Genomic DNA, 54,611 nt, shown 5'->3' with positions numbered 1-54,611 from the left:
CCGTCCTGGTCAAGGGTACGGTCCTGGCCTATGGCCCGACCTCGGAAGTCTTTACCCGGGAATTGCTCGAAGAGGCTTTTGGCGGGGTGCTCCGCCATTTCGTGCTGGGCGGGCCGGGCCTGCATGCCGACGACGACCCGAGGCGGGTATCCGTGCTCTCCGACGATGAACGTCCGCTCGTGCTCTATGGCGAAAACGGCAAGATGACCCATCAGCAGTCGAGCAGCGAGAAATGATCGAGACCCTGCTCGAACCCTTTTCCTACCACTACATGGTCAATGCCATGTGGGTGTCGGCCCTGGTCGGCGGCATCTGCGCCTTTCTCTCGGCCTATCTCATGCTCAAGGGCTGGTCGCTGATCGGCGATGCGCTGAGCCATTCCATCGTTCCGGGGGTTGCGGGCGCCTATATGCTGGGCCTGCCTTTTTCGCTCGGCGCCTTCTTTTCGGGCGGTCTCGCGGCAGGGGCCATGCTGTTCCTCTCCCAGCGCACCAAGCTGCGCGAAGACGCGGTGATCGGGCTGATCTTTTCGAGCTTTTTCGGCCTCGGCCTGTTCATGGTGTCGCTCTCGCCCACGCCCATCGACATCCAGACCATCGTGCTCGGCAATATCCTCGCCATCACCCCCGAGGACACCCTGCAACTGGTGATCATTTCAGGCGTCACGCTCGCGGTGATGCTGGTGATCTGGAAGGATCTCATGGTCACCTTTTTCGATGAAAGCCATGCCCGCTCCATCGGCATCAAGACCGATTGGCTCAAGCTGATTTTCTTCACCCTTCTGAGTGCCGCCACGGTTGCGGCCATGCAGACGGTCGGCGCCTTCCTTGTCATCGCCATGGTCGTCACGCCGGGCGCCACGGCCTATCTCCTGGCCGATCGGTTCCCCCGGCTGATCCTGATCGCCATTGCCGTCGGCGTGCTCTCGAGCTTTTTCGGCGCCTATCTCAGCTATTTCCTCGACGGCGCCACGGGCGGCATCATCGTGGTGTTGCAGACAGCGGTATTTCTCACCGCCTTCTTCTTCGCCCCCAAGCACGGCATGCTGGCGGCACGGCGCCGGGTTGCGCGGGAGACGGCACAATGACCCCGGACATTGCATGGTATGAAATGGCCCTCTGGCCGTTCCAGTTTCCCTTCATGGTCCAGGCCATGATAATCGCCGTGCTGGTTGCGGTGCCGACGGCGCTGCTCTCCTGCTTCCTGGTCCTCAAAGGCTGGTCGCTGATGGGCGACGCCATCTCCCACGCCGTGCTGCCGGGCGTGGTTCTGGCCTATATTGTGGGGCTGCCGCTCGGTGTCGGCGCCTTTATCGCCGGCATGGTCTGCGCGCTCAGCGTCGGGTTCTTGAAGGAGCATAGCCGGATCAAGGAAGACACGGTGATGGGCGTGGTGTTCTCGGGCCTCTTCGGCCTCGGCATCGTGCTCTTTGCCGCGATCCGCACGGATATCCATCTCGACCACATTCTCTTCGGCAACATCCTCGGCGTGGGCACGGCGGACCTCATCCAGACCGGCATCATTGCGCTCGTGGTGACTGTCATTCTCGCCGCCAAATGGCGCGACATCATGCTGTTCATCTTCGACCCCCAGCAGGCGGGTGCCATCGGACTTTCGGTGCGGCTCCTGCACTATGGTCTCCTGGCGATGATCGCGCTCACCATTGTCGGGGCCTTGCAGGCCGTCGGCATCGTCCTCGTCATCGCCATGCTCATTGCGCCGGGCGCCATCGCCTTCCTGCTCACCCGCCGCTTCGGCGTGATGCTGTGGCTGGCGGTGGCCATTTCGGTCGGCTGCGGGCTGGTCGGGGTCTATCTCAGCTTCTTCATCGACAGCGCCCCGGCGCCCACCATCGTGCTGCTGATGAGCGCCTGCTTTATCGGGGCGCTCATCCTCACCAGCCGCCGCACCACGGCGGTGGTATGACGCCATAACGCTTCCCGGCCGGGCTCAGGCCCGCCGGAGAAGGCGGATCGGCAGGCCAAAAGGCAGCTTGCCGCCCCCGGCGCGCCGCACCAGCCAGATGACGAAGACACCGGTTGCGATGGAGGCGAGGATAAAGATCGCACTCTCAACCGGGCCGGCCCCCTCCGGCCCGAAGACCACCCGGTTCATGATCCGGCCGGGCATGAAGGTGAACCAGCCGGTAATGGCGAGAGCCGCCAGGTAGAGGATCTGCATGGTCCGCATATGCCGCACGATCTGGCGCTGGCGGGCAAAGCGCACGGCCTGCCACAGGGCCGCAAGCGTCAGGATCGAGAGCAGGTGAATGGGGCTGAACAGCCCGAACATGCGCAATTCCCAGATGAAGAAGGAGGTGACGCTGATCGTCACCATGGCCCAGACCCAGACCATGCCGAGACGCTTGTGCGTCTTGTCGCCCTTGCGGCGGAACAGCACCACCCCGCCGAGGAAAAAGGCGAGCGCGCCGGCATAGGCATGCAACTGGATGATCGGGTGGGCGGAGAGGAGGGGCTCGAGCGACATGGCGGTTTTCCGGAACGGGAGCGGGCAGGGTCTTGCGGACCGGCGCTTCCTTCGCCATGGGTGGGTTGAGCTCAAGATCAACTTCGCGAACGACCGGACGCCGTCGTGAAATCACCTCTCCTGCACTTCGCGCTTCGTGAAATGCGCGCCATTCTCACCGCGCCGCAGCGCTGGCTTGCCATGGCCGCCGCCATAGCCCTGCTGACGCTGTCGGGTCCCTTCGGCACGCTCGACTATCCCTTGACCACAAGGCTGGTCTATTGGGCCATCGTGGTGGTCGCCTCCTATGTCTGCGGCCACACCGGCGGCGCTATCGCCGGGGAATTTCTCAGCAAGACCATGGCCGTGCCGCTGCGCATCTGTCTCATCGCGCTGGGCAGCTCCGTGCCCGCCAGCCTTGTGGTCGTCCTCGCCACCTATTTCGCCGAACCGCAGGGCATGCCCAATCCGCTGGTGCTGTGGTTCTACGTCTTTGCGGTCTGCCTCGCCTATGTCGGGCTGCTGGTCACCATGAAGCCGAGGCCGGAAAATGCGACGAGAGCGGAGAGCGCCGAGCCCCGGCAACCCGCCCTGCTCGATCGGCTGCCGCGCCATTTGCGGGGACGCCTTCTGCATCTCGAAGTGTCCGACCACTATGTCGAGATCACCACCGACAAGGGCAAGAGCATGGTGCTGATGCGCCTCGCCGATGCCATGCGGGAGACCGCACCGGCCCCGGGCCTGCAGGTGCATCGCTCCCATTGGGTGGCGCTCGACGCCGTGCGCAAATCCTTCCGCCAGTCCGGCAAGCCGGTGCTGGAGCTCGAAGATGGCGCGATCATTCCCGTCAGCCGCAGCTATGCCGCGGCCGTGAAGGCGGCCGGGCTTTTCGCCTAGTCGGCCTTGTTGCGTTCGCGCGAGGCTTCGGCCTGCGCGCGCTTGGCGGCCTTGCGTTCGGCCGCGATCCGCGCCGCCTCATCGCCGAGATGCGCCACGCCCTTCTTCCGGCCCAGCTCCATCTGCCTTTGGCGCTCGGCGGCGGCCGCATGCTTGTCGGTCTCGCCGACGCAATGGGGGCAGCTGACGCCTTCGGCATAATCGGAGCTGGCGCGGTCAGCCGGCGTCAGCGGATGGCGGCAGGCGCGGCAGAGTGTGGCCGACCCGAGTTCGAGCCCGTGGCCGACGGAAACGCGCTCGTCGAACACGAAGCATTCGCCATTGAACCGGCTCTCTTCGGCCGGAACGGTCTCGAGATATTTCAGAATGCCGCCCTTGAGGTGGAACACTTCCTCAAAGCCCTGGCCCAGGAGATAGGACGAGGCCTTCTCGCAGCGAATGCCGCCCGTGCAGAACATGGCGACCTTCTTGTCGCGCTGGGGATCCAGGTTCTGCGCCACATAGTCCTTGAACTCGACAAAGCTCTGCGTGGCCGGATCGATGGCGCGCTGGAATGTGCCGAGCCCCACTTCGTAATCATTGCGGGTGTCGACCAGCACCACGTCATTGCGCTCGATCAGGGCGTTCCAGTCCTCGGGCTCGACATAGGTGCCGACCTGCTTGCTGGGATCAGCCTCGGGGGCGCGCAGGGTGACGATCTCGGTTTTGAGGCGCACCTTCATGCGCAGGAACGGCGCGGTTTCGGCAAAGGAATATTTCACCTCGGCGCCGACCAGCCGGTCATCGAACGGGCCGGTGACGAAGAGGTAGTCCGCCAGCGCGTCGATCGCCTCCGGGCTGCCCGCAACGGTGCCATTGATGCCCTCGGGCGCGAGGATCAGCGTGCCCTTGATATCCCGGCCGCAGCAGAATTCGGCGAGCGGAGATTTCAGCGCTTCGGCATCAGGCAATTGGGCGAATTTGTAGATCGCCATAACCTTGTATGGATGATTGGGCTGGGGCACAGTGGGGGCCATCTTGGCGTCGATCCTTGTCATCGCGCCGCTCATAGCATTGCCGGCACCCGGCGTCACGGGGCCAGGAAAGCAACACATCGGGAGTAAGTTTGATGACTTATCGCGCGGATAACGCACGCTATGACAGCATGGTCTATCGCCGGGCAGGGCGGTCTGGCCTCAAGCTGCCGGCGATCAGCCTCGGGCTCTGGCAGAATTTTGGCGGCACGCGCGACTATCCCTCCGCCATGGAAATCCTGGGCTATGCCTTCGACCAGGGCATCACCCATTTCGACCTCGCCAATAATTACGGGCCGCCGGCCGGCTCGTCGGAGGAATTGTTCGGGCAGGTGATGGCGCGCGATTTTCGGCCCTATCGCGATGAGATGATCATCTCGACCAAGGCGGGTTATAATATGTGGCCCGGGCCCTATGGCGAATGGGGAAGCCGGAAATATCTGCTCGCCAGCCTCGACCAGAGCCTCAAACGCCTGGGGCTCGACTATGTCGACATCTTCTATTCCCACCGCTTTGATCCCGACACGCCGCTCGAGGAAACCATGGGCGCGCTCGCTCATGCAGTGAAATCGGGCAAGGCGCTCTATGTGGGGATCTCATCCTACCCGGAAGCCCAGACCCGCGAAGCCCATCGCCTCCTCAAGGAAATGGGCGTCGCCACGACGCTCCACCAGCCCAGCTATTCCGTTCTCAACCGCTGGATCGAGAACGATCACACCATCGATGCCTGTGGCGACCTCGGCATCGGCGTGATCGCTTTCTCGCCGCTGGCGCAGGGCGTGCTGTCCGGCAAATACAATTCCGGCAATGTCGCCGGCACGCGCGGGGAAAACCCGCAGGGCTCGCTGCGCGCCAGCCATATCGAGCCGCGGGTTCTGGCAGCGGTGGATCGACTGGGCGAGATCGCTGCCGCCCGTGGCCAGACCATGGTGCAATTGGCCCTGGCCTGGGTGCTGCGGCGCCCCGAAATGACCTCGGCGCTGATCGGCGTGCGCACGCTCGACCAGCTCAAGGACAATCTCGGGGCGCTCGACAATCTCGATTTCAGTCCCGAGGAGCTGGCCGCTATCGACGACGCCACGCGGGACGGGCTGATGGAATTGCAGCCCCGTCCACAAGGCTGGCTGCGCTGAGGCCTAGGCCAGCATCGAGCTTTGCGCGCCCATGGCCGCCAGCGAGGCGGACGCACTGGCAAAGCTGATCGAATGCATGCCGCTGACGAGATCGCCGGCGGCATAGATGCCGGGCCGCGAGGTGGCGCCCTTGTCGTCGACCGCCAGCATGATGCCGGTCGGCGTCTCCTTGGTTGCGAGCCCCAGCTGCGTATGGAAATCGGCAGAAGGCCGGTTGCGCGGATGGGCGTAGAGCGCGTCGAGTTGGATTTCTGCGCCATCGGCCAGGAGGACGCTGCGCAGCTGTCCCTTGTCGTGTTCGATAGCAGTCAGCCTTGCGTCATGGATCTTGATCCCACGCATTTCGAGCCTGCTTCGCTCCTCGGCGTTGAGGCTGTGGCCATCGAGGAAGAGGGAAATATCGTCCGTCCAGTCGCCATAGAGCGATGTGGCATGAAGCGACATGGGCGAGGAATAGACCAGCCCCCAGCGTTTGCCCGCCACTTCAAAGCCATGGCAGAAGGGGCAATGGATCACCGTCTTGCCCCAGCTCTCGGCAAAGCCTGGAATGGGCGGGAAGTCGTCGACAATGCCATGGCTGAAGATCAGCCGGCGCCCCGCGATGGTTTCGCCTGACGCCGTTTCGATCTGGAAAGCATCGGCTTCGCCCGACACGCTGTCGGCCCGCGCCGAGACCAGTTTTACACTTGGATAGGCCTGCAATTGGTGGCGCGCCTTGTGCAGGAGTTCTGCCGGCGGCGTGCCGTCATGGCCCAGAAAATTATGTGCCGCCTCGGCATAGCGGTTCCGGTTGAGCCCGGTGTCGAGCACAATGACCCGGCGGCGCGCGCGCCCGAGCTGCATGGCGGCGGCGAGCCCGGCAAAGCTGCCTCCAATGATGACGATATCCTGCATGACGATTTCCTTCTCGGGACCGGAACGGTCGTACTGCGCAGCCGCGCCGATGAACCCGTTCACTATATCGTAACAATAAATGTTACGTGAGATCGTCGATGTCAAGGTGCGGTTCCCACAGGGCCGCGCTTGGCTTAGACTGGCGCGGTTCTTCGGGAGGAAACCATGCGTCGTCTGGCCGCCAGTTTCGTCGTCGCCCTCTGTGCAATGGGCCCCGCCCAGGCTTTCGATACCGAAACGGAGGCGGTCTTGTCCGGCCTCAAGATCGGCAAGCGCCTGCCCAACGCTGCCGTGGCCACGCTGATGCGCGCCTCGGAGCGCTGGTGCTATTTTGAAGCCGATGGGCAGTGCCGGTGGACGGATATCTATCTCGATGTGACACCCGAGGGCGCGCGCTTCGAGATCGGCAATGCCTGGGACGATACGGTCGACATCTATTTCGTCGACGAGGGTGAATTCCGCGACGATGTCTTTATCTGCCAGTCCGGCAATGGCTGGGTGGCCAGTGTCCGCGCCATGTCCCGCGAGGATGGCAAGCCCCTGGGCGGGCGCGAACTCGATGCGCTCAAGCAGGAGATCGCCGGCGGCCTCGGCGACCAGAATGCCTGCTTCGACTATATCCTAGAGGCGGTGGATGCGGATGGACAAACCGTCACCCTGCTGCAACGCCAATATCGCGATGGCGTCACCGAACCGGCCGATGACGCTCCGGTGACGATCCATTTCGATCCCGCCGAGGCGCGGACGCTGGGCCTCGCCTTCTGAGCTCAGCCTTGCTGCGCGGCAAGCCAGTCCGCATCCGGCTCGATGGGCGTGATAATGTCGATGAGAATGCCATTCGGGTCGGCGACGATCACATGGCGCTGGCCGAACACCTCGTCGCGCAGGGGCTGGGCAATCCGCACGCCCGCCGCTTCGAGCACGGCAGCGATCTCCGCCGCGTCGTCCACCTCTAAGGAGAGGATGACGCCCCGCGTCGGCTCACGGCCCTCGGGCGGAATGGACTCATGGTCATAGGCGATAATGGCCAGCTCGTGCCCGGCGGCGGATGGTCCGCGCAACTGCACATACCAATCGCTCTCGAAGACCGGGGCAAAACCGAAATGGTCACGGTAAAATTCGGCGGTCGCTGACACGTTGCGAACCTGGATCAACGGGTAAAGGCTGGTGAATTGCATTTCTATCCTCCTTGCCAAGGGCGAGACTTAGATACAGACTGTATGTATCAATGTGATTAACATACAGGCTGTATGTATGCAAGACGCAAAGCGAACGCAGGAAGAACGCCGCGCGGCCACCCGTCAGGCGCTGCTGGCGGCGGCCCGCGCCATCTTTGCGCAAAAGGGCTATGCGGCCACCTCGACGCCCGAGATCGTGGCTGCGGCCGGGGTAACGCGCGGCGCGCTCTACCACCATTTTGCCGACAAGCAGGCACTGTTCGGCGCGGTGGTCGAAGCCGAGCACGAGGCCGTTGCCATGGCCATTGGCAGCGCCACGGAAGGGGTGGGCGCTCCCCCCGACACGATCGATGCGCTGGTGGCCGGGGGCAATGCCTATCTCTCGGCCATGCAGGCGGAAGGACGCCGCCAGATCATGCTGGTCGATGCCCCCTCGGTGCTGGGCCGCGCGGCCGTCGACGCCATCGACGCGCGCCATGGCCTGCGCAGCCTTATCGAAGGCGTTCAATGCGCACGGGACGAGGGCACGATCTCGCCCCTGCCCACAGTGCCGCTGGCCTATCTTCTCTCGGCGATCTTCGATCGCGCGGCGCTGGCCCCCGCCGCCGAGCTCGATGCCTATCGCGCCGGGGTCGAGGCCTTGTTGCGCGGGCTCAGGCGCGTGCCTCCAGCGCAGTGATCCGCTCGGTCAGCGCCTGTACCGCCGCAATCAGCGGCGCAATGAACTGGTCATAGCGCAGCCCCAGCGGGCTCTCGGGATCGTGGGGATCGGCCAGCACCAGCCCGCCAAATCCGCTGACGCCGGTGCTGGCGAGCGCGTCGGCTACCTCTTGGGCAATCAGCCCATACTGCACGCCAGCCTCGCCCTCTTTCCAGCGGAAGCGGACCGGATTGAGCGAACAGACGAAGTCGAGACCGAGATCGGTCGGAAAGATATCGGTCTTGTGCCGCCGGTCCGAGGTCTGGATCGTGCCGGTCGCCGACCAGATCGACGACCAGCGCGCGGTGCCGCTGCCAAGGCTCTGGGCATTGTCGAGCGCCGGCCGCAGGCCGCCGGCCAGGGTCACAGTGGCGGTCGTGGCATCAATGGTGATGGCATTGCTCCAGCTCACGCCGTCGGCGCTGACCTTGATGCGCCAAAGCGTATCGCCCATCAGGCCCATTTCGGCGTGGCCGGTCCAATTGCTCTGGAAGAGGAGGCTCGCGGTCTCGTCGGCATCGGCCTTGTTGATCTTGAGCTGATGCCCCGCACCGTCATGGCTGAAAAGGCTGGCGTCACTGGCGATAGCCAGCCGGTTGGTGCCATCCGCCGAGGCGTTGATGCCCAGTTGCGGCAGGCCATCGCCAATGGCGGCTACCGCCACCCACTGGCTGCCGGAAAAGATCTTCAACGTGCCGCTGTCCCGGTCGAAAACCTGCCAGCCCGGCGCCGGATCGTAAAAGCGCCAGGCGCCCGATTGAAAGGCAGCGATCTCCCCGCCATGCCCGGCCCAGGCGCCCGACGCGCCGATGGGGACGATGAATGCCTCGCCGGGCAGGGGCGTTGCGGGCGGAATTGTGGGGCCCTCGGCCTCCACCACGGGCTGCACCAACATGTCGAGCCGCTCCAGCGCCTCGTTATGGGTGATATATTTGAGCGCCTGCCCGGAAAGAATATAGGGCAGGTCGAGGCGGGCGGTCTGGTCCATTCTCATCTCCTTGAGCTGGAGGCCAGTGTGGCGCGGCCCCGTCGCCCGGGGAGAAACGGGAAAGGCTCAAAAATCCGAGGTCAGTCCCTTGATCTCCCAATCGCCATAGCGGCCCGGCTCGAGCCCGCCCCGCCCGCCCTTTTCCTTGGGCGCCATGGCGCCTGCCGCGTCGATGGCGAGGCGCCGCGCCTCGGCTTCGGCCAGGGCGCGCTGGGCGGCCGGAGTCAGGATGCGGGGCGGGGATTCCTCTTCGATCGCATCGATGGGCGGATTTTCGTTGTCACTCATGGGTTTTTCTCGGCTTAGATCCTGAGGCGCGCTTGCGCGGAACCATTCGGCTTCCAACATAATTGCCCAAGTTCTCCAACCCAAGGGGTCGAGATGTTTAATACGTTCCGCACTTTCGTGCTCCTGGCCGCCATGACGGCCCTGTTCATGGTGGTCGGCTACTTTATCGGCGGCACGAGTGGGATGGTCATGGCGTTCATGTTCGCGGCCGCCACCAATCTGTTTGCCTTCTGGAATTCGGACAAGCTGGTGCTGCGCATGCAAAACGCCGTGCCGGTCGAGCGCAGCCGCGTGCCCGAACTCTATGACATGGTCGATATTCTCTCGCGTCGCGCCGGCATTCCCACTCCGGCCGTCTATGTCATCCAGTCCGACCAGCCTAATGCCTTTGCCACCGGCCGCGACCCGAACAATGCCGCGGTTGCCGTCTCGACGGGCCTCCTCCGCCAGCTCGAGACCCGCGAAGTGGCGGGTGTCGTGGCGCACGAATTGGCCCACATCAAGAACCGCGATACGCTGACCATGACCATGACGGCGACCCTGGCGGGCGCCATTTCGGCATTGGCCCAGTTCGGCCTTTTCTTCGGCGGCGGCAATAATCGCGACAATCCGCTGGGCGGCATCGGCGCGCTATTGATGGTGTTCCTCGCCCCGCTCGCGGCCATGATCGTGCAGATGGCGGTCAGCCGCACGCGCGAATACGAGGCCGACAAGCTCGGCGCCGAGATTGCCAACGATCCGCTGGCCCTGGCCTCGGCGCTCCACAAGATCGCCTCCCTTGCCGGCCGCCAGGTCAATGTCGCGGCCGAGCGCAACCCGGCCATGGCGCATATGTACATCATCAATCCCCTCTCGGGCGCGCGGATGGACAACCTCTTTTCCACCCATCCCGATACCGGTAATCGCATCGAGGCGCTGCGCAGGCTTGCGGCGGAGATGCAGCTGAACGATAAGGGGCAAAGACCCGCACCCCGCCCCACCCCCGCTTCGAGCGGCCGTGACATTGGTGGTGGCTGGCGGGTACCGACCGCCGGCCGCACCGAAGATGACGGCGGTACGCGCGGTCCCTGGGGATGATGCGCGGCGCGCCTGGCGTGTCGCAACACAAGGCGAACAGCGTGAAGCATAAACCTGATCCTGCGGGGCTCAAACTCCGCCTCGTCGCCGCCCAGCGGCTCCGCGCCGTGCTTGGCGGCGAGCATTTTTCTCCCTTGGGGGAAAAGGACCTTGCCGATGGGCGCGACCGGGCGCTGGCCAACAGGCTGGTGACGACGGCCCTCGTCCGTCAGGGCCAGATCAATGTCATGCTGGCCGAACTGCTGGACAAGGGCCTGCCGCCGCGGTCCGGTAATTTCGAGGCGGTGCTGCGCCTGTCGCTGGCGCAACTGGTTTTCCTGCCCGATATCGGCGCCCACAGCGCCCTCTTTCTCGCCGTCGAGGCCGCCAAGAAAGACCAGAAAACCCGGCACCTGGCCGGCCTGATGAATGCCGTGCTCCGCCGTGCCCAGTCCAATTCGGCCCGCTATGGGTTGATGGACGAGGCCCTTCTTATTCCCGAGCATTTCCGGACCATCTGGGAAAAGGCCTATGGCGCCGAGGCGCTGGCAGCTTTTTCCGAAGCGCTGATCAATGGCGCCCCGCTCGACCTCACCCTCAAGGACGAGGACCCCGCCCTCATCGAGGCGCTGGGGGCGGAAAAACTCATCCACGATTCGGTGCGCATTCCTTTCCGCGATCGCCCGGTCGATGCCTTGCCCGCCTATGACGAGGGCCGCTGGTGGGTGCAGGATGCCGCTTCCGCCCTGCCGGCGCGGCTCCTCCGCGCGCCCGAGGGCAGCGCCGTGCTCGACCTTTGCGCCGCGCCCGGAGGCAAGACGGCGCAGCTGATCAAGGCCGGCTACAAGGTCACCGCGCTCGACAATGATTCTCACCGGCTCGAGCGCCTCAAGACTAATATGGCCCGTCTCGGCTACGCGCCCGAGATCGTCCTCGCCGATGCCGTCACCTACGCGGCGCCCGAGCCCTTTGCCGGCATTCTGCTCGATGCGCCCTGTTCGGCAACCGGCACCTTCCGCCGCCATCCCGAAGTGCTCTGGCATCGTCAGGCGACCGACATTGCCGGCCGCGCCCGGCTCCAGCAATCGCTGATCGCCAATGCGGTGCGCGCGCTCGCGCCGGGCGGCAGCTTGATCTATTGTGTGTGCTCGCTCGAGCCGCAGGAGGGCGAGGCGCAAATCGACTGGATGCTCGAAACCTTCCCCGAGCTGACGCTCGATCCGGTCCGTCCGGAGGAGCTGCCGGGGCTCGAACAGGCCGTCACCCCGGCCGGCCTCGTGCGCACCCATCCCGGCATGGCGCCTGCCAATGTCGAGGGCGGCATGGACGGTTTCTTCGTTGCCCGCTTCCGTCGTGCGGGGTGATTGAGGCGAGTTTCCCCGGTTAAAAAAGTCTTACTGGCATGGTCGTGTCTTTCGTTCTGTTCAAATCAGGGTGAATTCTCTAGACCGCTCGCATCAGGCATGCGGTCGAACAGCCGCAAGGGTTTTGGACGTGATGAGTAACAGCGGCAGCATATTTCCTGCCTGCGTTCGCCTCAGGGTAAGAGGGCATCAATGAGCGGTCAGCGCATCTTTGCTGCACGCCGCCTTCTGGTGCGCACTGCCGACAAGCTGATGACCACGCCCCTGACGCGCTGGACCTGGCAGGGACTGGCCGAGCTCGCCTACAAGGGCGACCTGCCCGATTTCCGACCCGCCGACCGCGATGCCGTCCGTGAAATGATGACGGGCCGATATCTGCTGGCCTCCAAGCTGATCGAGACCGGTGGCGCCTCGCCCTTCGGCGTCGATGTCGACCATCCCGAATGGTGGAACAATCTCCAGGGCTTTTCCTGGCTGCGCCATTTTCGCGACGTCCGGGACCCCGGGGAGCGCCTCTTTGCGCGCACGCTGGTGCTCGATTGGATCGGGCGCGAGGGCAAGTTCGACCCCGACAGCTGGTCGCTCATGCTCACGGCCCAGCGCGTTCTCAACTGGCTCCGTCACCTCACCCTCCTGCTCGATGGCGCCACGCCTGAGCAGGCCAAGACCATCCAGCGCAGCCTCGGCACCCAGGTGCAAAGCCTGCGCGTGCGGGCGCCCATGGCCACCGAGCCGGTCGAGGCGCTGTTCGCCGCTATGGGCCTGCTTGGCGCCGAATTGTGCGAGCCCGAAGACAGCAGCAATGTCGAACTGCGCCTGGCCAAGCTCGACGCTCTGCTGGCCAGCCAACTCGATGTCGAGGGCCTGCACAAATCGCGCAATCCGCGTGTGCAATTGTCGCTGCTGGTCGAATTGTCGAGCCTCCGCCGCGCCGCCTCCAATCATTCGAGCCCGACCCATTCGGCCCTCTCCGACCGCATCGATCGCATGCACGAGGCACTTGATGCGCTGACCCTGTCGAGCGGCGAGCCCGTCTATTTCAACGGCTGCGGGCAGGTGCCCCACGATGTGCTGGTGGCGGTGCAGGCCAATGGCCCCAGCGTGCCGCCGCGCTCGCGCATTCTGGGCGGCTACGGCATTCTGCGCAGCGGCGAGGCCGTTGTCGTCGCCGATAGCGGGCTGCGCCCGCCGCCGGGCTATGATGGCGAGGCCCATGCCGGCCATCTGGCCTTCGAATTTTCCCACCGTAGCGAATTGATCCTCGGCTCCTGCGGTCCGGCGCCGCTCGACATGCCCGAAACGCGCGATCTCTTCCGCCAGGCCATCGCCCATTCTTCCCCGACCATCGAAGGGGAAGATGCGGTGCCGGTCAGCGGCAAGGGCTCCGGCCAGCGGGTCGCCCTGCCGGCGCCCCAGCTCGATGGCGCCGAGCACTCTCTGCTGCTCGGTTCGGCCGGCTATGCCGCCCGCTTCGGCGTCGAGATCGAGCGCCGACTGACCCTGATCGGCGATGGCATGACCCTTGTGGGCCAGGACCGCCTCGTCGGCAAGGGTGGTGACCCCAAGGGGCGCCTTGCCATCCGCTTCCACCTGGCGCCCGGCATTGCCGTTCACGCGCCGGTGGGCGAGGGCATGCGCCGCCTGACCCTGCCCAATGGCGAGGTATGGAGCTTTCTCTGGGAGGGTGGCGAACTGCACGAGGACGACAGCGTGCGCCAGTCGGCCTATCTCGGCTTCCACCGCACCACCCAGCTCGTGCTGGAAGCCGATGTGGTCCCCGGCTTTGAAATCGGCTGGATTCTCACCCGCGAACAGTAAACTGGCCCGTTTGCCTTGGTTTCGGCCCGGCTTCATGCTAGCGGAGCCGCCAAATCCTCCATTTTCAATCACGGCGAGACGCATTCAATGGGCAAGACGGTGAAAGTCGGGCGGGCACTGCTTTCTGTTTTCGACAAATCGGGCATGGCGGAGTTTGCCCGCGGGCTGTCGGAGGCTGGCGTCGAGCTGGTCTCGACCGGCGGCACGCACAAGCTGATCGCCGAGACCGGCCTGAAGGTACGCGAGATTTCCGAGCTCACGGGCTTTCCCGAGATGATGGATGGTCGGGTCAAAACGCTTCACCCCAAGGTGCATGGCGGCCTGCTCTCGGTGCGCGATAATCCGCAGCACCAGGCCTCGATGGACGAGCACGACATCGGCCCGATCGATCTCGTCGCGGTCAATCTCTACCCGTTCGAAAAGACCGTCGCCTCCGGCGCCTCCTATGACGAGATCATCGAGAATATCGACATTGGCGGCCCGGCCATGGTCCGCTCGGCGGCCAAGAACCACGCCTATGTCACCGTCGTCGTCGACCCCGCCGACTATCCGGAAATCCTCGAAGCCATCAAGGCTGGCGGCATTCCTTTCGCGCTGCGCCAGAAGCTCGCCGCCAAGGCCTATGCCCGCACCGCCGCCTATGACAGCGCCATTTCGAGCTGGTTCGCCCGCGAGATCGACTTCAAGGACGTCACCTGGCGCAGCTTTGCCGGCACGCTGAGCGAAGTCATGCGCTATGGCGAAAACCCGCATCAATGGGCCGCCTTCTACAAGAATGGCGACAATCGTCCGGGCGTGGCCACCGCCACCCAGACCCAGGGCAAGACGCTCTCCTATAACAATATCAACGACACCGACGCCGCCTTCGAGCTGGTCTCCGAATTCGATCCCGCCGAAACCGCCGCCGTCGCCATCATCAAGCACGCCAATCCCTGTGGCGTGGCGATCGGCGCAACGCTGGTCGAGGCCTATCGCAAGGCCCTGCGCACCGATCCGGTCTCGGCCTTTGGCGGCATTGTCGCCCTCAATCGCGAGATCGATGCCGAGACGGCGACCGAAATCGTGAAAGTCTTCACCGAAGTGATCGTCGCCCCGTCGGCCACCCGGGAAGCCCAGGACATCATCGCGGCCAAGAAGAACCTTCGTCTCTTGCTGACCGGCGGTCTCGCCGATGCCAAGGCTGAGGGGCTGCTCGTGAAATCCGTCGCCGGAGGCCTGCTTGTGCAGGGCCGCGACAACCGCAATGTCGATGATTGCGAGCTTAAGGTCGTCACCAAGCGCAAGCCCACCGAGGCCGAACTGACCGATCTCAAGCTCGCGGCCAAGGTGGCAAAGCACGTCAAATCCAACGCCATCATCTACGTCAAGGACGGCGCTACCGCCGGTATCGGCGCCGGTCAGATGAGCCGCGTCGACTCCGCCCGCGTCGCCCATCGCAAGTCCACCGATGCGGCGGAAGCCGCCGGGATCGAAGGCGCGCTGACCATCGGCTCGGTCGTGGCTTCGGACGCTTTCTTCCCCTTCGCCGATGGTCTTGAGGCCCTGGTTGCCGCCGGCGCGACTGCCGTTATCCAGCCCGGTGGCTCCATGCGCGACGACGAAGTCATCGCCGCCGCCGACGCCGCCGGCATCGCCATGGTGATGACGGGCATGCGCCACTTCCGGCATTAAAGGGCCGCTGGCCGGGATACCCCCACCCAACCTCCCCCTGATAGGGGGAGGGGCGGCGCAGTGGCTCCCCAGCCCCGCGACACACTCGATCTGTCCCTCCCCCTATCAGGGGGAGGCTAGGAGGGGGTAACCTTTGGGCCCCCATCCCCGGCAAAATTCCCATCCCCCATTCCCGGTAAGACCTTCTTGACCCGCCTCTGGCAGGATGGCGGCTCATGCCGAGGCCCTTATGCGATTTGCCCTGCCAAACGATTTGACGGCGCTGCTGTCTACCGGCCTTCTGCGCTCGGTGGGCTCGCTCGGCATCAAGGTCGCGACGGCCGGCCTCACCTACCTCACCTATGTGGTGCTCGCCCGCACCATGAACCCCGAGCAATACGGCTTCTTCGCCTTCGGCCTTGCGCTGGCGACGGTGCTCGCCATTGCAGCCGGCATGGGGCAGTCGACCGCGATCCTGCGCCTCTGGCCGCAATTGCGCGGGCAGGCGGACGCCCAATCCGCCGCCGCCAGCCTTGCTTCCGGCTCCACGGTCACTATTGCCGCCAGCCTCGCCATCGGCGCGCTGCTCTGCCTTTTTGCCTATACGATCCAGCCCCTCCTGGCGCCCGGCCAGCCGGTGACGCACTTCCTCGGCGCGGCGCTTCTCGTCCTGCCCATGGCGCTGTCCGAATATAATTCGTCGGCCCTTCGGGCACAGGGCTCGCTGTGGACGGCGCTGCTGCCGCGCGACATCTATTGGCGCCTCGCCCTGCCGCTCATCGTCCTGGGACTTTACGCGCTGGGCGTCATCCTCAGCGGCCCCGATGCGCTCATTCTCTCGGCCCTGCTGCTCCTCGCCATGCTGGGCCTGCAATTCGTCATCGCCGGCCAACAGGGCTATTCCCTGCGCCCCAGCCTCTCCTCTGCCGCGATAAGATCCCATTGGCAGCGCTGGGGCGGGCTCAGCAAATGGCTGCTGCTCGGCGCTCTGATCGAAACCTTCACCCTCAATGCCGACATCATCCTTGTCGGCCTCATGCTCGACCTTGAAAGCTCGGGCCTCTATTTCAACGCCTTCCGCACCGCCGGGCTGATGACGCTCTTCACCTTCGCCATCGAGCTCGTCATCGCCCCCATGGTGGCCGAGCATTATCACGCCCGCGACATGCGCAAGGCCCAGGCCATCACCACGCTCTGCGCCTGGGCGGGCTTTGCCTTCTCCCTCGTCATCTTTGCCATCTTCCTGTTCTTCGGCGATTTCGTCCTCTCGCTCTTCGGTCCGGCCTATGCGGGCGGCGCACTGGTGCTGGTCCTGCTCTCCCTCGGCCTGCTCTTCGACGCCGCCACCGGCCCCTCGAAAATCGTCATGATGATGACCGGCCACGAGCGCGCCTATGTCGCCATCTTCGGCGTCATCATGGGCCTCGGCTTTATCATTCAGATTTTCGTCATCCCCATTTGGGGTGTCGTCGGCGCTGCCGCGGTCAATATGGGCGGGCGCATCGTGGCGCAGATCGCCATCGCCCTCTGGTGCCGCTACCGCATCGGTCTCGACACCAGCCTGCTTGGCTTTCTGGCACTGCGGCAGGGCCGCGATGTCCAGCCCGGCTGAACCGTACCAGTGAGTACGGTAGTGCTTGACCCAAAAGCCCGCTTGGGCTTAGAACCAATCCAAACTTTCCATTCCTGCCGCTGGGAACGACACTAGAATGACCAAGGCTCGCACGCTTTACGACAAGATCTGGGACGACCATCTGGTTCAGAACAATCCCGATGGGACGAGCCTGCTCTATATCGACCGGCATCTGGTGCACGAGGTGACGAGCCCCCAGGCATTCGAAGGCCTGCGCATGACCGGCCGCAAGGTGCGTCACCCCGAGCGGACCCTGGCCGTGGTTGACCACAACGTGCCCACCACCGACCGTTCCCTGCCCAATCCCGATCCGGAGAGCGCCACCCAGATCGCGGCGCTGGCCGAAAATACCCGTGATTTCGGCATCGAATATTTCGACGCTTTCGACCCGCGCCAGGGCATCGTGCACATCGTCGGCCCCGAACAGGGCTTTACCCTGCCGGGCATGACCATCGTCTGCGGCGATAGCCATACCTCGACCCATGGCGCTTTTGGCGCGCTGGCCCATGGCATCGGCACCTCCGAAGTCGAGCACGTGCTGGCCACCCAGACGCTGATCCAGCAGAAGGCCAAGAACATGCTGGTGCGTGTCGACGGCCAGCTGCCGCCGCACGTCACCGCCAAGGACATCATCCTCGCCATCATCGGCGAGATCGGCACCGCCGGCGGCAATGGCCACGTCATCGAATTTGCCGGCGAGGCCATTCGCTCGCTCTCGATGGAAGGCCGCATGACGGTCTGCAACATGACCATTGAAGGCGGCGCCCGCGCCGGCCTCATCGCCCCCGACCAGACCACGTTCGACTATGTCGAGGGCCGCAACCGCGCGCCCAAGGGCAAGGCCTGGGACATGGCGCTCGACTATTGGAAGACGCTCTATACCGACGAGGGCGCCCATTACGACAAGGTCGTCATCCTCGACGCCGCCAAGCTGCCGCCGATCGTATCCTGGGGCTCCTCGCCCGAAGACGTGATCTCGGTCACCGGCGTCGTTCCCAACCCGGACGATATCACCGACGAAAACAAGCGCGCCTCCAAATGGCGGGCGCTGGACTATATGGGCCTCAAGCCCGGCACCAAGATCACCGACATCAAGCTCGACCGCGTCTTTGTCGGCTCCTGCACCAATGGCCGCATCGAGGATCTGCGCGCCGCCGCCGCCGTCATCGGCGACCGCAAGGTGGCTTCGCATGTTTCGGCCATGGTCGTGCCGGGCTCGGGCCTCGTCAAGGCTCAGGCCGAGCAGGAAGGCCTCGACCTCATCTTCAAGAATGCCGGCTTTGAATGGCGCGAACCGGGTTGCTCCATGTGCCTGGCCATGAACCCCGACAAGCTCGCGCCTGAAGAGCGCTGCGCCTCGACCTCGAACCGCAATTTCGAAGGCCGCCAGGGTTTCAAGGGCCGCACCCATCTCGTGTCGCCCGCCATGGCAACCGCCGCCGCCATTGCCGGCCACTTCGTCGATATCCGCGAGTGGCAGTAAGCACCACCAATTGGTCGGGGCTCTATGCCCCGACCCTCGACGATTTCGAGGCCATGGCCGCCAAGGCCCTGGCCGAACTGCCCGAGCCGTTCAAATCGCTTGCGGCCGACGTCACCTGTTCGGTGGCCGAATTCGCCGAGGACGACGTGCTCGAAGGCTTCGGCATGGAGAGCCCGTTCGAGCTGATGGGGCTGTTCGTCGGCATTGGCCTCACCGAGGACGGCGCCGTGCCCCAGACCGGGCAGATGCCCAACACCGTCTTCCTCTATCGCCGCGCCATTCTCGACTATTGGGCCGAGAACGATGACAACACGCTGGGCGAAATCATCACCCACGTGCTGATCCACGAGCTTGGCCACCATTTCGGCTTTTCCGACGACGAGATGGAAGAAATCGAAGCCCGCGCCGACGCCGAAGAACGCTGAGCGCGACGCCTCGGGTTCGGCCGGATGGCTATTGTCCAAGACCGCGAAAAACTCCTAGGCTTCTTCCAGGCGCCTTCTGCGCCTCAGGGGAAGTCTCATGTCCTTTCTCGCCGTCAACTGGATCGCTATCATCGTCGCCACCATCGCGAGCTTCGCCTTTGGCGCAGCCTGGTATATGGGCCTCTCCCGCCAATGGTTGGAAGCGCTCGGCAAGACCAGGGAGCAGCTCGCCGTCGGCAACACGCCCTTTATCTGGTCGGTTCTCGTCGAATTCGTCATGGCCTATTTTATCGCGCTGTTCACGCCCGCGCTGATGGGCAGTGTCGATCTCGGCGCCGGCATCACGACCGCCATTCTCTGCTGGCTGGGCTTCGTCCTCACCGTGATGATCATGAACCATCGCTATGAGGGGATGAAATGGTCGCTCACCCTTATCGATGGTCTTCACGTCCTCGGCGTGCTGGTGATCCAGGGTGCAATTATCGGCCTTTTCGGCGCTGCACTCTGAGCGATTGCCGCCGGCCAAAATGAAAACGGCGCCTTGCGGCGCCGTTCGACAGACCCTGTGTTGGGAAGTGCGCGCTAGCCCTCGGCACCGATTGGCGTGCTGGGTTCGCTCACCGGCGCATATTTTGTCAGCAGCGGCACCTGGCTCATCGAGAACAGCACGGTCAGCGGCATCACGCCCCAGACCTTGAATGCGACCCAGAAATCGGTCGAAAAATTGCGCCACAGCACTTCGTTGATCACGGCGAGCACGAAGAAGAAAATGCCCCAGTTGAGCGTCAGCCGCCACCAGCCCTCGGGGCGCAGGCGATAGACCTCGCCAAAAACATATTTGAGCAGCGACTGGCCGAACAGCAGGCCACCCAGCAGCACCGAGCCGAACAGCACATTGGTGATGGTTGGCTTGATCTTGATGAAGGTGTCGTCCTGCAGCCACAGCGTCAGCCCGCCAAAGACCAGCACCACGACGCCGGTCACTAGCGGCATCACCGGGATCTTCTTCAGGATCAGCCAGCTTGCCAGAAGCGAGAGCACCATCGCGCCCATGAACCAGGCGGTCGCGGTGAAAATATCGGCCCGTGCATTGGCGACGAAGAACACCACCAGCGGCCCGAGCTCCAGGCCCAGCTTGCTGAGTTGGGGGCGCAGCTCGTCCCAATTGGCTTCGGGTTCGGCTTTTTCGGTCATTATCTCGATCCGGAATGATTGCGCCCAATGTGATGGCATCACGCGTGCCATGCAAGCTCTAGCGGGCAAGAATGGTGATTTTTGGGCTTGGCGGCGCGCGGCGCAGCCGCCGTCAGGCTCCAGTGGAGCCTGACGAGCCGCCAAGGCCATGAGAGTTACGCTCGAATGGCGGGGCCGTTTCCGGGCCATGAGAGCTACGCTCGAATGGCGGGGCACCCCCACCTAGCCTCCCCTTTGCCAGCGAGGACACAATGGGCGCCGCGCTTCCCTCGGGCTTGACCCGAGGGCCACTCGGCGAGCCCCAATACTGGCAATATGCGCATGGGTAGCGGCCCTCGGGTCAAGCCCGAGGGAAGCCCCGTCGCTCGGTGAGCGAGGGTCGTTTTCCCTCTCACTCGCGTCCGGCAATCGCCCGCGCAAATTCATTGGCCGAGAAGGGTTCGAGATCGTCCACCCCTTCGCCAACGCCGATGAAGTGCACCGGCAGGCCGAACTTTTTCGCGATGGCAACGAGAATACCGCCGCGCGCCGTTCCGTCGAGTTTTGTCATCACCAGCCCGGTGACCCCGGCGCGCTTGCCGAAAATCTCGACCTGCTTCATGGCGTTCTGCCCGGTCGTGGCATCGAGCGTGAGAAGCGTCGCATGCGGCGCGCTCGGCTCGACCTTCTTGATGACGCGAATGATCTTTTCGAGCTCGTTCATCAGCTCGTCGCGGTTCTGCAGGCGCCCCGCGGTGTCGATGATCAGGACATCGCGACCCTGCGCCTTGGCCTGGGTGACGGCGTCGAAGGCGAGGCCAGACGCGTCCGACCCGGCGGGCATGGCGATCACCGGCGCGCCGGTCCGCTGACCCCACACCTGAAGCTGTTCGATTGCCGCCGCGCGGAACGTGTCGCCGGCCGCCAGCATCACCGATTTGCCCTCGGCGGCGAATTTTTGCGCCAGTTTGCCGATGGTCGTGGTCTTGCCCGAGCCATTGACCCCGATCATCAGGATGACGAAGGGTTTTTGACTTGTCTCGATCACCAGCGGACGGGCGACCTGGCCCAGCACCTTTTCGACCTCGCTGGCGAGAACCGCCCGCACATCTTCGCCCGACACATCCTTGTCGAAGCGGTCGCGGCGCAGCGTCTCGGTGATGGCCGTGGCGGTCTCGAGGCCGAGATCGGCCTGGATAAGAACGTCCTCGAGCTCGTCGAGCGTCGCCGCGTCCAGCTTGCGCTTGGTGAAGACCGAGGTGATCGAGGCCGTGAGATTGTCCGAAGAGCGGCGGAGGCCCGTGGTCAGTCGCGAAAACCAGCTCTGCCGCTCGGCCGGCGGCGCAATTGGGGCGGGGGGCGTGACGAACTGATCTTCGACCGCCTCGATATAGTCGGGCGTGGTCTCCGGGGGGCCGGGCGGGGGCACATCCTCGGGGGCAGGGGGCGGCGGCGCGACCGGCTCGGGGGTCGGCGCAACAGGCGCTGTCTCAGGCTGTGGCGGCGCGACAGGCGTTTCCGGCTGCGTCTCGGGCGGCGCCGGGGTCGGCTCCGGCGCGGGCTCGGTGCCGAACAGGCGCTTGAAGAACCCGGATACTTTATCGCTCATAGTCTGCCCCGACGCTTCCTGCCGCGATCACGCTGCGGCCCGCAATTTTTCGCCCACGAGCCCCCTGGCTCCGCGTCCGGTGATCGTCACGCTGACAAGATCGCCCGGTGTCGTGTCCGCAACGTGTACGGGCACGAATTGTTCAGTCCGCGAGATGCCGTTGCGCTCGACCAGCACGTTTTCCTGCCGCCCGATGCGGCTCTCGCACAGCGCCTCGAACTGCTTTTCCCCCGCCGCGCGTAGCAGCGCCGCCCGCTTGCGGGCGATCCCGGTGTCCACCTGCGGCATGCGGGCCGCAGGCGTGCCGGCGCGCGGCGAATAGGGGAAGGCATGGATATAGGTGAGATCGGCCTCGCCGATGAAGGAGAGCGAATTGGCGAACATCGCCTCGGTTTCGGTGGGAAACCCGGCAATGATATCGGCGCCAAAAACCATGTCGGGCCGGATGGCGCGCAGCTTTTCGATCACGCCCAGCGCATCGGCGCGAGAATGCCGCCGCTTCATCCGCTTCAAGATGAGATCATCGCCCGATTGCAGTGACAGGTGCAGATGCGGCATCAGCCGGCTTTCGCCCACGGCCTCGTAGAGCGCCGGGTCGGCCTCGATCGAGTCGATGGACGAGATGCGCAGGCGCGGCAGGTCCGGCACATGCCGCAAAATGGCCTGCGTCAGCGTGCCCAGCGTCGGGCTGCCCGGCAGATCGGGGCCATAGGAGGTGATATCCACCCCGGTCAGCACGACTTCCGAATGGCCATTGGACACGAGTTTCTTGATCTGCTCGACCACCACCCCCATCGGCACCGAGCGGGAGGGGCCGCGCCCAAAGGGGATGATGCAGAAGGTGCAGCGATGATCGCACCCGTTCTGCACCTGCACGAAGGCGCGGGTGTGCCGGTCCATGCCCTCGATCAGGTGTCCCGCGGTTTCCCGCACGCTCATAATGTCGTTGACCTGCACCTTGTCATTGAGCGCCACGCCAAAGACCATCGGCTTGTAGCTCTCGGCCCTGAGCTTGTCGGCATTGCCGATGACCAGGTCGACCTCTTCCATGTCCCCGAATGTGCGCGCCTCGGTCTGGGCGGCGCAGCCGGTGACGATGATGCGGGCCGTGGGATTGTCGCGTCGCGCCTTGCGCACGGCCTGCTTGGCCTGCTTGACCGCCTCGGCGGTCACCGCGCAGGTATTGACGATGATGGCGTTGTCGAGCCCGGCCTTTTCGGCCTCGGCCTTCATCACCGCGCCCTCAAAGGCATTGAGACGACACCCGAATGTCAGGGTTTCGACACCCATCAGGCGGCCTCGGTGCGCGTCCAGGCGCCGGTCTTGGGGTCGAGCGTGCCTTCCCACTCGAATTCGGCCGGGCCGGTCAAGGTCACATGGTCATTGTCGAGCCATTCGACGACGAGATCGCCGCCGGGCACGGTCACGGTTGCCTTGCGGCCGGTGCGGCGGGTGCGCGCGGCATTGACCAAGGCGGCGCAGGCGGCGGTGCCGCAGGCTTCGGTGAGGCCCGCCCCGCGCTCCCAGGTGCGCAGGATGATCTTGTCGCTGGTGACAACATTGGCGATGGAGATATTGGCGCGCTCAGGGAACAGAGGATGGTTTTCGAGCAGCGGCCCGAAGCGGTCGAGCGCATAGTCCCAGACGTCGTCCTTCACCCAGAAGGTGGCGTGCGGATTGCCTATGGCCATGACCGAGGGGGAATGCAGCACCGGCGCATCGATCGGCCCGATCTGCAGTTCGATCTTGCGGGTGTCGGCGAATTCCTCGTTGAGTGGAATTTCATACCAGGCGAACTTTGGCGTGCCCATGTCGACGGTGATCTGCCCGTCTTCAGCCTCTTCGCCAAAAAGAATGCCCGCGACCGTCTCGAAGGTGAACCGCTGCCGCCCCTGCTCGGCGCTCAGCGCCTGCACCACGCAGCGCATGCCATTGCCGCAGGCCTGGGCGCGGCTGCCGTCCGAATTGATGATCTCGATATAATTGACGGTGCCCGGCGTCCGGCTGTCATGGATGGCCATGATCTGGTCGAATTTGGTTTCGGGGCGCGCATTGATGGCAATGGCCGCCTCGGGGGTGACGCGATCGGTCCGGCCGCGCATATCGGCCACGATGATCTGGTTGCCCAGCCCGTTCATCTTGAAAAAGGGGACGTTGCTCAAAGCCGTCATTCCCGAAAGTCCGCAAGGGGTGCAGGTATTGCGTCCTATATGGCGGATGCGTGTTAAAATTGCCAGTGACGGCTTGCAGCACCCCCGCCTGCTGACATGATCTGTCCATTTTCCGTTCAAAATGATGTCATGACCCATTCCGTCTCGCCGCGCATTGCCCAAGCCATTGCCGCCCTGCCGCTGCGCCCTGATCTGCGGGTGCTCGAAATCGGCTGCGGGCCCGGTGTCGCGGCGCGACTTGTCAGCCTCGCGCTGCCGCAGGGTTTTGTTCTCGCCATTGACCGCTCCGAAAAGGCCATTGCACAGGCCCGATCCGGATCAGCCGCCGAATTGGTCTCTGGCCGGCTGGCCTTTCGCTGCGTCGCTGTCGAGGACTTCGTACTCGATCCAAACGAGCAACAATTCGATCTGGCCTTCGCCCTACGGGTAGGGGCGCTCGATGGCCGTCATCCCGAACTCGGGCATCGTGCGCTCGGACGTCTCAAGGCGGCATTGACGCCAGAAGGTCGTCTGCACATCGACGATAGACCCCCTCTTTATGCGGCCGAATTGCCGGACTTTCTTGACTCGGGGCCTTCATTGCCCTAAACGCGACCCGTTCATCAGGCTTTTGCTCCTGACCCGCCGACCGGGACCCCAGACGGGTGCCACGATCCCGGAGGCCAACATCCGCCAGCGCGTTGCGCCCGCGGGTGGGTTTTGCGTTTGGCTGAATTGAACCCTATCTCTTGCGGGATTGGCCCGCGAGCGAAAAGGAAAAAAGATGTTTGAGAGCTTAAGCGACCGGCTTGGCAAGATTTTCGATGGACTTCGCGGACGCGGCGCGCTCAATGCTGCCGATGTTGACGCGGCCATGCGCGAAATCCGCCGGGCGCTGATCGAGGCTGACGTCTCGCTCGAAGTCGTCCGCGCCTTTGTCGAACAGGTCCGCGAGCGCGCCGTCGGCGCCGAAGTCACCCGTTCGGTCACGCCGGGCCAGCAGGTCATCAAGATCGTCAATGACGAACTGGTCGCCGTTCTCGGCTCCGACACGGTCACCATCGATCTCAACGCGCCGGCGCCCGTTACCCTGCTCATGGTCGGCCTCCAGGGTTCGGGCAAGACGACGACGACGGCAAAGATTGCCAAACGCCTCAAGGACAAGCAGCGCAAGAAAGTGCTGCTCGCCTCGCTCGATACACGCCGCCCGGCCGCCATGGAGCAGCTGCGCGTGCTCGGCGAACAGGTCGGCGTCGATACGCTGCCGATCATTGCCACCGACACCCCGGTCGAGATCGCCCGCCGCGCCGAGCGCGAAGGCCGTCTGGGCGGTTATGATGTCCTCATTCTCGATACTGCGGGTCGCACCCATATCGACGAAGAATTGATGGCCGAAACCGTCTCCATCAAGGACATCGCCAATCCGCACGAAATCCTGCTCGTCGTCGACGCGCTGACCGGCCAGGACGCGATCAACGTCGCCCGCTCCTTCGATGGTCGCCTCGATGTCACTGGCATCGTGCTGACCCGCGTCGATGGCGATGGTCGCGGCGGCGCTGCGCTCTCCATGCGCGCGGCCACCGGCAAGCCGATCAAGCTGATCGGTGTCGGCGAAAAGATGGATGCGCTCGAGGATTTCCATCCCGGCCGCATCGCCGACCGCATCCTGGGCATGGGCGACATTGTTTCGCTCGTCGAAAAGGCTGCCGAACACGTCACGGCCGAAGACGCGGCCAAGATGGCCAAGAAGCTCAAGAAGGGCTCCTTCGACCTCGACGATCTGCGCGCCCAGCTCATCCAGATGAAGAAGATGGGCGGCATGGGCGGCCTCATGGGCATGCTTCCTGGCGCGGGCCAGATGAAGAAGGCCATGGCCGGCGCCAATGTCGACGAGAAGATCTTTGACCGTCAGGTCGCCATCATCAATTCGATGACGGCCAAGGAACGCGCCAATCCGGACCTGCTCAATGCGTCCCGCCGCAAGCGCGTTGCCGCTGGCGCCGGCGTCGAAGTCTCGGAAATCAACAAGCTTGCCAAGCAGCACCGCCAGATGGCGGACATGATGAAGAAAGTTTCCAAGGGCGGCATGGGTTCGCTCGCCGGCATGTTCGGCGGCAAGATGGGTGGGATGATGGGCGGCATGCCCGATCTCTCCAAGATGGATCCCAAGCAGCTCGAGCAGATGGCCCGCCAGGCCGGGATCAATCCCGAGCAACTCAAGGGCCTGCCCGGCGCCGACCTGCCGATTGCCGACAAGCTGCCCACCGACGTCAATGCACTTTTGAAATCCTCCGGTGGCCCGGTTCTGCCCGGCCTCGGTGGCGCCCCCCGTTTCCCTGGCCTTCCTGGCCTGGGCAAGAAGAAATAACCCCTTTACGAAAACCGACAGCCTTAGGAAAAAAAGATGTCCCTCAAGATCCGTCTGGCCCGTGGTGGCTCCAAGAAGCGCCCTTTCTACCAGATCGTCATTGCTGATGCCCGTTCGCCGCGCGACGGCCGCTTCATCGAGAAGATCGGCACGTTCAACCCGCTGCTCGCCAAGGACGACGAAAAGCGCGTCGTGCTGAACACCGAGCGCGCCCAGCATTGGGTCAGCGTTGGCGCCCAGCCGACCGACCGCGTCCTGCGCTTCCTCGACGTTGCCGGTATCGTCAAGCGCGACGCCCGCAACAACCCGAACAAGGGCGAGCCCGGCGAAAAGGCCAAGGAACGCGCTGAAGAGAAGGCCGCCAAGGCCGCAGCCGTCGCCGAAGGCGCCGCTGAATAATTTTCGGTCCTGGCTTTTGCCGGAACACGAAAAAGACCCCGGTGTCGCCACCGGGGTCTTTTGTTTTTTTGGGGTTTCTGGCACGGGCGGCCGTCAGCGCTCCCTACAAGCCCCCACCCCCTCTTCCTTCCCTTCTCCCCTGAGGGGAGAAGGTGCCCCGCAGGGGCGGATGAGGGGTTCAGACTGTCAGTTCATCACCGATAGGACCTCACCCCTCACCCTGCAATTTTTGCTGAACGCAAAAATTGCTGTCCCTCTCCCTCAAGGGGAGAGGGGCGAAAGAGCCGAAGCGCTTCCTGTCAGCCCATTTTGGCCAGATATTGCCCCGTTACCGAGCTTTCCGCCCGTGCCAGATCGGCCGGCACGCCCTCGAACTGAACCGCGCCGCCTTCGTGGCCGGCCCCGGGCCCCAGATCGATCACCCAGTCCGATCGCGCAATCACATCGCGATTGTGCTCGATGACAATAACCGTCGAGCCCGCATCGACGAGCCGATCGAACAGCCCGATCAGCGTATCGACATCGTTCATGTGCAGGCCCGTCGTCGGCTCGTCGAGCACATAGATATTGCCCTGTTTGCCGAGTTCGGCCGCGAGCTTGAGCCGCTGCCGCTCGCCCCCTGACAGCGTCGAAAGCGGCTGGCCGAGGGTCAGATAGCCCAGCCCCACGTCCACGAGGCCGCGCAGGATTTTGGCGATCGCCGCTTCGGTGAAAAAACCCGCCGCATCCTCGATGCTCATCTCATAGACATCGGCGATGGATTTGCCGCGCAGACGGTGCGCGATGACTTCGGGTACGAAGCGCTTGCCCTCGCAGGTCTCGCAGATGGTCACCATCGGGTCGAGATGGGCGAGATCGGTGAAGATCACCCCCAGCCCGTTGCAATCCGGGCAGGCGCCCTTGGAATTGGCCGAGAACAGCGACGCGTCCACCCCATTGGCCTTGGCGAAGGCCTTTCGCACGCCATCCAGAATGCCGGTATAGGTGGCCGTATTGGACCGGCGCGAGCCGCGCGCCAGATTCTGGTCGATGATGATCGTGTCCGGATAGGCCAATGGCAGGCAGCCCTGGATGAGGCTCGATTTCCCCGATCCGGCGACCCCGGTGACCGCGGTGAGCACCCCGCGCGGAATGGCCACCGACACATTTTTCAGATTGTTGAGCTGGGCCCCTTCGATCCGCAGCGCCTCGCCCTGCGGCTTGCGCACCTTGTCCTTGATCGGCTGGTGGGTGTTCATGTGCCGGCCGGTCAGCGTGCCCGAGGTCAGCAGCCCGGCAAAATCGCCCTCATAGACCACCTCGCCGCCCTTGGATCCGGCCAGCGGTCCCATATCGACGACATGGTCGGCAATGGCGATCATGTCGGGCTTGTGCTCGACGATCAGCACGGTGTTGCCCTTGTCGCGCAATTGCACCATCAGCCCGGCCAGCCGCCCCACATCGTGCGGATGCAGGCCCACCGAAGGCTCGTCGAACACATAGGTGATATCGGTCAGCGACGAGCCGAGATGCCTGACCATCTTGACCCGCTGGCTCTCCCCGCCCGAAAGCGTGGCGCTTTCCCGGTCGAGGCTGAGATAGCCGAGGCCTATGGTGACGAGATTGTCGAGCCGGGCGGCCAGTGCCGCCAGCATGGGGCGCACTTCCCTTGCGTCGATCTCGCGCACCAATCCGGCCAGATCCGACACCTGCATGGCCGAAAGCTCGGCAATATTGTGCCGCCCGATCCGGCTTTCGCGCGCCGCCTTGTTGAGCCGTGCGCCCTGGCAGACCGGGCAAATGGCGCGGGTGAAAATCGCATCATATTCGCGGCGCACATGGGGCTGCAGAGTGTCGGGATCTTTCGAGCCCAGCCCCTTCTTGAGCTTGGTGACGACACCCTCATAGGTCAGCCCGATCTTGCCCACCTTGATCTTGCGACCATCGTCGAGATGGAAGAGGTTTTCCCGCTCCTGGGGGGAATATTGCGATATCGGCTTGTCCATGTCGAACAGGCCGGAATTGGCATAAATCTCCCAATACCAGCTATCGACCGCATAATCCTTGGGCAGCAGCGCCCCGCCATTGAGCGATCTGGTTTCGTCGATCACCGCCGCCATGTTCATGGCCGCGACCTGCCCGATGCCCTCGCAGTCCGGGCACATGCCGCGCGGGTCATTGTAGGAATAGAGCCCCGGCGGCCCCAGCCGCGGTTCGGCCAGGCGCGAGAACAGCACACGCAGCATCTGCGCCGTATCGGTCACCGTCGCCACCGTGGACCGCGAATTGCCGCCCAGCCGCTGCTGGTCGACAATGATGGCGGCCGAGATATTTTCCAGCTGGTCGGCGTCGGGCTGGCCATATTTGGGCATGAATTGCTGGACGAAGGCCGGATAGGTCTCGTTGATCAGGCGCTGGCTCTCGGCCGCGATCGTGCCGAAGACCAGCGAGGATTTTCCCGATCCCGAAACCCCGGTGAAGACCGTGATCCTGCGCTTGGGAATATCGAGCGACACGCCCTTGAGATTGTTTTCGCGCGCGCCGCGAACGATGATCGAGCCGTATTCGGCCATTGTGTCCCCCAGTTTTCATGTTGGGCGACACAATGCCGGCCCCGCCCGTCACGACGCGTCAGCAGGCCCCGTTTCGACGGCCTCGACGATTTCCGGTCAGCTTCCTGCCGCTTTCCTGATCATCGCGATGATCTGCTTTTCCTCCGCCTCGCCCAGTTTGAGCACAGCATAGGATGTGGGCCACATATTGCCCTCGTCGAGCTTGGCATTGGGATTGAACCCGAATGTGGCATAACGCTCGGTGAATTTGTCGGCGGCCTTGAAAAAGCACACCGCCTTGCCGTTCTCGTCGGCCCAGGCCGGCATGCCATACCAGGTTTTTGGCGTGAGGCCCGGTGCATGGGTGGTCACCAGTTCATGCAGTCGCTCGGCAATCTTTCGGTCCGTCCCTTCCATCTCCTCGACCTTGGCGAGAAGTTCGGCGAGGCCATCGGCCTTCTTGCCTTTCTTGCGCTCCTTCTTGGCCTTCTTGCATTGCTGCAATTTCGGTGTCCGAGAATACACCCTCATCCTCGTCATTATTGCGTTTGGCCATGTCTCTTCTCCTTCCCCTGTGGGTTCATTCGAGCGTGGCGACCACTGCGTCCAGCTTGGCGAAAAACTGTTTCCAGGACGCCAGGGCGCCCTTGTAGGCCCGGTCCTGGTCGGGCCGGAACCCGGCCTGCTCCATGCGCAGAAGCGTGCCGCTCGACACCGGCTCCAGCGTGAAAGTCACCACGCTTTCCAGCCCGAAGGCCGACCAGCTATAGGACAGCGTCCGGTTCGGTTCGATCTCCAGCACCTGGCAGTCGATGACGATGTCGACATCCGGGTTGGGCTGCCGGCGAAAGGTGAATTTGCGGCCGATCTCGGGCGCAAAATCATTGCCCATCAGCCACTCTTCCAGAAGATGCGGCTGGGTCAGCGCCCGCCAGATTTTCTCCGGCGGATGGGCAATTTCCCGCTCGACGATGGCGCTGCGGATCTGTGGAATTTCGGTCACTGGTCCATCCTTCCCAAAAGCCCTTCCAGTGCATCGAACCTGGCTTCCCAGAAGCTGGACATTTCCCTTGTCCAGTCCGTCAGCGGGGCGAGCGCCTCCGGCAGCGCCGTGTAGTGGGTTTGCCGTCCCTGCTGGCGGTCCCGCACCAGTCCGGCCTGCTTGAGCACGCCCAGATGCTTGGAAACGGCGGGCTGTGAAATGCCTGCCTGCGCCGTGAGGGCGCCGACGGTCTGCTCGCCCTGGCGGCAAAGGCGCTCGAATATGGCGCGCCGCGTCGGGTCAGCAAGAGATCGAAACAGAATGTCGGGCTGCTCTTGTGTCATTGATAACTCGGAGGCTATGGGTTAATTCATAACCGCGCGGCTATGGGTATGTCAATGCCATCCCGGAGGGTAATCTTCACGGGAAGTTGAAATCGCAAGACGTCTAGAGAATTACTCCGCGCGGAAAATTACTGTGGCCAATCAAGGGGTGACCTCCGTAGAAAAGCGTAAATATTTACCTTGATTTATTGAATTGACGCTGCCTAACTGATGATCAGGCAAGGTTTTCCTGGATGCCTTTTTGAGGCGAGAGGGGCGTGCGGTGAGTAAATGTGTATTGGTCGTTACTTCCGGCGGCGGGCATTGGGTTGAGTTTCGCCGCCTCGCCCCCGCGCTCAACGGCCTCGATGTCAGCTTCGCAAGTGTGCGCCCGGAATATGCCAAACAGGTCGAAGGGCATCCCTATTACCTGCTGCCCGATTTTCATCGTCGCAATTTGTGGGCGCTGCCCTTTGCAGTTTTCACCACCACCAATCTCGTCCTGAGGCTGCGTCCGGAAGTGGTCGTTTCCACCGGCGCTGCCCCCGGCCTTCTGGCTTTGGCCCTCGCCAAATGGCTGGTCGGCTCCCGCACCATCTGGATCGACAGCCTGGCCAATGCGGAAACGCTCTCCGGTTCCGGCAAATTGGCCCGGGTCGTCGCCGACGTCTGGCTGACCCAATGGGGCCATCTCGCCCGCGAGAAGGGGCCTTATTTCTGGGGGGCCGTCGTATGATCCTCGTCACCGTGGGCTCGCTCCTGCCGTTCGACCGGCTGATTACCCTGATGGACGATTGGGCCGCCAGGCACCCGCAGATAAAGGTTTTTGCCCAGATCGGCTCCGGCCGCTACGTGCCGCGCCATATGCAATTTCTGCGCATGGAGGAGAACGATGCCTTTCTTCTCCGGCTCGAGCGCGCTTCCCTCGTCGTCGCCCATGCCGGCATCGGCACAATTCTCGATGCCACCGCATTGGGCAAACCCATGGTTCTCGTGCCCCGCCGCGCCGAATGGGGTGAACACACCACCGATCACCAGAGCCAGACGGCCCGCACCTTGCTCGGCCGGCCCGGTATCGCCATCTGCGATCGGGTCAGCGACATCTCCCGCTGCATTCGCGACGTGACCGGCGCCACCAGCCGTCAGGACGGTTTTTCCAATGCAGCGCCGGCAGACTTCATCGCCCGGCTGAGGACGGCTCTATTGGCTTAGGGCCGGAACTGCAACTTGTCCCCGCCGGGCGCGGCGACACCTAGACTTCGCCTCGATAACCCCGAGGAGTTTGACCATGCCCGACCGTTTCCAGACCCTGTCGCCCGGCCTTGACGCACCGGCCAGCCACGGTTTTGCCGTCACGCCGCACGACAGCAATGATTTGTCCGAAGTGACCCGTGCCCTCTATGTCGGCGGCGCCGGCGCCCTGGCCGTCGTGCTGGCCTCGGGAGCCAGCGTCACACTTTCCGGCATCGCCGGCGGCACCATCCTGCCGCTGCGCCTGCGCCAGGTTAAGGCCACCGGCACGACCGCGACCCTGCTGGTGGGGCTCGTCTGATGCTGGGCCTGTCCCTGGGCATCGGCGGCCTTTCAACGGCACAATGGTGGCCGGCCAGTGCCGGCTTTGCCGCAGATTTCATCGCGCGCCGGTTTCGACGCGCCGGCAATGCCATCCCATCGGCCGACGCCTGTGATTTTGCCCGCAGCAGCAAGAAATGGGCGCGCAGCGCCGATGGCAATTGGCGCGAATTCGACGCTGACATCATGGCGACAACCGATCTCGGGCTGAGCCTCGAGCCGGCGGGCACCAATCTCGCCAGTCCGGGTCCCGCGGGGGCATCGGTCGGCATTGTGGGTAGCGGCGGCGCCCTGCCCACTGGCTGGGTGGCCAATGGCGCGCTCACCACCCAGATTATTTCGGTGACCACGCTTCTGGGCCTGCCCGCCGTCCGGCTGCGCATATCGGGCACGGCCGCCTCGACCTTTTACGAAATCGGCTTCACCCCGTCGATGATGGGGCTCGATGCCTCCAAAGCCTGTTCGGCCTCCATTTTCGCCCAGTGTCACAGCGAAATCGTGCCGCTGGTGGAACTGCGCCAGGGCAATTCCAGCGATGGCTTTGTCGCCGTCAATTCGCTCAGCCCGGCGCTGAGCGCCACGGCGCGGCGTTCCGAGCTCAATCTGACCACCCAATCCACCACCGCCAGGGGTAAGCTGCGCCTCGCGCTCAATCTCACCATCGGCAATGTCTATCTGGTCGAGCTGACCATTGCCTGCCCGCAACTGGAAACGGGCGCCGCGCCGAGCTCGCCCCTGCTTGCGGCACGAAGTGCCGATGCGCTCGATCTCAAATTGCCCGAGAGTGCCTTCGATATTGTGGTTCATCACGACAGCGCACCGATTTCGGCGCTGACCGCGACGCAAACGCCCTATCGCGTGCCCACCAGCCTTGCCCGTCCGATCAGGACGATACTGGCACAAGCGTCATGATGAGGGGCGCGACCGCAGCTGGCCCGACGCTCCGGACCCTGCGGCCGCGCTCCCCCATTTCGGGCCTGTACCGCTTCACGCTCATGGCGGCGGTGTTTTCGGCATTCCTCTTTTCGCCGGCGCTGCTCTATGTGCTGGGCATCAATTATGCTGGCCAGGGCGGCAATCCGCTGGAAAAAATCCATGTCGCCACGGTGCTTGGGCTGGTTGCGCTGGGGCTGTCTGTCCTCGTGACGGGAAAAATGCGCTTCATCGGCCTGTCGCCCCGCACATTCTTCAGCCTCATCGCACTCATCGCCTTCGCCACGGTCCAATTGCTTATCCTTGGCCGGCCGGCTTCGGGGCTCCTCGTCACCTTTCTTACCCCCATCCTGCTGCTCTATCTCGTCACGACGATCCCCGCGGACCTCTTCCGCTTCCTGCGCTGCGCAATCATGGTGCTGCTGATCGCCAATTCCTTCACCGGCCTTGCCGAATTCGTGTTCGGCATCAAGCTGCTGCCCCATGTGGCCGGAGCCATAGAAATCCGCGGCGACGGCAGGGCACTTGGCCTTGTCGGCCATCCGCTCACCGCCGCCTTCCTCGCCGGCATCGCGCTGGTCCATCTGGTCGTGAACGGCGCCATTGCCGGTTTTCGCCGTATGGCGCTGCCCGAGATCGCACTCCACGCCCTGGCGCTGCTCGCCTTCGGCGGACGGCTCGCGCTGCTCGCCACTCTTTCGATCCTGATCGTCTTCGTGCTCTGTGATCGGGCGGCGCTGTCGCGGCTGCCCGCTCGGCAGCGCGTCCTCATGCGCGCAACGCTGGTTCTGGGCGTGGTGGCGGGCGTTCTGGCCGCCTCGGCGTCCGGGCTCGCAGACCAGGTGCTCACGCGCTTTGCCGAGGATGGCGGCAGCACCGCGACGCGCTGGGCCGCGCTCAAGCTTGCCTTCCATCTCCCCCCGGACGCCCTCTTTTTTGGTCTTGCCCCGGGTCCGCGCGCCGACATGCTGGTCGCTTTCGCTACGCCCTACGGCATCGAGATCACCTGGATCGGCTGGCTCGTCGATTACGGCCTTTTCATCGCGCTGGCGCTATTGGCGGCGCTTGTTCTCATCCTTCGGGCCTGCCTCAGGGGCGGCACCCGGGTGCACGCCTACATGACCGCCTATTTCCTCATCTGCATCAGCGGCGCGCAGGGGCTGGGCGCCAAATCCTTGCTGCTCGCCTGGATGGTCGTGCTGCTGCTCACCCTGCGTCCGCAGTCGGACCATAGGTCAGCCCCGCGCAGCGCTGCCATGTCAGGCTCTCGGCCCGTGCCCGCGCCCCGCGTCCAAGGTGCGCCCGCAATTGACTATCGTCGGCAAGGCGCAACAGCGCATTGGCAAGCGCTGCGACATCGCCGGGCGGAACGACGAGGCCACTGATCCCGTCATGCACGACTTCGGCCACGCCCCCCACATCCCCGGCAATCAGCGGCAATCCTTGCGACCCCGCCTCGAGCAGCACCAACCCGAACCCCTCGACCTGCCCGTCTGCACCTGATCCCCCCGGCAGGCAGAAAATATCGCTGGCCGCCACGAGCGCCATCACATCCGCCCGGTCGAGGCCGCGGTAGCGGCGCACATCTACCGGCGAGGCCGCAATCGCCGCCTCCAGCTCGTTGCGATAGTCGTCCTCGCAGTCCGGTCCGGCAATGACATAGACGAGGCTGTCCCGAACCCGCTCGGGCAATCGCGCCAGCGCCTCCAGCGCCGCAAGATGGCCCTTGCGCCGTGTCACCCGCGCCAGCGTCAGCACGATGAGCCGATCCCCAGGCAGAGCCAGTCTTGCCCGATCGTCGCGCTTGCCCTGGTGCGCCAGCCAATCGGCGTCGACGCCCAGATGCACGAAGCCGCTTCGCTCCGGCGGCAGTTCGGGAAAATGCCGGCAAAAAAGCGCATGCGTGAAGCCGCTTACGCCCAAAACCCGGTAATCCCCCTGCCAAACGCCGGTGGCGGACATCGCCAGGCGCCGTGTCGGCCGGGCCATATGCGCGATCTCCGATCCGTGAACGCTGTAGAGCCGCGGCACGCGTCGCGCGGCCAGCGCCGCCGGCAGGAAAAACGGCCAGTCCATGGCATGGACGAGATCGAATTGGCCTTGCCCCACCAGACGTCGCGCCAAGGTGATTTTCCCCGGCACGTCTTTCGCCCGATGCGGGCCGCCCGAATAGCGGATGATTTCAAACGGAAACTCCCGACGATCCGATGCCCCATGCTCCCCGTCATAGTCGGGCGCAGCCAGAACAATGTCATGGCCGAGTTCGGTCGCCGCCCGCGCCAGCCCCGCTGCATAGGTGCCGATCCCACCCCTGAACGGCGCGAATTCGCTGGTCAGCGCCAATATCTTCATCGCCCGAATTCCGGCCAGACCAGCGCCAGCAGCCCCCGCGGCGCGGCCAGCAGCACCAGCCCCGCACCCCAGAGCCGCATCCGGCGCAAGGGGGTGAGCCCGTGATAGCCCGCCGCCTGCCGCATCAGCGTCAGAAAGAGGGCCATCAGGCTCTTTCCGGGGAGAACATCCCTCTCGCCCATCCGCCGCAAGGCCATCGCATTGCGCAGATGATAGGGCGAGAGGAAGCGAAAGCCCCCATCCGGCCCTGTCTCCTGACCCTGCGCCAGCACAATCCCGCGCCGCTGCGACAGGGCGTTTTCGACATTGTGCCGCAGCGCCGCCCGGCTCCATCCGGGCCGGGATACATTTCGCCCATGCCTGCGGTAAAACCCCTGCACACCCTCCAGCGCCACGACGCGGCCCGAAAACGGCGCGGAAAAAATCAGGAAACCGTCGAAGTACCGGCGCCGGTCTTCCGGCGTCACCAGCGCAAACATGTTTCGGCAATGCGCGGCGGAAAACGCGTTCCCCGAGTTGGGCGCGCTGGGGAAATCGCCATGCCGCAAGACGTGCTGCCTGTGGCCATCCGCCAAAAAGGGCTGCTCGGGCAGAACGCCCGATCCTCCGCTCTCACGGCCCCGGCATTCGAGCGCAAACTGATAGAGCGCAATATCGGGAGCATAAGCATCGGCGATCCGGCTGCACACCTCGGGCAGGAGGCCATCATCGGCATCGAGAAAGACGATGACCCCGCCTCGCGCCACCGCGAGCCCGGCCATCGCCGCCCCGGTCTGCCCCTGATTGTCCTGGTAGATGGCTTTTATCCCGGCAAAACTGGCCATGATGTCCCGCGATCCATCGGTCGATCCGTCATCGACCACGATCACTTCCACCCGCCCATGGCTTTGCCCCAGCGCCGAGCCGATCGCATCGCCGAGATAGGCGCCATAATTGTAATTGGTGATGATGATCGAGATGTCCGGCGCGTGCTCATCCGCCATGCGGCGCCACCCGGCCTGGCCATGCCCCCAGCACCCAGAGAGCCAGCGGTACGGCCAGAGCAAATGTCGTCCCCAGTCGCAGTGCCGCGCCCGCCGCCGGCATGAGCAACGCGACGCCGCCACAAGCCAACGCCACGATTACGGCCGGACCCGATACAGCCACCAGTGCCACCCATGAGCCAGGAAATTTCAACCATTCCCGCGCCTGCCAAAAGCTGACGCAAAGCACGGTCAGCGCCCCCGCGGCAAAGGACGCCGCCGCCCCGATCCCTCCCCATGCCGGCACCAGCAGCATGGCCATGGCGACGGACACGGCCGCCCCCGCACCCAGCCCGATCATCTGCCGCCAATAGCGCCCCTCGATCAAAAGGAGCGTGTCGGTCAACCCGTTCTTGAGATTGAGCGCCACCGCGCCCAATCCGATGATCGGCAGCAGCATCGCCGCCTCTTCGCGATAGGCCTCGGGCAGGAGCAGGTCGACGAGATCATGCCGCGTCAGCACCAGCCCGACATAGCCCGCCAGCAATACGCCGATCAGGATGCGGGCCTGCTCCCCCAGCCGCCCGCCCCAATCCCCCCGGGCCCGTGCTGCCACCAGCGCCGGAAAACCCCCGGCATTGACGGCATTGGTGGCGATATCGAACCCCTGTCGCCCCAGCGCGGAACTGGTGGCATAGGGCGCCAGCGCCGCAGGCGAAGCGGAAAACCCCAGCATCAGCCGGTCGATGGATCCGATGGCAAAATTGAGCGCCGCCAGCGCCATCAAGGGCGGCGCCATGGCGATCATTTCGGGCAGGGCAGGGCGCTGGTCCTCGCCGCCAAGACCGGTTCGGCCCTGCCAGAGCGCCACCCCGCCAACCGTCGCCGTGATTGCGACGACGACACCGGCAACAAAAATCCAGTCTTGGCCCGACGCCATCGCCCAGATTGCCGCTGGCGCCATGACCAGCCCGCGCAGCGCTTCGAGCAGGCCATGCTGCCGCGCTCGCCCCCTCATCTGCAGCAGCGCCAGCCCACATTTGAAGAGGGAGATCGCCGCGATATAGGCCAGTACTGCGCCGATAAAGGCCCCGGCCACCCCGCCCGCCACTGCCAGTCCAATAAGGCTCGCCAGAACCGATGCGCCAAGAATCCCGGCCAGCCAGAAACGGAGACAAAGCCGCGCCGTCTCGAGCGAAATCAGCCCCTGCGCCGAACCCTGCCGCAGCAGAAAAATGCGCAGCCAGTTGAGAAAAATGCCTTCGCAAACCTCGCCCACCAGCAGCACCAGCGCCAATAGCCCGGTGGAAGCGGGGGCGAGCAGATGCGCCGCGCCGATCAGCACGGCAAATCCTGCCAGCCGCGCCAATATCATGGCCGGCAAATAGGTCAGAACCTGCCCCAGCATCTGTCCCGCCTGAACCCTGTCCCCGTAGGCAGGGAACAGTGCCGGCAGCACGATGGCAAGTCAGTTTTTGTATTTCGGAAGAAGATCGAGCAATATTTCTTCGAATTGTGCGACGGAATTGCCCGATGAATATTGCCGGGATGCTGCGCGCAGCGCGTCCGGGTCCAGCTTGTGGTCCAGCGCATAATCGAGTTTTTCGGCAATCGCCTGCGCATCGCCGATCGGCGCGAGATAACCCAATGTGCCGTCCCGGCCGATGATCTGCGCCGGCCCGCTCGGGCTGTCGGTGGCCACAATGGTGGCGCCACAGGCGAGCGCCTCGATGATAACCGTGGGCAGCCCCTCCCAGAGCGAGGTCAGCACGAACACATCCGCCCGCGCCATCCAGCGATAGGGATTGGCGTCAAAGCCGATGAAGTCCACCGCCTGGTCCACATCCAGCTCCGCCGCCAGCGCTTCGAGCTGTGTCCGCTCCTCGCCACCCCCGATAATCACCAGCCGCGCCTCCGCGCGCTTTTCGTGCAACAGCGCAAAGGCGCGGAGCAGCGTGGCAAAATCCTTTTGCGGCGCCAGCCGCCCCACCGCCACCAGCAGCCGATAGGGTCCCTCCACCCATTCGTGGTGCAGCGGATGCGCGGCGGCTTTTTCCAGCGCCGCGCTCACGACGGGATTGTGCAACACCACTATCCGGTCCCGCGCAATGCCGCTCGCCGCCGCGAGGCTATCGGCGGTTTCCTCCGACACGGCGAGAATGCGATCCGCCCTGGTATAGAGCCAGGGCGCCAGCCGCAGCGACAGGCCATACCAGTCAAAACGTCCCTGCCGCCGCTCGGCCCGCGTATCGCTGCGCTCCGAGATGATGATTTTCGGCTTGTGCCGCGCCAGCATCCGCGCCACCAGCGCCGCGCAATTATAGTTCGGCATGGCCGTGTAGATCGCGTCCGGCTTGTCCCGGTCGATCATCCGCGCCAGCGCCCAGACCAGCTGCCAGGGGTTGGCCGATGCCGCCCGATGCACCAAAACCCCTTCGGGCACGGCGAATTCCATATTCTCGGTGCGGGCAATGAGAAATTCGATCCTCCAGCCGCGCTGCACCAGCCCCTCGGCCAGGCGCAGCATGTTGTTCTGCACCCCGCCATTGCCGAGATCGCGATAGAAAAACAGGATTGTCTTCATCCGGCGCCTCTCCCGTTTCTGTCGCGGCATCAGGCGATCAGGCCGCTCCGCCGCCCTTCCAGTCCCGATACCAGTCGATGAAAGCCTTGACCCCATCCTCGATCCGCGTCGTCGGCTGCTGCCCGGTCAGCGCCGCGAGCAGGCGCGCATCCGCCTCCGTCGCCGTCACATCCCCCGCCTGCATCGGCAGCATGCGCTTTTGCGCCTCTCTGCCCATCTGCCGCTCGATGGTTCCGATGAAATCCATCAGCTCCACCGGCTGCCCGCCGGCGATGTTGACGCTGCGCCACGGGGCAACAGGGGAGAGGCTATCCGCCACCCCCGCGCGCGCCGCCGGCCTGCCCGCCTGCGGCACCGCATCGAACAGCGCGATGATCGAGGCGACGAGATCATCGACATAGGTAAAATCGCGTCGCATCTTGCCCATGCCATAAATGTCTATGGGCTCACCCTCCTCGATGGCCGACACGAATTTGAACAGCGCCATGTCCGGCCGCCCCCAGGGGCCGTAGACGGTAAAGAAGCGGAAGCAGGTCGTCGGCACATCGAACAGATGGGCATAGGAGTGGCTCATCGCCTCGCCCGCCTTCTTGGTGGCGGCATAGAGCGAGACGGGAAAATCGGTCCGGTCGGCCTCGGCGAAGGGAAAATCCTCATTGCCGCCATAGACCGAGGAGGTCGAGGCAAAAAGGAAATGCCGCACCCTGGTTCTGCGCAGCGCTTCGAGCAGGTTGAACGTCCCCGCCAGATTGGCACTGACATAGGCCTCCGGCGCCTCGAGGCTGTAGCGCACCCCCGCCTGGGCGGCCAGATGCACCACAATATCGGGCGCGAAGCCGGAAATCTCGCCCTCGAGCCGCGCCCCATCCTCCAGCATCGCCTCGACCGCCGTGAAGCGGTTCGCCTCTGCCAGAATGGCGTGCCGCGCCCGTTTCAGCGCCACATCATAATAGGGCGTCATCCCGTCATAGCCGACCACCTCATGCCCATCGGCGAGAAGCTGCCGCGCCAGGTGGAAGCCGATGAATCCCGCCGTTCCGGTGATAAAAACCCTCATTCCGCAGCGGCCCTTCGCTCGGTGCCCTTCCCGCTCCCCTTGGGGCGGCCGATGCTGAAATAGGCAAAGCCGGCCGCTTCCATTTCCTTGTCGCGATAGACATTGCGCAGATCGACGAACACCGGCTTGGCCATCAATCCGCGCAGCCGCGCAAGATCGAGCGAGCGGAACGCGTTCCACTCGGTCACCAGCACCATCCCATCCACGCCTTCGGCCGCGTCATATTCGTCATGGGCAAACACCACGCCCTCCAGCATGCCCCGCGCCGCCTCCATTCCCTCGGGGTCATAGGCGCGAACCCAGGCGCCCGCCGTCTGCAGATCTTCGATCAGCGTGAGGGCCGGAGATTCGCGCAGATCGTCCGTATTGGGCTTAAAGGTGAGGCCGAGGATCCCGATCCGCTTGCCCGAGACATCCCCGCCCATGGCCGCAATGACCCGCCCGGCCATGCCCGCCTTGCGCCGTGCATTGCTGGCGACCACCGTTTCCACCAGCGGCACCGGGCTGCCGAAATCCTCGCCGATCCGCACCAGCGCCAGCGTGTCCTTGGGAAAGCACGATCCGCCATAGCCCGGCCCGGCATTGAGGAATTTGGATCCGATCCGCCCGTCGAGCCCGATCCCCCGCGCCAGATCCTGCACATTGGCCCCGGTCTTTTCGCACAGATCGGCCATTTCGTTGATGAAGGCGATCTTCATGGCCAGAAACGCATTGCCGGCATATTTGGTCAGCTCAGCGGTCCGCCGGTCGACGAACAGCAGCGGCGGCGCATTGAGCGACAGCGGTCGGTAGATTTCCGTCATCACCGCCTGGGCCCGCTCGTCTTCCACGCCCAAAAGAATGCGGTCGGGCCGCTTGAAATCCTCGATGGCCGCGCCCTCGCGCAGGAATTCGGGGTTGGAGACCACCGCGATATCCGCATTGGGATTGGTCTGCCGCATGATAGCCTCCACCTTGTCGCCCGTCCCCACAGGAACGGTTGATTTGGTCACCACCACCGTAAATCCGGAAATCGCCCCGGCAATTTCGGCCGCCGCCGCCTCGACGAAGCTGAGGTCGGCGTGCCCATCGCCCCGGCGCGACGGCGTGCCCACGGCGATGAACACCACGTCCGCTGCGGCCACGGCCGGTTTCAGCGCGGTCGAAAAATGCAGCCGCCCGCCCTTCACATTTTCTGTCACCAGCGCCTCGAGCCCCGGCTCGAAAATCGGCATCTTCCCGGCGTCGAGCGCGGCAATGCGCCCCCCATCCTGGTCGACGCACACCACCTCATGGCCAAAATCGGCAAAGCAGGCCCCGCTCACCAGCCCCACATAGCCGCTGCCGATCATGGCAATACGCATGAAAAAACCACTCCGCCTGCGCCCTCAGTCCCCGAACACAGTTTTCGCCAGCTGACCGAGCAGCGCGTTGAACGCCTCCGGCCGGCTGAAGAAAGGTGCGTGCCCCGCGCCTTCGATCCGATATGTCCTGCCGGACCATAGATTGGCATAGGCAAGGCTGTCGACATAGTCGAGATCGATGAACCGGTCCTCGGCGCCGTTGACGATGGCGAGCGGCACGGGGCAGTTTTCCGCCAGCGCCCTTTGCTCCCCTGCCGCGGGGTCAAAGAGGCCCGCCGCCAGATGCCGCCGCATATTCGGATCGGTGCGGCGCACGGCATCGCGCCACATCGGGTCCGTCCCGTGCCCATCGCTCAGCGCATCGGCAAATTCGGCGATCTGGGTCTCGCTCATCTCCCCGACAAAGGAAAGCGCCGCCACCGGGTCGGGCCGATAGGCCTCGCCGATCCGGGCGGGATCTCGGCTGTAGGGCGGCGTGCCGACAATCATCGCCCCGGCCATGGCGTGGCTCCGCGTCATCTCCAGCACGATGTGACCACCAAGCGAAGTTCCCACCACCAGCGGATGGGCGATCCCCAGCCGCTCCAGCGCCGCCCCCACTATCTCGGCAAAGCCAACCAGCCCATAGAGCGAGAGATCGGTCAGGTCGTCCGAGCCGCCATGGCCGGGCAGGTCGATAGCCGTCACCCGTGCCCGATTGCCCAGATCGCCAAGCTGATGGACGAAAATGTCGCCACATGTGGAATTGGAGTGGAGCAAGACCAGATCGGGTCCCGCGCCGGGACTTTGGCTGTAAGCAACGCGCCCTGTGGTCAGCTGCACATAATCTTTCGGCATAGCGGCCCCCCTCAAACCAATTATTTCGAACAGTGCACGGATATAATCTTCTCATCGATAGGGGACGGGCCGCGTTCGAAATAAACCGCGGCCGAGATTGGGTCTTCCTTTGGGGCGCTGATGCGGGAAATGGATCCGAGACGACTGAAGATTCTGGTCGACACGATCTATTCTGCCGCCATTGGGGCGGCTGGCTGGCCGGCCTTGCTCGAACAGTTCCAGCGTGAATTCGACCACGCCTATATTTCCCTCCACGGACATGATCTTACCACCCGGAACAATATCGGCATTCTCGGCAGTGGCTATTCCGAGCCCTATCTCGCTTCCTTTCGCCAGCACTACGCCCAGCTCAATCCCTGGTCGGCCCGGGCTGCAAGCGCGCCCATAGGCGTCGCGCTGACGTCCGAATCCCTGCTGCCCACCGAGCATTTGCGCCGGACCGAATGGTACAATGACTGGGTGCGCCCCCAGGAAGATATCGGCACCGGGGTCGGCATCACGCTGATGCGCGACAGGAGGCGCATTTTCCGCATCTCCTGCAATATCCGCCTGGCCGATCGCGATCGCCTCCAGCCGCGCATCGTGGATACGCTCAACGCCACGGCCCCGCATTTGCGGCGCGCCTTTGCCATCTATCACAATGCCCGCACCCGTTCCGAAAGCCGCGCCGAAGCGCTCGACATGTTTGCCGGCGCCGCCTTCCTGGTCGGGGTCGATCGTCGCATCCATTTCTTCAACGCTCTGGCGCGCGGAATAATGTCTGGTCCCGCCGGCGCATTGGCCTGTCGGGAGGGGCGGCTCGGCTTTGTCGATCAGCGCGCCCAGGGTTGGCTCGAACGGGTGCTGCGCCAGTTCGCCAGCCGCCAGCTCTCCGTAGCAGGCCGCGCCCTCAGTTTGCGTGCGGCGAACGGGGACGCCTCTCACGCCTTTCGGGTGCTGCCCGCTCCCCCAATGATCGGAGCAGTAGGCCGGGCAGACTATTTCGATCCGGGCCATGCCCTGGCCCTTGTCCTCATCTCCCCCCAGGGCGATCGATTGGCAGGCAACCCACTCAGCCGCCGGGAGGCGGATGTGCTGGCGCGCCTTGCGCAGGGCATGGCCAATGACCGGATCGCCTTTGCGCTCGGGATCAAGTCCGAGACGGTTAACCTCCACATCATGTCCGCCCGACGCCGCCTTGGCGCCCGCACCCGCGAAGAAGCAATAGCCATCGCCGTGCGGCGCAATCTGATCTAGCCGCCACCCCTATCAGTTCTGATAGCTGTCATCCCGGTCCATCCCCCGACTAGCCTCCCTACGGGCGCTCCGCGCGCCGCAGGCAATAAAGGCAAGCAAAGGGGTACATCATGGTTGATATCAGAGGCACAAATGGCCCCGACCAATTGGTCGGCGGCATGGACGACGACTGGTTCCACGACTTGGGCGACGGCGCCGATTTCATAGATGGCGGCGGCGCCGGCTGGGACGGCATGTCCTACGAACATGACGGGGGCACTCGGGGCGTGGTCGCGACCTGGAATGGCGACGGCAGTGGCACCGTCGTCGATACCTTTGGAAACACGGACAGTTTTGTCGGGCTCCGGGGGATCACGGGTTCACGTTTCGCCGATACGATGACTGTCCAGGCGGGCGCCGAAATCCTCTTCGATGGCAGTTTTGGGTCCGACACCTACAGCGTCGATGCGCCGCAATGGGCGACTTTGACCTATGGCTGGCTCTACGACCGGGACGACCCGATAGGCAGCCGTCCGGACTTCGTCGGCGTGCATATCAAGCTGGGCGAAGGCAAGATCTACAAGTTCAACGGTGATGTCGACACCATCAATGTCACCGAGCACATGGAATTTCGCGGCACATTCTTCCACGACGTCATCGAAGGCGCCAATGACGGAATTGCAACGGGCCTGATAGGCCTCAGTGGATCAGATCTCATCATCGCCGGCGACACCCGCGACTATGTTGATTACGTCCGCGAGGGAGAACACATCGGCAGTGGTTTCAATATCAACCTCGCCACCGGTCAGGCCACCAATACCGTCAACGGCGACGTCGACACCCTTGTCGGCTTTACCGAGGCGCAAGGTTCCGATTTCGACGACGTCATCATCGGCAATGACCAGAGCAATTTCCTCGTCGGCAATGATGGCAATGACATAATCGAAGGCGGTGCCGGTCGCGACTTCGCCGCCTTCTGGGATCGCGGCCAAGGCGATCTGCAAATCTCCGGCATAGGAACCGACACGGTCACTGTTGTGGATCTTGTGGGCGATCTGAGCACCGATACCCTCACCAATATCGAACGCATCGTTTTTGGCTTTGACGGTGTGCTCGCCATCGATATCAACGGCAATGCCGGCCAGGCCTACCGCCTCTATCAGGCAGCCTTCGATCGAACGCCCGACCAGGACGGTCTCAAGTTCTGGATCAACCGGCTCGATCGGAGCGAAGACGATGTGATGAGCGCCTCCCGCCATTTCCTCGCTTCCGACGAATTCATCGACACCTACGGCACCGAGGACACCGTCAGCAACGAGAACTTCGTCGAACTGCTCTACCGCCACACGCTGGGCCGCGAATACGAACAGGGTGGCTATGATTATTGGGTCGGACGGCTCGCCAGCGGCGATGGCACGCGCAGCGATCTCCTGGCCCATTTTTCAGAGAGCGCCGAGAACAAGGACCGCGTCTTCGATCAGATCAGCGACGGCATCTGGTTGGGCTGAACGGCCCCGGGGGAGGCGCGGACGCTCCAGTGCGTCCGCGCCGTCATTGCTACTTCTTGCGCATCGCGGCATTGAGAGCCGCTCCCAATGCCCCATTGCCCTTGTCGGGCGCAGTGCCCGGCCGGCCGGCGGGGCGCGCATTCGGCCTGCCCCTGTCGGATCGTGCCTCGTGCGGGGCGGGCCCATCCCCGTCCTTCCGCATGGAGAGCGCGATGCGTTTTCGCGCCACATCCACTTCCACCACGCGCACTTTGACCACGTCGCCCGCCTTGACCACCTCGTGCGGGTCCTTGACGAATTTGTCCGCCAGCTGGGACACGTGCACCAGCCCGTCCTGGTGCACGCCGATATCGACGAACGCCCCGAAGGCGGCGACATTGGTAACGGTGCCTTCCAGCATCATGCCGGGTTTGAGGTGCTTGATCTCATCGATGCCCTCGGCAAAATTCGCCGTCTTGAAAGCGGGGCGCGGATCGCGACCGGGCTTTTCCAGTTCGGCCAGAATATCCTTCACCGTCGGCAGGCCGAACCGCTCATCGACGAAGACGCGCGGATCGAGCGCCTTGAGCGCGGCGCTGTCGCCCATCAGCGCCCGCACATCGCGCCCGCAGGCCGAAACGATCTTGCGTGCCACGCCATAGGCTTCCGGGTGCACCGCCGAAGCGTCGAGCGGCTCGGCGCCGTCGCGAATGCGCAAGAAGCCCGCGCTCTGCTCGAATGTGCGCTGGCCCAGCCGCGCCACGTCGAGCAATTGCTTGCGGCTCTTGAACGGCCCATTGGCGTCGCGGTGGGCGACGATTGCCTGGGCGATGGACCCGCCGAGCCCCGACACCCGGGCCAGAAGCGGCGCCGAGGCGGTGTTGAGATCGACCCCCACCGCGTTCACCGCGTCTTCCACCACCGTGTCGAGCATTTGCGCCAGCCGATACTGGTCGACATCGTGCTGATACTGGCCGACGCCGATGGATTTGGGCTCGATTTTCACCAGTTCCGCCAGCGGGTCCTGAAGGCGCCGGGCAATCGACACCGCCCCGCGCAGCGACACGTCGAGCCCGGGGAATTCCGCCGCCGCCGCTTCCGAGGCTGAATAGACCGAGGCCCCGGCTTCCGAAACGATCACCTTGGTGGGTTTCGGCGACGGCATCAGCGCCAGCATGTCGGCGACAAGCTTTTCGGTCTCGCGGCTGCCCGTGCCATTGCCGATGGCGATCAGCTCCACCCCATGGGCGACAATGAGCTTGGCCAGTTCCGCCTGGGTTCCCGAAATATCGTTGCGCGGCTGGAAGGGATAGACCGTCGAGGTCGCGATCAGCTTGCCGGTCGCATCGACCACCGCCACCTTCACCCCGGTGCGAATGCCGGGGTCGAGCCCCATGGTTGTCCGCGTGCCCGCCGGAGCGGCCAGCAGCAGATCCTTCAGATTGCGCGCAAAGACGCGGATCGCCTCTTCGTCCGAGCGTTCGCGCAGATCGCTCATCAGCGCGAGAGACAGGCTCATCGAGAGTTTTATCCGCCAGGTCCAGGCCGCCGCGTCGAGCAACCATTTGTCGCCCGGCAGGCTGGAGTCGATGCCGAAGGCGGCCGCGATCATCCGCACCGCCGGCTTGACCGGGGAGGGATCGTCGGCGTCCACCTCGATGTCGAGATTGAGGATGTCCTCATTGCGCCCGCGCAGCATGGCCAGCGCCCGATGGCTCGGCACCGTCGACCATTTCTCGAAGTGGTCGAAATAGTCGGAGAATTTTGCCCCGTCCTGTTCCTTGCCGGTGACGACGCGCGAGCGCAGCACGGCGCGCTCTTTCATGTAAGTGCGCAAGCGCCCCAAGAGCTCTGCATTCTCCGAAAAGCGCTCGGCGAAAATGTCCCGCGCGCCTTCGAGCGCTGCCTTGGTGTCGGGCACCGCTTCGGTGACATAAGCTTCCGCCAGCGCCACCGGCTCGGCCCGGCGATCCTCGAAAATGGCATCGGCCAGCGGCCCCAGCCCCTTTTCGCGGGCGATTTCCGCCTTGGTGCGGCGCTTGGTCTTATAGGGCAGGTAAAGGTCTTCGAGCTCCGCCTTGGTCGGCGCCTTGCCGATGGCCGCCTCCAGTTCCGGGGTGAGCTTGCCCTGGTCGCGGATCGAGCCCAGCACGCTTTCGCGCCGCGCTTCGAGTTCGCGCAGATAGCTCAACCGCTCGGCCAAGAGACGCAATTGCGTATCGTCGAGCCCGCCCGTCACTTCCTTGCGATAGCGCGCCACGAACGGCACGGTCGCGCCCTCGTCGAGCAGCGCAATGGCGGCAATGGCCTGCTGGGGCCTTGCCCCGATATCGAGGGCAATACGATTGGCAATGTCTTGCGTCAGGGTGGCCATGGCAGTCCGGAATCAGTTTTTTTCTCAGTGCCGGACCATAGTCGCCTTGCCGCCCATTCCCAAATCCCATCCCGCCGCGTCAGGAGCACTTGTGGATAGCGGGTCCCTTGCCCACCCCCACCCAACCTCCCCCTTTCCAGGGGGAGGGGTGCTGCGGTGGCTCTCCGACATCGCCCCATCCCCGATGCGTACCTCCCCCTGTTTCAGGGGGAGGTTAGGCGGGGGTGCTGCCAAAACTACCGGCCGAACCTCCCTCCCCTCGACGGGGAGGGATTGAGGGTGGGGTGGAGAGAGCCACCGGCCCAAGTCAAAATTCAGAAATGAAAAACTACCGCTTATATTCCAGCGGCACGCCGAACGGCCATGAACTCCGGTTCACACCGCCCGGAAATGGCGGAAACGGCGCGGCCCGCTGCACCGCATCGACCCCGGCCTGGTCGATGGCCGCATTGCCCGAAGACTGCACCACGCCGATCCCCGACACCCTTCCATCGGCATGGACGGTAAAGCCGACCACCACCAGCCCTGATTGCCCCCGCAGGCCGCGCAGCGCATTGCGCACTTTTCGCGTCACCTGGCTCTGGTAGCGCGCCTCCTCGGCGGCCCCGCCATTGCCATTCCCCGAAGCCTGCGGCGGTGCACCACCCGCTGCCGCGACATTGTCCGAATTGGCATTGCCGCCATTGCCCCGCTGCTGCTGCGGCGGCCTCTGCGCCTGTTGCGTCTGGGCCGGACGCGGCTTGTGCACGATGGGTTCGGACTGGCGCTTGATCGTTGCCGTCACCGGAACCGGCGCGGCCTTGAAATCCTCTACCGCCACCGGCTCGATGGCCTCCGTCTCCGCCCCAGCCATAGCTTCCGGTTGTATGGCTTCCAGCGTGGAATTCTCTTCGCTGGTGGTGAGTTCGCTCTGCAGCGGCTCGGCCACCAGCGTTTCCACCGGCTCAGCCTCCAGCGGCTCCGAAACATCCTCGGCGATTGGCTCTGCCTCGACAATATCGGCCTCGACCGGTTCGACAACAGCCTCTTCGACCGTCTCAACCTCGACCGGCTCGGCAGTCTCGCTATTTTCTTGAACGATTTCCTCCGGCGTCACCGCCTCGATCGCCTCGACGATCTCTTCGAGCGCCTCCGGCTCGACCGGCTCGAGCACTTCCACATCGCTTCCGGCCGACACAGACGACACACTGGCATCGGACTCCACCACCACGCTCTCATTGGCCGAGACGCTCGACATGGCGACGATGCTGACGCTGACGGGCGCAGGCGCAGGGGCGTCCTCGGCCTCGCCGCGCGGCAGGCCAATGAGAATGAGGGCGAGGAAGCCGACATGGATCAGCGCCGAGCCGGGCAGGGCGAGCCGCATTATTCGGCCTCTTTGCGTTCCGTGATCAGGCCGATCTGGCCATATCCGGCGGCCGAAAGCGCGCCCATCACTTCCATGATCTGCCCGTAGGCGGTGGCCGCATCGCCGCGTACATATAGCCGCTCATCCGTGCCATCGACGGCCAGCGCCTCCACCATGGGCACCAGCGTTTCCATCGTTGCCGGATCGCCATCAATGGAAATGGCGCCCGCATTGGTCACGGTCACGGTGATCGGCTTGCGTTCGAGCGGCATGGCCTGGGCCTGCGTCTTGGGCAGGTCGACGGGCACGCCCATGGTCATCAGCGGCGCCGCCACCATGAAGACGATGAGCAGCACCAGCATGACGTCGACCATCGGGGTGACGTTGATCTCGCTGATCGGGCCGCCACCGGCGCGGCCGCGCTTCCGGCCCTTCTTGCCCGCTGAAATGCCCATGCCCATGTCTATGCGGCCTTTCCGGCGTCGAGCTGGCGCGATAGCAGCGCCACGAGACGATCGGCAAAACCCTCGAACCGGGCCGAAATCACCCCCGCCTCGGCGCTGAGCTTATTGTAGCCGATAACGGCCGGGATCGCCGCGAGGAGGCCGATCGCCGTCGCCAGCAAGGCCTCGGCAATGCCGGGCGCCACCACGGCGAGGCTCGTATTTTCCGCCGTCGCAATCGCGGTAAAGGCATTCATGATGCCCCATACCGTACCGAAGAGGCCGATGAACGGTCCGGCAGACCCGGTCGAGGCCAGAAAGCCCAGCCGCTTTTCAAGCTTGGCGCTTTCCTCGCTCACCGCCAGGTCGAGCGCGATTTCGAGCCGGGCCTTCAAACCCTCGGGCGTCGCAGCGTTCTGGGCGTGGCTCTTGTCCCATTCGTCCATTCCGGCCACCAGCACTGCCGAAAGCCCCGAAGTCGGGGCGGCGCGATAGCTGTTCCGCAGCGCGTCGAGCGACTGCCCGGAGGCGAAGGCGCGGTCAAACGCAGCCATGTCCTTTCGCGCTTTTGCATAGGCGGCCATGCGGTTGGCAATGATCGCCCAGCACCAGATCGAGGCCAGCAGCAGCCCGACCATGATGGATTTCACCACCAGATCGGCCTGCATGAAGAGGCCCAGGATCGAAAAGTCATGCGCTGCATGTTCCATCGCCTAGACCCCGAAGACGATATCGGGCCGCGCGCTCGGCACGAGCCCGGCAAGGCATGCGTCGCCGGCAAAGCCCTCGCCCTCGCAGGCGGTGATGTCGTTGATCAGGACGCGCCCGAGATCGGCGCAATCGAGATTGGCCAGCTCGAACTGCAACACCTTGGTCTTGCCCTCGGTGAGCCCCTTGAAGTCGAGGGTCACGATCCGCTCGATTGCACCGGTGCCATTGAACAGCGCCATTTCCACCGATGCCTTTGCGAGGTCGCCGCCCAATTCATTGGTGGCGAGAAAAGTCACCCGGCAGCCTTTTTCCGATGTCTGGGCGGCATTGAGTTCCAGCAGGAATTTCGGAGCAACGGCCTCCTGGGAGAATGCCGGGGCGGTGAGGCCGACAAGCAGGGACAAGATGGCAAAAGATCTCATTGGGCAACCTTGAGGTTTCGGTGTGTTTCGGCGGCGATGGCCGAGTGCGGTAAAACGAAGGGCACATGCCGGGCCGGCGCGACGCCGACGCGCAGCGGCGCATCGAACACTTGGGCCAGCACCTCGTCCTTGATCACGGCGGCCGGCGTGCCGCGCGCCATCACCGCGCCGTCGCGCAGCGCCACCACCTGATCGGCATAAATGGCGGTGAGGTTGAGATCGTGCAGCACGGCGATCACCCCGCCCCCGGCATTGGCATAGGCGCGGGCCACATCCATGATCATCAGCTGATGCTTGATATCGAGGCTTGAAACCGGCTCATCGAGAAAGAGATAGCGCGGCACCCCATCGAGCACCGGCACCCAGACCTGGCAGAGTACCCGCGCCAATTGCACGCGCTGCTGCTCGCCGCCCGACAATTCGCCATAAAACCGCCCGCCAAAGCCGTCGAGATCGACCGCCGCCAGCGCCTCTTCCGGCAGCCTTGCGAGAGCATTTGGCGCAACACCCGGCCGCCCGGCCGTGACGCCCATGGCCACCACTTCGCGCACGGTGAAGGGAAAGGGCAATGTGCTCGCCTGCGGCAGCACGGCCCGCAACACCGCCGCCTCCATCGCCGAGAGGCCGCGCAATTCGCGCCCGTCGATGAAGATATCGCCTTGATAGGCCTGGTCGCGGCACAGTGCCTTGAGCAGTGTCGACTTGCCTGACCCGTTCGGCCCGACAATGGCGGTCAGCTGTCCCGGCCGCGCCGAAAAGCTCACCTCGTGGAGAATGTGCCGCCCGTTAAGGCTCACATCGATGCTGTCGATCTCGATCATGAGTGTCTCACCAGCTCAGCGCATTGCGCCGGCGCAAGAGGATCCAGAGGAAGAACGGGCCGCCGAAGGCCGCGGTGACGATGCCGATCGGCAATTCGGCCGGGGCCACGATGGTGCGGCTGATGGCGTCGGCAAAAAGGAGAAAGGTTGCGCCCAAAAGCGCCGTAGCCGGCAACAGATAGCGGTGGTCCGGCCCGATCACGAGGCGCAGCAGATGCGGCACGACGATGCCGACAAAGCCGATGCCGCCACTCACCGCCACCGACGCGCCGGTCGCCCCGGCCACCGCCACAATGGCCGCAATCTTGAACTTTTGCACCGGCACGCCGAGATGCGCTGCCGTCGCTTCGCCCAGTGTCAGGGCATTGAGCCCCTTGGAGAGAAACGCCGCCACGAACAGGGCCGCCGCAATGATCGGCCCTGCGGCGAGGATTTTGATCCAGGTCGCCCCGGCGAGCGACCCCATGCCCCAGAATGTCAGGTCCCGCAACTGGTTGTCGGATGCGATATAGACCAGCACGCCGCTCAGCGCCCCCGCCAGCGCAGCAATCGCAATCCCGGCCAGAAGCATGGTGGCAATCGCCGTCTGCCCGCCCTTGGTCGCCACGCGATAAAGCACGAATGTCGTGGCGAGCCCGCCGCCGAATGCCGCCAGGGGCAGGGCGAAAATCCCCAGCGCCTCGGTAAACGGGGCCAGCGCCGTACCGCCGAGCACGATGATCGTCACCGCGCCCAGCGAACTGCCGGCCGAAACGCCCACCAGCCCGGGATCGGCCAGCGGGTTGCGGAACAGCCCCTGCATGAGGAGGCCCGAGACCGCCAGGCCCGCGCCAATAAGAACGCCCAAAATCATGCGCGGCAGGCGGATATTGACGATCACCGCATGGTCCCGCGCCGCCTGGGCCGCACTCTCGGGCGCAAATCCGAAAAGCTGGCCGACGACACCCCAGACCGAGGCGCCCGAAGCGCCCGTGGTCATCGACAGCACCATGGCCGCAACCAGCGCGACGGCTAACCCGGCAACGACAATGCGCCCCAGATGGCTGCGATCGCCCTCGGCCCGTCCGGGCCGCACTCCCGGCTGCATGGTCATGGTGTCTGTCATCGTCGCAAATCCCCCTTACGGCTTGCCGTAGAGCAGATCGGCCAGCTCATTGGCCGCCGCGGCCGTGCGCGGACCAAAGCCGAGGAGATAGGAGCCTTCGAGCCGGAAAATGGCCTTGTTCTGCCCCGCCGGCGTCAGCGAAATCGCCGGATGCGCCAGCAATTCCGCATCGGTCGCCGCATGGTCGCCGCCGCGATCCATCATCAAGATGGCGTCCGGTGCCGCCGCGGTGATCGCCTCTTCCGAGAGCGGGCGATAGCCTTCGAATTCGGTGATCACATTCTCCGCCCCCGCCAAGGCGATCATGCCATCCGCCGCCGTGCCCGTCCCCGACGCCTGGATCTGCCCACCCTGGTTGGAGAGGATGAAGAGGATGCGCTTGGGCGTTTCGATGGCCCCCGTGCGTTCCGCCAAAGCGGCGAATTCGGCTTCGAGCCCGGCCCTATAGGCATCGGCTTTCTCGCCCAGCCCCAGCGCTGCGCCCACTTCGTCCACCTTCACCAGCACGCCCTCGGCCGAATAGCTTTCCGGCACGGTCTGATATTCGACGCCCGCGCCTTCGAGCACGTCGAGCGCTTCGGGCGGGCCACTGCCCTCGAGCACGAGGAGCGCCGTCGGCCCCACCGACAAGACGCCCTCCGGCGCCAGCTGCCGGGCATAGCCGACATCGGGCAGTTCCATCACCTCAGGCGGGTAGAGCGCGGTCTGGTCGCGGGCGACCAGCAATTCTTCCGCCCCCAGCGCATAGATAATTTCGGTCAGCGATCCGCCGATCGATACCAGCCGGCTCGGGTCGGCAAATTTTTCCAATTCCGCCGCCGATAAGGCCGGGGTGAAAAGGCTTGCGGCCATCAGCGCCGCGGCAAAGCTCGAAGAAAAGCGCATCATTTGTCTCACGCAGCGTTGGAGGTCTGGAAGAGAGGCAGTTTTTCGACCACGGCGCGCCAGGCTGTGCGCTCGTCCTGGCCTTCCTGCCGCATGCCGAAGAACTGAATGATCAGTTCGCGATTGGCGTCATAGAGTTCGACCGAGCTGACATGCCCGTCCTTGGTCGGCTTGCGCACCGCCCAGGCCGAGGCCACATGGTCGAGCCGCAAATGCAGGTGGAAGGTGTCGTCCAGCACATTGAGCCATGGCCCCATCGGGCTGACCTTGGTGATCGGCCCGGCATGGATCTGGATGCAGCCATCATTGCCCACAAAGGCCATGATCGGCAGATCGGTCCCGGCGACGGCTTCGAACATGGTCTTGCCGGCCTCCGCATCGAGCTGCCAGGCAAAATCCTCGCCCACCATCTCGATGGCGTCGAGACGCGGCAGATTGAGTTTTTTCAGCATCGGATAGAACTGGTGCGTGTCGGTCATCGCCGACCATGCCGCCCGCAGGGCCTCGACGCCGGCCGCTTCACCCAGCGGGGCAGGGGCCGGCGCCGCGGTCACGGCGATGGTGTCGGTCTGCTCCTCATGAAGGAGATTGCCGACCAGCACAGCCCAGGCTTCGAGATTGGTCGCCGGGCGCGCATGCACCTTGTGCACGGCATTACCCTGCGCGTCGAAAAACTGCAGCGAGCGCCTGACATCCCCGTTTTCGCCGGTCTTTTCCACGGCAAAGCCAAAAGCCCAGCGGCTCGGGAAAATGCGCAGGTCGATCTCAGCCCCCAGCACCATCGACGCCATCGGCCCGATGACTACCTTCTCATAGGGGCCGATCTTTTCGTGCACCGCGCTTTCATTGCGCGTCAGCGCCATGACTTCCCCCACCGAGGTCAGCCCGTTGAGCAGGGTGTCGAGGTCGACGCGCAGGCGCTGGGCCGAGCGGCCGACTTCGGCCGCCACCAGCTGCGCTTCGGAAATGGAATGGATGCGAGCGAAATCGCGTTCGCGCATTTGGGGATGCAGGGCCCGCAAACTGCGGATGTCGTCGGCGGATTTGGAAGCATTCATGGTCACGGGACGCCTATTTGGTGAGAATGAGCTTGTCCTGACGGGTCAGCCGCAGCCGATAGGCCTGGCCCCGATGCAGGATCACCACTTCCGTGCGCCCAGCCAGAATTTCGTCACTATCCATGACTTTTTCGGCGGCAAATCTATCGGGCACATCGTCGGCGGCAGACATTTTATTCCTGATGCATCAAGGGTTTCTGCGGCAATCTGGCCGCGGCGCCCCTGCTCTTGAAAACTTGACTCCAATAGCCAAGTTAATTACAGAGCGCAATAGGTGATCGAAAGAGTCATAATTCTTTCGAGCCGGCAAGCCAGCCCTTTCGCAAGCCAGCCGCGGACCCAAGACAAAAACTGGAGTTAGGTTCAATGGGGCTGGTGAAGATGCGTGCCGTCACGCTTATGGGCGGCGTGGCGCTGGCAATTGTGGCGGTTCAGGGCGCGAGCGCGCAGAACGTCAATGCAACGAAGATTACGCTTCTGGAGCGTCTGGTGATCGGCGCGGGGGCGCCAAAAGTCGCCATCGATACGCCCCAGGCGGTGACGGTGATCGATCAGGCCGATCTCGACAAGGCCCAGGCCGC

56 protein-coding genes and 1 pseudogene (2 of these 57 cut by a window edge) are annotated in these 54,611 nt (G+C 64.3%); 26 read left to right on the top strand and 31 right to left on the bottom strand.

Going from position 1 to position 54,611, the window contains the following annotated elements; all coding sequences use genetic code 11:
• The 3 genes in view from N0P34_RS19795 to N0P34_RS19785 are tightly spaced (each overlapping or abutting the next) and all read left to right on the top strand, a layout consistent with a single transcriptional unit that may run on beyond the window.
• A protein-coding gene (locus N0P34_RS19795; protein WP_275604917.1) for a manganese/iron ABC transporter ATP-binding protein crosses the window boundary here: on the top strand, nucleotides 1-236 show its 3' end. Its footprint begins 634 nt before the window's first position; only the last 236 of its 870 coding nucleotides appear in the window; its start codon lies off the left edge, out of view; the stop codon is at nucleotides 234-236.
• A complete protein-coding gene (locus N0P34_RS19790) occupies nucleotides 233-1,087 on the top strand; it encodes a metal ABC transporter permease (protein WP_275604916.1) in 855 nt (284 codons plus the stop codon). Before N0P34_RS19795 ends, N0P34_RS19790 begins: the two co-directional genes overlap by 4 nt.
• Nucleotides 1,084-1,926 carry a metal ABC transporter permease gene (locus N0P34_RS19785; protein WP_275604915.1) on the top strand — a complete coding sequence of 281 codons (843 nt, stop codon included), beginning with the start codon at nucleotides 1,084-1,086 and terminating at the stop codon, nucleotides 1,924-1,926. The genes N0P34_RS19790 and N0P34_RS19785 overlap by 4 nt, the downstream gene beginning before the upstream one ends.
• Before the next feature lie 24 nt (nucleotides 1,927-1,950).
• Here N0P34_RS19785 and N0P34_RS19780 read toward each other — a convergent pair whose 3' ends face one another.
• On the bottom strand, nucleotides 1,951-2,487 hold the full coding sequence (locus N0P34_RS19780) for a DUF2306 domain-containing protein (RefSeq protein WP_275604914.1): 537 nt from the start codon (nucleotides 2,485-2,487) through the stop codon (nucleotides 1,951-1,953).
• A gap of 105 nt (nucleotides 2,488-2,592) precedes the next feature.
• Here N0P34_RS19780 and N0P34_RS19775 point away from each other — a divergent pair, with 105 nt between their 5' ends.
• Entirely contained in the window at nucleotides 2,593-3,363 is a 771-nt protein-coding gene (locus N0P34_RS19775) for a LytTR family DNA-binding domain-containing protein (protein ID WP_275604913.1), read from the top strand.
• Here N0P34_RS19775 and N0P34_RS19770 read toward each other — a convergent pair.
• Complete coding sequence (locus N0P34_RS19770; RefSeq protein ID WP_275607038.1) at nucleotides 3,360-4,379, bottom strand: rhodanese-related sulfurtransferase; 1,020 nt, start codon at nucleotides 4,377-4,379, stop codon at nucleotides 3,360-3,362. The two genes, N0P34_RS19775 and N0P34_RS19770, sit on opposite strands and share 4 nt — an antisense overlap.
• Before the next feature lie 92 nt (nucleotides 4,380-4,471).
• On the opposite strand from N0P34_RS19770, the gene N0P34_RS19765 reads away from it, so the two are divergent.
• On the top strand, nucleotides 4,472-5,509 hold the full coding sequence (locus N0P34_RS19765) for an aldo/keto reductase (RefSeq protein WP_275604912.1): 1,038 nt from the start codon (nucleotides 4,472-4,474) through the stop codon (nucleotides 5,507-5,509).
• Nucleotides 5,510-5,512: 3 nt separating this feature from the next.
• On the opposite strand, the gene N0P34_RS19760 is transcribed toward N0P34_RS19765, so the two are convergent.
• On the bottom strand, nucleotides 5,513-6,403 hold the full coding sequence (locus N0P34_RS19760) for an NAD(P)/FAD-dependent oxidoreductase (protein ID WP_275607037.1): 891 nt from the start codon (nucleotides 6,401-6,403) through the stop codon (nucleotides 5,513-5,515).
• A 165-nt stretch (nucleotides 6,404-6,568) separates the two neighbouring features.
• Here N0P34_RS19760 and N0P34_RS19755 point away from each other — a divergent pair, with 165 nt between their 5' ends.
• A complete protein-coding gene (locus tag N0P34_RS19755; protein WP_275604911.1) occupies nucleotides 6,569-7,168 on the top strand; it encodes a hypothetical protein in 600 nt (199 codons plus the stop codon).
• Between the two features lie 2 nt (nucleotides 7,169-7,170).
• On the opposite strand, the gene N0P34_RS19750 is transcribed toward N0P34_RS19755, so the two are convergent.
• On the bottom strand, nucleotides 7,171-7,581 hold the full coding sequence (locus tag N0P34_RS19750) for a VOC family protein (RefSeq protein WP_275604910.1): 411 nt from the start codon (nucleotides 7,579-7,581) through the stop codon (nucleotides 7,171-7,173).
• Between the two features lie 76 nt (nucleotides 7,582-7,657).
• Between N0P34_RS19750 and N0P34_RS19745 the strand changes: the two genes are divergently transcribed.
• Entirely contained in the window at nucleotides 7,658-8,260 is a 603-nt protein-coding gene (locus N0P34_RS19745) for a TetR/AcrR family transcriptional regulator (protein WP_275604909.1), read from the top strand.
• Here N0P34_RS19745 and N0P34_RS19740 read toward each other — a convergent pair.
• Together N0P34_RS19740 and N0P34_RS19735 are read right to left on the bottom strand one after the other, a co-directional pair.
• Nucleotides 8,235-9,269, bottom strand: coding sequence for a DUF2793 domain-containing protein (locus N0P34_RS19740; RefSeq protein ID WP_275604908.1), 1,035 nt, complete (start codon nucleotides 9,267-9,269; stop codon nucleotides 8,235-8,237). The two genes, N0P34_RS19745 and N0P34_RS19740, sit on opposite strands and share 26 nt — an antisense overlap.
• Before the next feature lie 66 nt (nucleotides 9,270-9,335).
• On the bottom strand, nucleotides 9,336-9,557 hold the full coding sequence (locus N0P34_RS19735) for a DUF1674 domain-containing protein (RefSeq protein ID WP_275604907.1): 222 nt from the start codon (nucleotides 9,555-9,557) through the stop codon (nucleotides 9,336-9,338).
• A gap of 93 nt (nucleotides 9,558-9,650) precedes the next feature.
• Here N0P34_RS19735 and htpX point away from each other — a divergent pair, with 93 nt between their 5' ends.
• The 8 genes from htpX to N0P34_RS19695 all read left to right on the top strand — a co-directional run bounded on the left by htpX (nucleotide 9,651) and on the right by N0P34_RS19695 (nucleotide 19,494).
• Nucleotides 9,651-10,634, top strand: coding sequence for a zinc metalloprotease HtpX (gene htpX, locus N0P34_RS19730; RefSeq protein WP_275604906.1), 984 nt, complete (start codon nucleotides 9,651-9,653; stop codon nucleotides 10,632-10,634).
• A gap of 41 nt (nucleotides 10,635-10,675) precedes the next feature.
• A complete protein-coding gene (locus tag N0P34_RS19725) occupies nucleotides 10,676-11,977 on the top strand; it encodes an RsmB/NOP family class I SAM-dependent RNA methyltransferase (protein WP_275604905.1) in 1,302 nt (433 codons plus the stop codon).
• Nucleotides 11,978-12,169: 192 nt separating this feature from the next.
• Nucleotides 12,170-13,795: a heparinase II/III family protein gene (locus N0P34_RS19720; RefSeq protein WP_275604904.1), complete on the top strand. Its 1,626-nt coding sequence runs from the start codon at nucleotides 12,170-12,172 to the stop codon at nucleotides 13,793-13,795.
• Nucleotides 13,796-13,882: 87 nt separating this feature from the next.
• Nucleotides 13,883-15,466 (top strand): bifunctional phosphoribosylaminoimidazolecarboxamide formyltransferase/IMP cyclohydrolase, encoded by a 1,584-nt coding sequence (purH, locus tag N0P34_RS19715; protein ID WP_275604903.1) that lies wholly within the window; start codon nucleotides 13,883-13,885, stop codon nucleotides 15,464-15,466.
• A gap of 229 nt (nucleotides 15,467-15,695) precedes the next feature.
• Nucleotides 15,696-17,057 carry an oligosaccharide flippase family protein gene (locus N0P34_RS19710; protein WP_275604902.1) on the top strand — a complete coding sequence of 454 codons (1,362 nt, stop codon included), beginning with the start codon at nucleotides 15,696-15,698 and terminating at the stop codon, nucleotides 17,055-17,057.
• A gap of 97 nt (nucleotides 17,058-17,154) precedes the next feature.
• Entirely contained in the window at nucleotides 17,155-18,561 is a 1,407-nt protein-coding gene (leuC, locus tag N0P34_RS19705) for a 3-isopropylmalate dehydratase large subunit (protein ID WP_275604901.1), read from the top strand.
• Entirely contained in the window at nucleotides 18,552-18,986 is a 435-nt protein-coding gene (locus N0P34_RS19700) for a metallopeptidase family protein (protein ID WP_275604900.1), read from the top strand. Before leuC ends, N0P34_RS19700 begins: the two co-directional genes overlap by 10 nt.
• A 97-nt stretch (nucleotides 18,987-19,083) precedes the next feature.
• Nucleotides 19,084-19,494, top strand: coding sequence for a DUF1761 domain-containing protein (locus N0P34_RS19695; protein ID WP_275604899.1), 411 nt, complete (start codon nucleotides 19,084-19,086; stop codon nucleotides 19,492-19,494).
• Nucleotides 19,495-19,568: 74 nt separating this feature from the next.
• Here the strand turns inward: N0P34_RS19695 and N0P34_RS19690 are convergent, their stop codons facing one another.
• The 4 genes from N0P34_RS19690 to dapF all read right to left on the bottom strand — a co-directional run bounded on the left by N0P34_RS19690 (nucleotide 19,569) and on the right by dapF (nucleotide 23,939).
• On the bottom strand, nucleotides 19,569-20,180 hold the full coding sequence (locus N0P34_RS19690) for a septation protein A (protein ID WP_275604898.1): 612 nt from the start codon (nucleotides 20,178-20,180) through the stop codon (nucleotides 19,569-19,571).
• A gap of 391 nt (nucleotides 20,181-20,571) precedes the next feature.
• Complete coding sequence (gene ftsY / locus N0P34_RS19685) at nucleotides 20,572-21,768, bottom strand: signal recognition particle-docking protein FtsY (RefSeq protein ID WP_275604897.1); 1,197 nt, start codon at nucleotides 21,766-21,768, stop codon at nucleotides 20,572-20,574.
• A 27-nt stretch (nucleotides 21,769-21,795) separates the two neighbouring features.
• Nucleotides 21,796-23,058, bottom strand: a complete 1,263-nt coding sequence (gene mtaB, locus N0P34_RS19680; RefSeq protein WP_275604896.1) for a tRNA (N(6)-L-threonylcarbamoyladenosine(37)-C(2))-methylthiotransferase MtaB — start codon at nucleotides 23,056-23,058, stop codon at nucleotides 21,796-21,798.
• Nucleotides 23,058-23,939: a diaminopimelate epimerase gene (gene dapF / locus N0P34_RS19675; RefSeq protein ID WP_275604895.1), complete on the bottom strand. Its 882-nt coding sequence runs from the start codon at nucleotides 23,937-23,939 to the stop codon at nucleotides 23,058-23,060. Before dapF ends, mtaB begins: the two co-directional genes overlap by 1 nt.
• Before the next feature lie 96 nt (nucleotides 23,940-24,035).
• Here dapF and N0P34_RS19670 point away from each other — a divergent pair, with 96 nt between their 5' ends.
• The 3 genes from N0P34_RS19670 (at nucleotide 24,036) to rpsP (ending at nucleotide 26,685) form a co-directional block, all read left to right on the top strand.
• A complete protein-coding gene (locus N0P34_RS19670; protein WP_275604894.1) occupies nucleotides 24,036-24,527 on the top strand; it encodes a class I SAM-dependent methyltransferase in 492 nt (163 codons plus the stop codon).
• 175 nt (nucleotides 24,528-24,702) lie between these two features.
• Nucleotides 24,703-26,286, top strand: a complete 1,584-nt coding sequence (gene ffh / locus N0P34_RS19665) for a signal recognition particle protein (RefSeq protein ID WP_275604893.1) — start codon at nucleotides 24,703-24,705, stop codon at nucleotides 26,284-26,286.
• A 36-nt stretch (nucleotides 26,287-26,322) separates the two neighbouring features.
• A complete protein-coding gene (gene rpsP / locus N0P34_RS19660; RefSeq protein WP_275604892.1) occupies nucleotides 26,323-26,685 on the top strand; it encodes a 30S ribosomal protein S16 in 363 nt (120 codons plus the stop codon).
• 299 nt (nucleotides 26,686-26,984) lie between these two features.
• Here rpsP and N0P34_RS19655 read toward each other — a convergent pair whose 3' ends face one another.
• The 4 genes from N0P34_RS19655 to N0P34_RS19640 all read right to left on the bottom strand — a co-directional run bounded on the left by N0P34_RS19655 (nucleotide 26,985) and on the right by N0P34_RS19640 (nucleotide 30,542).
• On the bottom strand, nucleotides 26,985-29,237 hold the full coding sequence (locus tag N0P34_RS19655) for an excinuclease ABC subunit UvrA (protein ID WP_275604891.1): 2,253 nt from the start codon (nucleotides 29,235-29,237) through the stop codon (nucleotides 26,985-26,987).
• A gap of 96 nt (nucleotides 29,238-29,333) precedes the next feature.
• The gene (locus tag N0P34_RS19650) at nucleotides 29,334-29,720 is read right to left on the bottom strand and encodes a DUF1801 domain-containing protein (protein ID WP_275604890.1); all 387 of its coding nucleotides are present in this window, start codon (nucleotides 29,718-29,720) and stop codon (nucleotides 29,334-29,336) included.
• 76 nt (nucleotides 29,721-29,796) lie between these two features.
• A complete protein-coding gene (locus tag N0P34_RS19645; protein WP_275607036.1) occupies nucleotides 29,797-30,210 on the bottom strand; it encodes an SRPBCC domain-containing protein in 414 nt (137 codons plus the stop codon).
• A 5-nt stretch (nucleotides 30,211-30,215) separates the two neighbouring features.
• Nucleotides 30,216-30,542, bottom strand: a complete 327-nt coding sequence (locus tag N0P34_RS19640) for a metalloregulator ArsR/SmtB family transcription factor (RefSeq protein WP_275604889.1) — start codon at nucleotides 30,540-30,542, stop codon at nucleotides 30,216-30,218.
• Nucleotides 30,543-30,819: 277 nt separating this feature from the next.
• Between N0P34_RS19640 and N0P34_RS19635 the strand changes: the two genes are divergently transcribed.
• The 5 genes and pseudogenes from N0P34_RS19635 to N0P34_RS19615 all read left to right on the top strand — a co-directional run.
• The gene (locus tag N0P34_RS19635; RefSeq protein ID WP_275604888.1) at nucleotides 30,820-31,257 is read left to right on the top strand and encodes a hypothetical protein; all 438 of its coding nucleotides are present in this window, start codon (nucleotides 30,820-30,822) and stop codon (nucleotides 31,255-31,257) included.
• Nucleotides 31,254-31,733, top strand: coding sequence for a glycosyltransferase (locus N0P34_RS19630; protein WP_275604887.1), 480 nt, complete (start codon nucleotides 31,254-31,256; stop codon nucleotides 31,731-31,733). The genes N0P34_RS19635 and N0P34_RS19630 overlap by 4 nt, the downstream gene beginning before the upstream one ends.
• Nucleotides 31,734-31,809: 76 nt before the next feature.
• Nucleotides 31,810-32,073 (top strand): hypothetical protein, encoded by a 264-nt coding sequence (locus tag N0P34_RS19625; RefSeq protein WP_275604886.1) that lies wholly within the window; start codon nucleotides 31,810-31,812, stop codon nucleotides 32,071-32,073.
• A complete protein-coding gene (locus N0P34_RS19620; protein ID WP_275604885.1) occupies nucleotides 32,073-33,005 on the top strand; it encodes a hypothetical protein in 933 nt (310 codons plus the stop codon). The genes N0P34_RS19625 and N0P34_RS19620 overlap by 1 nt, the downstream gene beginning before the upstream one ends.
• A pseudogene (locus N0P34_RS19615) lies at nucleotides 33,002-34,177 on the top strand (VpsF family polysaccharide biosynthesis protein); the annotation flags it as partial. The gene N0P34_RS19620 and the pseudogene N0P34_RS19615, both read left to right, overlap by 4 nt.
• A gap of 55 nt (nucleotides 34,178-34,232) precedes the next feature.
• On the opposite strand, the gene N0P34_RS19610 reads toward N0P34_RS19615, so the two are convergent.
• From N0P34_RS19610 to N0P34_RS19580, 7 genes are read right to left on the bottom strand one after another with little or no spacing between them, the layout of a single operon-like run.
• Nucleotides 34,233-35,378, bottom strand: a complete 1,146-nt coding sequence (locus N0P34_RS19610) for a glycosyltransferase family 4 protein (RefSeq protein ID WP_275604884.1) — start codon at nucleotides 35,376-35,378, stop codon at nucleotides 34,233-34,235.
• Entirely contained in the window at nucleotides 35,375-36,361 is a 987-nt protein-coding gene (locus tag N0P34_RS19605; protein WP_275604883.1) for a glycosyltransferase family 2 protein, read from the bottom strand. The genes N0P34_RS19610 and N0P34_RS19605 overlap by 4 nt, the downstream gene beginning before the upstream one ends.
• Nucleotides 36,351-37,748, bottom strand: coding sequence for a polysaccharide biosynthesis C-terminal domain-containing protein (locus N0P34_RS19600; RefSeq protein ID WP_275604882.1), 1,398 nt, complete (start codon nucleotides 37,746-37,748; stop codon nucleotides 36,351-36,353). Before N0P34_RS19600 ends, N0P34_RS19605 begins: the two co-directional genes overlap by 11 nt.
• Nucleotides 37,749-37,808: 60 nt before the next feature.
• On the bottom strand, nucleotides 37,809-38,924 hold the full coding sequence (locus tag N0P34_RS19595) for a glycosyltransferase (RefSeq protein WP_275604881.1): 1,116 nt from the start codon (nucleotides 38,922-38,924) through the stop codon (nucleotides 37,809-37,811).
• A gap of 37 nt (nucleotides 38,925-38,961) precedes the next feature.
• The gene (locus N0P34_RS19590; RefSeq protein ID WP_275604880.1) at nucleotides 38,962-39,981 is read right to left on the bottom strand and encodes an NAD-dependent epimerase/dehydratase family protein; all 1,020 of its coding nucleotides are present in this window, start codon (nucleotides 39,979-39,981) and stop codon (nucleotides 38,962-38,964) included.
• A complete protein-coding gene (locus tag N0P34_RS19585; protein WP_275604879.1) occupies nucleotides 39,978-41,324 on the bottom strand; it encodes a UDP-glucose/GDP-mannose dehydrogenase family protein in 1,347 nt (448 codons plus the stop codon). Before N0P34_RS19585 ends, N0P34_RS19590 begins: the two co-directional genes overlap by 4 nt.
• 24 nt (nucleotides 41,325-41,348) lie before the next feature.
• Nucleotides 41,349-42,161, bottom strand: coding sequence for an alpha/beta hydrolase (locus N0P34_RS19580; protein WP_275604878.1), 813 nt, complete (start codon nucleotides 42,159-42,161; stop codon nucleotides 41,349-41,351).
• Nucleotides 42,162-42,290: 129 nt separating this feature from the next.
• On the opposite strand from N0P34_RS19580, the gene N0P34_RS19575 reads away from it, so the two are divergent.
• Complete coding sequence (locus N0P34_RS19575) at nucleotides 42,291-43,397, top strand: LuxR C-terminal-related transcriptional regulator (RefSeq protein WP_275604877.1); 1,107 nt, start codon at nucleotides 42,291-42,293, stop codon at nucleotides 43,395-43,397.
• 110 nt (nucleotides 43,398-43,507) lie between these two features.
• Nucleotides 43,508-44,884, top strand: coding sequence for a DUF4214 domain-containing protein (locus N0P34_RS19570; protein WP_275604876.1), 1,377 nt, complete (start codon nucleotides 43,508-43,510; stop codon nucleotides 44,882-44,884).
• Nucleotides 44,885-44,933: 49 nt separating this feature from the next.
• Here N0P34_RS19570 and N0P34_RS19565 read toward each other — a convergent pair whose 3' ends face one another.
• The 10 genes from N0P34_RS19565 to N0P34_RS19520 form a co-directional block, all read right to left on the bottom strand.
• The gene (locus tag N0P34_RS19565) at nucleotides 44,934-47,237 is read right to left on the bottom strand and encodes a Tex family protein (protein ID WP_275604875.1); all 2,304 of its coding nucleotides are present in this window, start codon (nucleotides 47,235-47,237) and stop codon (nucleotides 44,934-44,936) included.
• A 328-nt stretch (nucleotides 47,238-47,565) separates the two neighbouring features.
• Nucleotides 47,566-48,603, bottom strand: coding sequence for a TonB family protein (locus tag N0P34_RS19560; RefSeq protein ID WP_275604874.1), 1,038 nt, complete (start codon nucleotides 48,601-48,603; stop codon nucleotides 47,566-47,568).
• The gene (locus N0P34_RS19555; protein ID WP_345774444.1) at nucleotides 48,603-49,040 is read right to left on the bottom strand and encodes a biopolymer transporter ExbD; all 438 of its coding nucleotides are present in this window, start codon (nucleotides 49,038-49,040) and stop codon (nucleotides 48,603-48,605) included. Before N0P34_RS19555 ends, N0P34_RS19560 begins: the two co-directional genes overlap by 1 nt.
• Before the next feature lie 8 nt (nucleotides 49,041-49,048).
• A complete protein-coding gene (gene tolQ, locus N0P34_RS19550; RefSeq protein WP_275604872.1) occupies nucleotides 49,049-49,738 on the bottom strand; it encodes a protein TolQ in 690 nt (229 codons plus the stop codon).
• A 3-nt stretch (nucleotides 49,739-49,741) separates the two neighbouring features.
• Entirely contained in the window at nucleotides 49,742-50,161 is a 420-nt protein-coding gene (locus N0P34_RS19545) for a hypothetical protein (protein WP_275604871.1), read from the bottom strand.
• Complete coding sequence (locus N0P34_RS19540; protein WP_275604870.1) at nucleotides 50,158-50,982, bottom strand: heme ABC transporter ATP-binding protein; 825 nt, start codon at nucleotides 50,980-50,982, stop codon at nucleotides 50,158-50,160. The genes N0P34_RS19545 and N0P34_RS19540 overlap by 4 nt, the downstream gene beginning before the upstream one ends.
• 7 nt (nucleotides 50,983-50,989) lie before the next feature.
• Nucleotides 50,990-52,087, bottom strand: coding sequence for an iron ABC transporter permease (locus N0P34_RS19535; RefSeq protein ID WP_275604869.1), 1,098 nt, complete (start codon nucleotides 52,085-52,087; stop codon nucleotides 50,990-50,992).
• Between the two features lie 15 nt (nucleotides 52,088-52,102).
• Nucleotides 52,103-52,975, bottom strand: coding sequence for an ABC transporter substrate-binding protein (locus N0P34_RS19530; RefSeq protein WP_275604868.1), 873 nt, complete (start codon nucleotides 52,973-52,975; stop codon nucleotides 52,103-52,105).
• Nucleotides 52,976-52,980: 5 nt separating this feature from the next.
• Nucleotides 52,981-54,030 (bottom strand): ChuX/HutX family heme-like substrate-binding protein, encoded by a 1,050-nt coding sequence (locus tag N0P34_RS19525; protein WP_275604867.1) that lies wholly within the window; start codon nucleotides 54,028-54,030, stop codon nucleotides 52,981-52,983.
• Nucleotides 54,031-54,043: 13 nt separating this feature from the next.
• Nucleotides 54,044-54,202 (bottom strand): hemin uptake protein HemP, encoded by a 159-nt coding sequence (locus N0P34_RS19520; RefSeq protein WP_275604866.1) that lies wholly within the window; start codon nucleotides 54,200-54,202, stop codon nucleotides 54,044-54,046.
• A 194-nt stretch (nucleotides 54,203-54,396) separates the two neighbouring features.
• Here N0P34_RS19520 and N0P34_RS19515 point away from each other — a divergent pair, with 194 nt between their 5' ends.
• A protein-coding gene (locus N0P34_RS19515; RefSeq protein WP_275604865.1) for a TonB-dependent receptor crosses the window boundary here: on the top strand, nucleotides 54,397-54,611 show its beginning. It continues 1,912 nt past the right edge of the window; the window shows 215 of its 2,127 coding nt (coding positions 1-215); it begins with the start codon at nucleotides 54,397-54,399; its stop codon lies off the right edge, out of view.

Origin of the sequence: Devosia sp. FJ2-5-3 (genome assembly GCF_029201545.1) — a bacterium.
Lineage (GTDB): Bacteria > Pseudomonadota > Alphaproteobacteria > Rhizobiales > Devosiaceae > Devosia.
Note: the sequence above shows the minus strand (reverse complement) of the source record. Positions and strands in the feature narration are given on the sequence as shown.

What these genes read in the sequence shown, in the direction of transcription:
- N0P34_RS19790 (WP_275604916.1), top strand. Translation starts at nt 233, where the DNA reads ATGATCGAGACCCTGCTCGAACCCTTTTCCTACCACTACATGGTCAAT.
- N0P34_RS19785 (WP_275604915.1), top strand. Translation starts at nt 1,084, where the DNA reads ATGACCCCGGACATTGCATGGTATGAAATGGCCCTCTGGCCGTTCCAG.
- N0P34_RS19780 (WP_275604914.1), bottom strand. Translation starts at nt 2,487, where the DNA reads ATGTCGCTCGAGCCCCTCCTCTCCGCCCACCCGATCATCCAGTTGCAT.
- N0P34_RS19770 (WP_275607038.1), bottom strand. Translation starts at nt 4,379, where the DNA reads ATGGCCCCCACTGTGCCCCAGCCCAATCATCCATACAAGGTTATGGCG.
- N0P34_RS19765 (WP_275604912.1), top strand. Translation starts at nt 4,472, where the DNA reads ATGACTTATCGCGCGGATAACGCACGCTATGACAGCATGGTCTATCGC.
- N0P34_RS19760 (WP_275607037.1), bottom strand. Translation starts at nt 6,403, where the DNA reads ATGCAGGATATCGTCATCATTGGAGGCAGCTTTGCCGGGCTCGCCGCC.
- N0P34_RS19755 (WP_275604911.1), top strand. Translation starts at nt 6,569, where the DNA reads ATGCGTCGTCTGGCCGCCAGTTTCGTCGTCGCCCTCTGTGCAATGGGC.
- N0P34_RS19750 (WP_275604910.1), bottom strand. Translation starts at nt 7,581, where the DNA reads ATGCAATTCACCAGCCTTTACCCGTTGATCCAGGTTCGCAACGTGTCA.
- N0P34_RS19745 (WP_275604909.1), top strand. Translation starts at nt 7,658, where the DNA reads ATGCAAGACGCAAAGCGAACGCAGGAAGAACGCCGCGCGGCCACCCGT.
- N0P34_RS19740 (WP_275604908.1), bottom strand. Translation starts at nt 9,269, where the DNA reads ATGGACCAGACCGCCCGCCTCGACCTGCCCTATATTCTTTCCGGGCAG.
- N0P34_RS19735 (WP_275604907.1), bottom strand. Translation starts at nt 9,557, where the DNA reads ATGAGTGACAACGAAAATCCGCCCATCGATGCGATCGAAGAGGAATCC.
- htpX (WP_275604906.1), top strand. Translation starts at nt 9,651, where the DNA reads ATGTTTAATACGTTCCGCACTTTCGTGCTCCTGGCCGCCATGACGGCC.
- N0P34_RS19720 (WP_275604904.1), top strand. Translation starts at nt 12,170, where the DNA reads ATGAGCGGTCAGCGCATCTTTGCTGCACGCCGCCTTCTGGTGCGCACT.
- purH (WP_275604903.1), top strand. Translation starts at nt 13,883, where the DNA reads ATGGGCAAGACGGTGAAAGTCGGGCGGGCACTGCTTTCTGTTTTCGAC.
- N0P34_RS19710 (WP_275604902.1), top strand. Translation starts at nt 15,696, where the DNA reads ATGCGATTTGCCCTGCCAAACGATTTGACGGCGCTGCTGTCTACCGGC.
- leuC (WP_275604901.1), top strand. Translation starts at nt 17,155, where the DNA reads ATGACCAAGGCTCGCACGCTTTACGACAAGATCTGGGACGACCATCTG.
- N0P34_RS19695 (WP_275604899.1), top strand. Translation starts at nt 19,084, where the DNA reads ATGTCCTTTCTCGCCGTCAACTGGATCGCTATCATCGTCGCCACCATC.
- N0P34_RS19690 (WP_275604898.1), bottom strand. Translation starts at nt 20,180, where the DNA reads ATGACCGAAAAAGCCGAACCCGAAGCCAATTGGGACGAGCTGCGCCCC.
- ftsY (WP_275604897.1), bottom strand. Translation starts at nt 21,768, where the DNA reads ATGAGCGATAAAGTATCCGGGTTCTTCAAGCGCCTGTTCGGCACCGAG.
- mtaB (WP_275604896.1), bottom strand. Translation starts at nt 23,058, where the DNA reads ATGGGTGTCGAAACCCTGACATTCGGGTGTCGTCTCAATGCCTTTGAG.
- dapF (WP_275604895.1), bottom strand. Translation starts at nt 23,939, where the DNA reads ATGACGGCTTTGAGCAACGTCCCCTTTTTCAAGATGAACGGGCTGGGC.
- N0P34_RS19670 (WP_275604894.1), top strand. Translation starts at nt 24,036, where the DNA reads ATGATCTGTCCATTTTCCGTTCAAAATGATGTCATGACCCATTCCGTC.
- ffh (WP_275604893.1), top strand. Translation starts at nt 24,703, where the DNA reads ATGTTTGAGAGCTTAAGCGACCGGCTTGGCAAGATTTTCGATGGACTT.
- rpsP (WP_275604892.1), top strand. Translation starts at nt 26,323, where the DNA reads ATGTCCCTCAAGATCCGTCTGGCCCGTGGTGGCTCCAAGAAGCGCCCT.
- N0P34_RS19655 (WP_275604891.1), bottom strand. Translation starts at nt 29,237, where the DNA reads ATGGCCGAATACGGCTCGATCATCGTTCGCGGCGCGCGCGAAAACAAT.
- N0P34_RS19640 (WP_275604889.1), bottom strand. Translation starts at nt 30,542, where the DNA reads ATGACACAAGAGCAGCCCGACATTCTGTTTCGATCTCTTGCTGACCCG.
- N0P34_RS19630 (WP_275604887.1), top strand. Translation starts at nt 31,254, where the DNA reads ATGATCCTCGTCACCGTGGGCTCGCTCCTGCCGTTCGACCGGCTGATT.
- N0P34_RS19625 (WP_275604886.1), top strand. Translation starts at nt 31,810, where the DNA reads ATGCCCGACCGTTTCCAGACCCTGTCGCCCGGCCTTGACGCACCGGCC.
- N0P34_RS19620 (WP_275604885.1), top strand. Translation starts at nt 32,073, where the DNA reads ATGCTGGGCCTGTCCCTGGGCATCGGCGGCCTTTCAACGGCACAATGG.
- N0P34_RS19610 (WP_275604884.1), bottom strand. Translation starts at nt 35,378, where the DNA reads ATGAAGATATTGGCGCTGACCAGCGAATTCGCGCCGTTCAGGGGTGGG.
- N0P34_RS19605 (WP_275604883.1), bottom strand. Translation starts at nt 36,361, where the DNA reads ATGGCGGATGAGCACGCGCCGGACATCTCGATCATCATCACCAATTAC.
- N0P34_RS19600 (WP_275604882.1), bottom strand. Translation starts at nt 37,748, where the DNA reads ATGCTGGGGCAGGTTCTGACCTATTTGCCGGCCATGATATTGGCGCGG.
- N0P34_RS19595 (WP_275604881.1), bottom strand. Translation starts at nt 38,924, where the DNA reads ATGAAGACAATCCTGTTTTTCTATCGCGATCTCGGCAATGGCGGGGTG.
- N0P34_RS19590 (WP_275604880.1), bottom strand. Translation starts at nt 39,981, where the DNA reads ATGAGGGTTTTTATCACCGGAACGGCGGGATTCATCGGCTTCCACCTG.
- N0P34_RS19585 (WP_275604879.1), bottom strand. Translation starts at nt 41,324, where the DNA reads ATGCGTATTGCCATGATCGGCAGCGGCTATGTGGGGCTGGTGAGCGGG.
- N0P34_RS19580 (WP_275604878.1), bottom strand. Translation starts at nt 42,161, where the DNA reads ATGCCGAAAGATTATGTGCAGCTGACCACAGGGCGCGTTGCTTACAGC.
- N0P34_RS19575 (WP_275604877.1), top strand. Translation starts at nt 42,291, where the DNA reads ATGGATCCGAGACGACTGAAGATTCTGGTCGACACGATCTATTCTGCC.
- N0P34_RS19570 (WP_275604876.1), top strand. Translation starts at nt 43,508, where the DNA reads ATGGTTGATATCAGAGGCACAAATGGCCCCGACCAATTGGTCGGCGGC.
- N0P34_RS19565 (WP_275604875.1), bottom strand. Translation starts at nt 47,237, where the DNA reads ATGGCCACCCTGACGCAAGACATTGCCAATCGTATTGCCCTCGATATC.
- N0P34_RS19560 (WP_275604874.1), bottom strand. Translation starts at nt 48,603, where the DNA reads ATGCGGCTCGCCCTGCCCGGCTCGGCGCTGATCCATGTCGGCTTCCTC.
- N0P34_RS19555 (WP_345774444.1), bottom strand. Translation starts at nt 49,040, where the DNA reads ATGGGCATTTCAGCGGGCAAGAAGGGCCGGAAGCGCGGCCGCGCCGGT.
- tolQ (WP_275604872.1), bottom strand. Translation starts at nt 49,738, where the DNA reads ATGGAACATGCAGCGCATGACTTTTCGATCCTGGGCCTCTTCATGCAG.
- N0P34_RS19545 (WP_275604871.1), bottom strand. Translation starts at nt 50,161, where the DNA reads ATGAGATCTTTTGCCATCTTGTCCCTGCTTGTCGGCCTCACCGCCCCG.
- N0P34_RS19540 (WP_275604870.1), bottom strand. Translation starts at nt 50,982, where the DNA reads ATGATCGAGATCGACAGCATCGATGTGAGCCTTAACGGGCGGCACATT.
- N0P34_RS19535 (WP_275604869.1), bottom strand. Translation starts at nt 52,087, where the DNA reads ATGACAGACACCATGACCATGCAGCCGGGAGTGCGGCCCGGACGGGCC.
- N0P34_RS19530 (WP_275604868.1), bottom strand. Translation starts at nt 52,975, where the DNA reads ATGATGCGCTTTTCTTCGAGCTTTGCCGCGGCGCTGATGGCCGCAAGC.
- N0P34_RS19525 (WP_275604867.1), bottom strand. Translation starts at nt 54,030, where the DNA reads ATGAATGCTTCCAAATCCGCCGACGACATCCGCAGTTTGCGGGCCCTG.
- N0P34_RS19520 (WP_275604866.1), bottom strand. Translation starts at nt 54,202, where the DNA reads ATGTCTGCCGCCGACGATGTGCCCGATAGATTTGCCGCCGAAAAAGTC.